The following is a 56,270-nucleotide window of genomic DNA, read 5'->3' as shown; positions in this document are numbered from 1 at the left end:
CTTAAACAACGCTTTACTCGTCTTTCTTCATCAAACCGGCCAGTGCGGCGAACGGGTTGTGGGTGGCCTTGGCAATTTTCGGGCTGCTGGTGGAGCCTTCCGCAAAGTACTGCTGGTCGGTGTAGCGCGAGTGCTCGTTGTCATGGCAGTACAGGCACAGCAACTCCCAGTTGGAGCCGTCTTGCGGGTTATTGTCGTGGTTGTGGTCGCGGTGGTGAACGGTCAGCTCGCTCAAGCGCTTGCCGGCAAATTCACGGGTGCAACGGCCGCACACGTGGGGGTACATTTTCAGGGCCTTGTCGCGATAGCCCATTTCACGGTCACGCTGGGCATCAGCCAGAATGCGGTCCAGCTTGGCGGTGTGGGAGGGTGGATTCACCGAACTCATGGGTTCACCTTGTAAGACAAATGACGGTTATGTCGTTAAGTTTAGCTGTTGATCAGCCTTTGATTTTTTCTGCAATCCAGATGGTGTGTCGGGTGCCCTTGTTGCCGTGGGCAAACACCTGGACTTCTTCAGCCTTGAATCCGGCTTTGCGCAGCTTGTCCGAAAACTGTTTGTCGGCACTGGCAGACCATACCGCCAGGACGCCTTTTGGGCGCAAGGCCTTGGCGCAAGCACTCAGGCCACCCGCCGAATACAGCCAGCTATTGGCTTTTTGAGTCAGGCCTTCGGGGCCGTTGTCGACGTCGAGCATGATCGCATCAAACCCGTTGGGCTCGGCTTGCAGCACCTTGGCCACGTCTTCCATGCGGATCACGGTACGCGGGTCTTGCAGGGGGTTGCCCGATTTTTCGCCCAACGGTCCGCGATTCCACTCCACTACGCCTGGCACGAGTTCGGCGACCACCACTTCGGCAGTCTTGCCCAAATGCTTGAGTGCCGAAGCCAAAGTGAACCCCATGCCCAGACCGCCGATCAGTACCCGCGACTGCGGGCGGCCAGCGACTTTGCGGCAAGGGATCTCGGCCAGCGCGTCTTCGGAGCCGTGCATGCGCGTGTTCATCAGTTGGCCGCCGTCGCCGCCCTGAATCTTGATCACGAAGTCTTCGCCATACTCGAACAGGCACAAGGCGCCGCCGTTTTCGGGGATCGGAGTGGTGTCGAGCAAAACAAAACGTTTCATGGAAATCTCATTGAGGGGGGCAAAAACCTCAGGTTACGAGTAGCCTGAGGGCAGACAAGCCGGTCTGGCAACGGAGTGATTGATGAAACGCACTATTCTAACGGCCATTGCAGGGAGCGCGCTCTTGATAAGTGCAGTCCAGGCAACGGAATTGACGACTGTCCCGAGTGCCCCCGTGACCGCCGCGCCGGGTTCACCGGGCACTGCCACGCCAACCCCGTACCCGCAAGTCACCCCGCGCGCCGTGCCCAAGCCGGTTGCCGGGAGTGGCAGCCTGATCCCGCTGCCCCCGATTGATCTGCCGCAACCGCCCAAAGACCAGCCGCTGCCGGGGCTTGAACTCAAGGACGGGAAGGGTAAGGCACTGCAAGACTGACCGCTGACAAAAGCCTGTAGCCGCTGACGAGCGAAGCGGCTACAGGTGTGCTCAGCTAATCCCGAGCACCTTGAACACAAATGCGTATTCCAGTGCCACGTCGCGCAAACCCTGATAGCGACCGCTCATCCCGCCGTGTCCTGCTTCAAGTTCGGTCTTGAGCACAAGCAGATTGTCGTCAGTCTTGGTGGCGCGAAGCTTGGCCACCCACTTGGCCGCTTCCCAATACTGGACGCGGCTGTCGTTGTACCCGGCAATCACCAGCATCGCCGGATACGCTTGTGCCGTGATGTTTTCGTACGGTGCGTAGGCTTTGATCCGGTCGTATACCTCAGGCTCTTGCGGGTTGCCCCATTCGTCATACTCGGTGACGGTCAGCGGCAAGTCCGGGTCGAGCATGGTGTTGAGCACGTCCACAAATGGCACTTCGGCAATCGCCGCCTTGAACAGCTCGGGGCGTTGATTGAGCACTGCGCCAATCAGCAGGCCGCCCGCACTGCCACCACTGATGACCAACTGTTCGCTTCGGGTCAGGCCCTGATCGATCAGGTGTTCGGCACAGGCGATGAAGTCGCTGAACGTGTTGTGCTTGTGTTCCTGCTTGCCTGCGCGGTACCAGGCCTCACCCAGTTCGCCGCCCCCGCGCACGTGGGCAATGGCAAAGGCTACGCCGCGATCCAGCAGGCTCAGGCGGGCGTGGGAAAACCACGGGTCGAGACTCTCGCCGTAGGCGCCGTAGCCATACAGGTAGAGCGGCACAGGCTGGCCCACCACGTCGCGCTTGACCACCAGGCTGATCGGCACCTGGGTGCCGTCTGGAGCGGTGGCCCACAGGCGATGGCTTACATAATCATCGGCATTGAAGGGTCCCAGCACCGGTGTTTCCTTGAGTACGACTTGTTCGCCGGTATTGAGCGTCAGTTGCCGTACTTGCGCAGGGCGATTCAGCGCCTCATAGCGCAGGCGGATGTGTGCGCTATCAAATTCCAGGCTGTCCTGAACATACAAGCTGTAGGCGGCGTCCGGTAATTGCACGCGATACGACGGCAAACCGTTGGGGCGGACTTCGATGATCGGCAACCCACCTTCGCGCAGGCTCAGGCACAAGGCTTGGGCGTTCAGGCTCAAGCCTTCCAGCATTACGCTGTCGTGATGGGCGATCAGAAGCTGCCAGTCACAGCGTGTCGGCACCTCGCCAAAGGCGTAATACAGCGCAAAGTTGATCCCGTCCTGGTTGGTGCGGATAAACCACGCCCATTGCCCCTCGTGCAGGCCGTGATCGACGCTGTAGTCGTGCCCTTCAACCCGTGCCGCTAGGCAGCTAAAGGCCTGGTGCGGCTGATTGGCGTCCAGCACCCAGCTTTCACTGGTGGTTTTGCTGTTGAGCAGCAGAATCAGCTGGCGCTCGGAACTCGAACGATAGCAATGCAGGAAAAAGCGTCCGTCCGGCTCATGAAATACCTCGTGGGCGTCTGTCTCGCCCAAGGTATGACGCAATAGTTTGTGTGGGCGATGGGTGTCGTCCAGTTCGGCAAAAAACAGCGTCTGGCTGTCATTGGCCCACGTCATGCTGCCATCACACTCTTCAAACGGCAGCTCGGTGACTGCGCCGGTGCTCAGCTCTTTGACAAACAGGCGATAGACCTCTTCGCCGCTGGTGTCCAGGCTATAGGCAAGGCGCTGGTGATCCGGGCTGATGCTGAAGGCGCCCAGAGAAATAAAGCCGCCCGCGGCCAAGGCGTTCGGGTCCAGCAGCAAGTGCTCTGCGTTTTCGTCGACCTGCTGGCTGTCATCGGCCGGGCGCGGGCAGCGGTAATGGCGAGCATACTCATCACCGGCGTTGGTGCGCGTGTAATACAGATACGGCCCCCAGGGCGAGGGCAGCGACAGATCGGTCTCGCGAATTCGGCCCTTGATCTCTTGAAACAGCGTCTCACGCAATTGGGCCTGGTCGGCCAGTTGCTCCTCCTGATAGCTGTTTTCGGCTTTCAGGTAGTCCAGAACCTCATCGCTATCGCGATTTTGTAACCACGAGTAGGGGTCTGAACCCTCGACTTTATGTGCGATAGGGGCGCTATTTGCGTAGGCTGATTCGGTCATTGAGTGTTCTCTGAAACCTGCATGAAAAGAAGTGGAGCTGACGGCGTTGCAGCCGCACTGTCTAAAAGCCGTTATCATAGCGTCTCATTGCCTGCCGACCATGGATACCATGACCGAGAACGACTATCTGATCGCATGGGGCCTTTACGCCTTTGCTGCTGCGGGCTGCCTGCTCGTATGGTGCCGAATGACCCGCTTCATGTGGCGCTGGTTGCGCGAGCCGCTGCGTGTGTTAATGGCTGTGTTGCTGTTTAGCCCGACCATCATTGACCCGGTCAAGGAGCAGTTTGCACCGGCAGTGGCGATCACCGCCCTGGACCTGGCCTTCAAAGTCGGCAACAACGTTTGGCGCGCCGTCTCTGACTTGCTGATGTACACCATTATCGCGTTTTGTGTGTACGCCGTATTTGCGTTGATCCGCTGGCCCATCGAGCGCGCCAGCAAGGCTCGCAAGGCACAGGCCGACGCGTCGGCACAAGCGGCTAAACACGATCCTGAAGACGACCAGCCTTTTGGCTCGGCTGGCAATGATCGTTATGTGCCACCTGGCGCGTCGCGTGCATCGGCCCCGTCCCGGGTCGAGCCGCGGTTGTAATCCTATTTCGTCGAGCCTGAATGCGAGTGTGCGAGCGTGTGTGAATTATTGGGCATGAGCGCCAACGTCCCGACCGATATTGTGTTCAGTTTCACCGGCCTGATGCAGCGTGGCGGGCGTACCGGCCCGCACCGTGATGGCTGGGGTATTGCCTTTTATGAGGGGCGTGGTCTGCGCCTGTTCCAGGACCCGGCCGCCAGTTGCGACTCCGAAGTCGCGTTGCTGGTTCAGCGTTACCCGATCAAGAGCGAAGTGGTCATCGGGCACATCCGACAGGCCAACGTGGGCAAGGTATGCCTGTCGAACACGCATCCGTTTGTTCGTGAACTGTGGGGGCGCAACTGGTGTTTTGCGCACAATGGCCAATTGGCCGATTTGTCGCCGAGCACCCGCTTTTACCGCCCCATTGGCGACACCGACAGCGAAGCGGCGTTTTGTGACTTGCTCAATCGGGTGCGCGAGAAATTCCCCGAGCCGGTTGACGTCGAAAGCATCCTGCCGGTGCTGGTAGAGGCCTGCGCCGAGTTTCGCAGCAAAGGCGTGTTCAACTGCCTGCTCAGCGACGGAGACTGGTTGTTCTGCTACTGCTCGACCAAACTGGCGCAAATTACCCGCCGCGCCCCGTTTGGTCCGGCGCGCCTGAAAGATGTCGACGTGATCGTCGATTTTCAGGCCGAAACAACGCCCAACGATGTGGTCACCGTGATCGCCACCGAGCCTTTGACCGAAAACGAAACCTGGACGCGCTATGAACCGGGCCAATGGAGCCTGTGGCGACGCGGCGAATGCGTCAGCCAGGGCACAACCGAATAAGGATGGGCGGACATGTTCTTGAGCTACCTGCGGTTGGTGTTGTTTACCATTGGTTTGTTGATGGGTGTGCAAGTGCCAGGGTTCATCAATGATTATGCCAATCGCGTCGAAGCTCATCTGATCGAAGCCCAGACCGGGCTGGCGGGTTTCCAGAACACCGCCAACCAGTTTTTCAAGGGCGACCTGCAAGCGTTGGTGGCGCATTACCAGGCCAGCGACGACCCGGTGTTTCGCAGTGATGCCACAAGCCTGGGCACCTTGCTGAACCGTCAGCGCCTGCTCGATGATCAGTTCCAGGCCATGCAGGGCCCGTGGTACATGCGCGCCCTGCAAGTGGCCTATGCGGCCGACCCGGCCATCCGCGAAGAAACCCTGAACGCCTACACCTACCAGGTGTTGCTGTCGCCGGGGGCAATCGGCTGGGCGATGGCGGGGGCCTTGCTGTTCTCCTTCGTCATTGAAGGATTCTTGCGGCTGGTGGATTGGGTCGTGCTGGGCGGCAAGCGCCAGCGTGAACGCCTGGCCCGTCGCGAGCGCAGTTACTAAGCTCACCCTGTTCCAGGGGCAGAGCGTGTTAAGCAATCAAATTTTTCTTATGTCCGAGTCCGGCTTTTATTAGTTGGACGAACGGCGTGCACCTGTCGAAAAATGGCCCGCACTTAAACTATAAAAAGACCACAGGAGCATCATCGTGAGCCGCCTGTTATTGAATTGCGACATGGGTGAGAGTTTCGGCAGCTGGACCATGGGCCTGGATGCCGACGTCATGGCGTTTATCGATTGCGCCAACATCGCCTGCGGCTTCCACGCGGGAGACCCGGGCATCATGCGCAAAACCGTGGCACTGGCCGTGGCGCATGACGTGACAATCGGTGCCCATCCGGCGTATCAGGACCTGGCGGGCTTCGGTCGCCGCTCGATGGCCTACTCGGCGCAAGAGCTGCAAGACCTGCTGCATTATCAGATCGGTGCGCTGGACGGTATTTGCCGCGCCCAGGGCACACGGGTCAGCTACGTCAAGCCTCACGGCGCGATGTACAACGACATGATGGCCAATCCCGCGCAACTGCGGGCAGTGATCCAGGCCCTGGCCGCTTATGATTCAAGCCTGCCGCTGATGCTGATGGCCACACGTGACAACAGCGCTGCGCAGGCCATTGGTGATGAGTTCGGCGTGACCCTGTGGTTCGAAGCCTTTGCCGACCGCGCTTACGACAGTGCCGGGCGCCTGGTCTCCCGACAGTTGCCGGGTGCCGTGCATCACGAGGCGGATGTCATCGTGCAACAGGCCCTGACCATCGCAGCGGGCAAGGCGCTGATTGCCAGTGATGGCAGCGCCTTGCATCTGCACGCCAATACCCTGTGTGTGCATGGCGATAACGCCAGTTCAGTGGCTGCAGTGCAGCAGATTCGCGATGCCCTGAATCAGCAGGCGCAGGCATGAAGCCGCGTATCGAAGTGGTGGCTATCGATTGCCTGATGCTGCGTTTGTTCGATGAGATTGCCGAAACCAACATGCCCTGGATGCTGGCGCTCAGCGAGCGGCTGCGAGCCAGCTTTGCCGGGTACCTGATCGATCTGGTGCCGTCTTACACCACCATGATGGTGCATTACGATGGCTTGGCGCTGAGCCCGGCCCAGGCCCGTGAGTTGATTGCCCTGGCGCTGACTGACCTGCGCCCTGAGACCCAAAACCTTGGGCAATGCCATGTTCTGCCGGTGTGGTACGACGTGAGCGTTGGCCCGGAGCTTACGTTGCTGGCCCAGCGCGCAAGTTGCCCGGTCAGTGAGGTTATTCGCCGTCACAGCGACCATGAGTATCAGGTGTTTGCCTTGGGGTTTGCCCCCGGTTTTGCCTTTATGGGGCTGGTGGAAGAAGCCCTGGCCGCACCGCGCCTGGCGACTCCGCGAAAACGCGTGGCCAGCGGAAGCGTCGGCATCGCCGAGCGCCAGACCGCTGCTTACCCGGCGCAATCACCCGGCGGCTGGAACCTTGTCGGGCGTACACCGAGCGCGCTGTTCGACCGTGAACGGGATGGCTACAGCCTGATGCAACCCGGCGATACGGTTCGGTTCGAACCTGTTTCCCGCGCCGAATTCATCCGTCTGGGTGGCGACGATACTCCTCAGGAGGCACTGGCATGAGCCGTTTATTGATTCAGGCCAGCACCCCATTGTGCCTGTTGCAAGACCGCGGGCGCTTTGGCGTGCGGCATCTGGGCGTGACCCAGGGCGGGGCAGCGGACTGGTTGTCGATGGCGTGGGCAAATTGGTTATTGGGTAATTCGCCGGATGCGGTTGTTATCGAAATCACCCTTGGCGGCTTGACCCTGGTTGCGCAAGACGATTGCACCCTGGCACTGGCGGGCGCTGACCTTGCTGGCGCAGTGGACGGGCAGGTACTCAAGCCTTGGCGCAGTTTTGCCCTGAAAAAAGGCCAGACCCTGACCCTTGCCCAGCCGCTGCTCGGTGCTCGGGCTTACCTGGCCGCTCCTGGGGGATTTGAGGCGCCCCAAGTATTGGGCAGTTGCGCCACCGTGGCCCGCGAACAACTGGGCGGGCCGGATGGTTTTGGACGCGGGCTGGCGGCAGGCGCTGAACTGAAGTATGCCGGGCATGGGCAGCCGTTGCGCGAACTGGCCCGTGAGCTGCAACCCGTGTTCAGCTCCAACCCCGCGCTGGACGTGGTATTAGGTGCACAAATAGGTGCCTTCAGCGGCCAAAGCACGTTCGATGCCTTCAACAGCCCTTGGACCCTGGACACCCGTGCCGATCGAATGGGCATCCGTTTACTGGGGCCGGCTCTGGTCTATCAGGGCGCACCGATGATTTCAGAAGGGATACCGTTGGGGGCGATTCAGGTACCGCCCGATGGTCAGCCGATCGTGCTGCTCAATGACCGTCAAACCATCGGTGGCTACCCGCGACTGGGGGCATTGACGCCATTGGCACTGGCGCGACTGGCCCAGTGCTTGCCAGGGGAGGGGGTGACTATGCGCCCGACCACGCAAGAGACTGCGCAGCGTCAGATGGTCGGGTTCATGCAGCGGTTCGTGCAGTAAATCTTGCAGGAGCGGGGTTGCTCGCGATTTCAGTCAACCCGGTGCATCAGGCATGTCGCGTTGATGCCATCGCGAGCAAGCCCGCTCCCACACGGTAAGCGCGGTACTACTTGGCCAAAAACCGCATCCCTTCTTCCAGCCCCTCAAGGTTCAGCGGGTACATGCGGTCTTCGATCAGATCGCGCACGATCCCGATGGACGCCGTGTAGTTCCAGGTGTCCTTGGGGTACGGGTTAATCCAGATGAGCTTTTTGTACTTCTCCATAAAGCGCTGCATCCACTTGTAACCCGGCTCTTCGTTCCAGTGTTCGACACTCCCCCCCGCATGGGTGATTTCATACGGCCCCATCGCCGCGTCGCCGATAAAAATCACTTTGTAATCGGCTCCGTACTTGTTCAGCAGGTCCTGGGTTGAAATGCGCTCAACCTGGCGGCGCTGGTTGTTCTTCCACACCGATTCATAGATGAAGTTGTGAAAGTAGTAGTACTCCAGATGCTTGAACTCGGTCTTGCAGGCCGAAAACAATTCCTCGCAGGTTTTCACATGGGAGTCCATCGAACCGCCGATGTCGAACAGCAACAGCAGCTTGATGTTATTGCGCCGTTCGGGACGCATCTGAATGTTCAGCAGGCCGGCATCGCGGGCGGTGTGATCGATGGTGCCGTCAATATCCAGCTCATCCGCCGCTCCCTGGCGGGCGAATTTGCGCAGGCGGCGTAATGCGACCTTGATATTGCGCGTACCCAGTTCGACCTGGTCGTCGAGATTTTTGTACTCGCGCTGCTCCCAGACCTTGGCAGCCTTGCCCTGGCGCGCGCCCGCATCGCCTACACGAATGCCTTCGGGGTGATAGCCACCCGAGCCGAACGGGCTGGTGCCGCCCGTGCCGATCCATTTGTTGCCACCGGCATGGCGCTCCTTTTGCTCCTCAAGACGTTGCTTGAATGCCTCGATCAGCTTGTCCAGACCGCCCAGGGACTGGAGTTGCGCACGATCCTCGTCGCTCAGGGAACGCTCGAATTCCTTGCGCAGCCAGTCTTCGGGAATTAGGGCCTCAAGGTGTTCGTTGAGGTTTTGCAAGCCATTGAAGTAGGCGCCAAAGGCACGGTCGAACTTGTCGAAATGACGTTCGTCCTTCACCAGAATCGTGCGCGCCAGGTAATAAAATTCGTCCATGTCGGCGAAGGTCACGCGGTGTTTCAGGGCGTTGATCAGGTCCAGCAGTTCACGCACTGAAACCGGCACCTTGGCCGCACGCATTTCATTGAACAGATTAAGCAGCATGCTTATCGCCTTCTTGAAAAATCAGCGATTGGGGCGACGGCTCATAAACGCCAGGCGCTCAAGCAATTGCACGTCCTGCTCGTTTTTCACCAGCGCACCGGCCAGTGGCGGGATAGCCTTGGTCGGATCGCGTTCGCGCAATACCGCTTCGCCGATATTGTCGGCCATCAGTAGCTTGAGCCAATCCACCAGCTCGGAGGTCGAAGGTTTTTTCTTCAGGCCAGGCACTTTGCGCACGTCGAAAAAGACGTCAAGGGCTTCGCTGACCAGCTCTTTCTTGATGTTCGGGAAGTGAACATCAACGATTTTCTGCAGCGTGGTGCGGTCCGGGAAACTGATGTAGTGGAAGAAGCAGCGGCGCAGGAAGGCGTCCGGCAACTCTTTCTCGTTATTGGAGGTAATGATGATGATCGGGCGAACCTTGGCCTTGATCGTCTCATCGGTCTCGTAAACGTAGAACTCCATCTTGTCGAGTTCTTGCAACAGGTCGTTGGGGAACTCGATGTCGGCCTTGTCGATTTCGTCGATCAGCAGGATGATCCGTTCTTCAGCCTCGAAGGCTTCCCACAACTTGCCCTTTTTCAGGTAGTTGCGAACATCGTGCACCTTGTCGACACCCAGTTGCGAGTCACGCAGGCGGCTGACGGCGTCGTACTCGTACAGGCCCTGGTGGGCCTTGGTCGTGGACTTGATATGCCAGGTGATCAGCTTGCAGCCAAAGGACTCGGCCAGTTGCTCGGCCAGCATGGTCTTGCCGGTGCCGGGCTCGCCCTTGACCAACAGCGGGCGCTCCAGGGTGATTGCTGCGTTGACCGCCAGCTTCAGGTCATCGGTGGCCACATAGGCGCGAGTGCCTTCGAACTTCATCTGTTATTCCTCAAACCATGACCCGGGCCCTGCATGGGGCAGGGCGGGGGAACTAAAAGTATGTCCGACTATAACGCGCCGCCCGACGAACATGAACGCAGACGCACCATTCAGTCTCTGAATGAAGCGTCACGTCATGACTGGACGCATGTCGGCGTGAGGCCTACCCTTGGGATCTTCCCAAAAGGTGCACAAGGACCCCGCCATGAGCCGCATTTTTGCAGACAACGCCCAATCCATCGGCAACACGCCTTTAGTGCAGATCAACAGCATTGCACCCCGTGGCGTGACAATCCTGGCCAAGATCGAAGGCCGTAACCCCGGTTATTCGGTCAAATGCCGAATTGGCGCCAACATGATCTGGGATGCCGAAAGCCGCGGCGTGCTCAAGCCGGGCATGACCATCATCGAGCCTACGTCGGGGAACACGGGGATCGGCCTGGCGTTTGTCGCAGCAGCGCGCGGTTATAAATTGACGTTGACCATGCCGTCATCGATGAGCATAGAACGGCGCAAGGTGCTAAAGGCGCTGGGGGCCGAGCTGGTGTTGACCGAGCCGGCCAAGGGCATGAAGGGCGCTATCGACAAGGCCGCAGAAATCCAGGCCAGCGACCCGGCGCGGTACTTCATGCCGCAGCAGTTTGAAAATCCGGCCAACCCGGCGATTCATGAAAAAACCACGGGTCCGGAAATCTGGAACGACACCGATGGCGGCGTTGACGTGCTGGTTTCTGGCGTCGGTACCGGCGGTACGATTACCGGGGTTTCGCGCTATATCAAGCACACCCAGGGCAAGCCGATTTTGTCGGTGGCAGTTGAGCCCATCACTTCGCCGGTGATTACCCAGGCGCTGGCGGGGGAGGAAATCAAGCCATCACCGCACAAGATCCAGGGTATCGGCGCCGGTTTCGTACCGAAAAACCTTGATCTGTCGATTGTCGACAAGGTCGAGCTGGTCAGCGATGACGAATCCAAGGCCATGGCCCTGCGCCTGATGCAGGAAGAAGGCATCTTGTGCGGGATCTCCTGCGGGGCTGCGATGGCCGTGGCGGTGCGCCTGGCAGAAACCCCGGAAATGCAAGGCAAGACCATTGTCGTGATCCTTCCGGATTCGGGTGAGCGCTACCTGTCGAGCTTCCTGTTCAGCGACATGTTCAGTGAGCAGGAGCTGCACCAGTAAACACGGGCCTGTAGCCGCCGGCGCAGCCTGCGCCAGCGGCTACGGTTGTTGCTGACCCACGTCAAAGCGATTTGCTCCTCAACATGCATAATCATTACCCTTCGCGTAGTACATTGCTCCGAATATTGGTTTCGATGGGTTTTGTCCTACGTCGCTAGTGTTTATCATGGCCGGCTGCCACGTCGGGCTATTGGTGCCGCACGGTATTTTCGAGGAGTTGTTGCATGACCTTATCCTTCGCCATCAAGGCAGGGCTCATACTGCTGTTTGTCGGCAGCATCCTTTACGTGCATTTTCGCGGTAAGGCACGGCTGCCGGTGTTACGCCAGTTCGTCAATCACTCAGCGTTCTTTGCGCCCTACAACGCCCTGATGTACTTGTTCTCCGGCGTACCGTCCAAACCGTACCTGGACCGCAGCAAGTTCCCTGAGCTGGATGTCCTCAAGGACAACTGGCAAGCGATCCGCGAAGAAGCCATGCACCTGTTCGACGAGGGCTACATTCGCGCCGCAGAAAAAAATAACGACGCCGGCTTTGGCTCGTTTTTCAAAAAAGGCTGGAAGCGTTTTTACCTCAAGTGGTACGACAAGGCGTTGCCATCGGCCGAGTTGCTGTGCCCGAAAACCGTTGAGCTGGTCAACAGCATCCCCAATGTTAAAGGCGCGATGTTTGCCTTGCTGCCGGGCGGTAGCCACCTCAACCCGCACCGTGATCCGTTTGCCGGATCGCTGCGATATCACCTGGGGCTGTCGACCCCCAACTCCGATGCCTGCCGTATCTTCGTAGATGGTGAGGAATACGCGTGGCGTGATGGTGAAGACGTGATGTTCGACGAGACCTACGTGCATTGGGTCAAGAATGAGACCGACATGACTCGCGTCATCCTGTTTTGCGATATCGAACGCCCGCTTACCAGTCCCTTCATGACCCGTATCAACCGCTGGGTCAGCGCGCAACTGGGTAAAGCCACTGCGCCGCAGAACCTCGATGATGAGCGCGTAGGCGGCATCAACAAGGCGTACGCCTGGAGCAAAACCTTCAGCGATCGCTTCAGCGGCGTGGTCAAGCAATGGAAGCGCCGCAATCCCAAGTTGTATCGCATAGCCCGCCCGATATTGGCAGTGCTGGTGCTGGTACTGCTGTGGCGTTGGTTGTTTGGCTGATTTCACAACATAAAAGAACCGCTCATGAGTGAGCGGTTTTTTTTGGATTATTAAAGCGGGCTGCCTGCTAAAACACCTGAAGGTTCATCTGCTTTGCTGCCATTGACTGCAACGCGTAAAAAACGCTGCTGAGTGGCTGAAGTGGTCGCACCTCGGGGTTTACTCTCACTGTGGGGCTTGGTCTTTGGTGAGGCGGGTGTTGGGGTCGTGACCGGCATATCGCCACCATTTTGGTTGTTTATTGTACAGCGCAAATGATGCTCGACCTTCTTCAGGTCTATAACAAGCCGTCCGAATGCATCAAATTTAAACCCCAGTTCCTGATAGACCTTCATGGCTTCCTGGGCCGGTTCTTGAATTTCCAGCCACCGACTTCCCACCTTTTGCGCATAGTGCTCCACGGCAAGCATTGCCACCGCAGCTACGCGATTTTTCAGCGGATGTCGGATGTCGGGGTTGCCTTCCAGTCGGATAATTTTGGTTCGCAACCGGCTCTGGTTGGGGTTGGCGAAACACAGTCCGCAAAGCTCTGAGCCGCACCAGATGGATAAGTCGAATGACCAGGGTTCCCTGGCCTTCCAGAGGGGTACTTCTTCCCATGAAAAGTGAACGCCATCCCCCCACCCATTGAATGCGTCAAGTGCCAGGGCGTCGATGGGTCTGAACACTATGGCTTCACCGGACTGTGTTGGCAGTGCGTTGGCCAGTATTGAGCAAGCTGCTGTCCTGGCCTGTGATTTAAAAAGCTGGTGCTTGAGCCGGGTTCTGGGTTTTGGCATAGAGCTGTCTGAGCGAATGTGTAGCTCTTCGTTTTACTCGACTCTCGCCCATTCTTAATCAGTTGAGTCGTTGCATTTAATGTCGGGCGCTGGTTATAGTCGACGCTCGATATCCTCTCTTCAAAAAGATCAGCCCATGCCGGTTTCCTTTCCACATAGCGTTGTCGTTTCAGCAGTCACTGCTGGCGTCGTGCCGTGTGCAAACCAGCAGCCTGCGCAGATCAGTCACTACCCACCTCCTGTCAGTCGCACTGTGGTGTACGTCGTCGTATCGCCACCGGGTGTTGTTGCGGGCTGAGCTGATCGCTCGGCTGCCCGTACCCGTCTAAAAAACCATTGAACTTCAGTTTCGGCTGAGTCGGCTTTTTTGCCTGATGACAGGTGTTATCCATGTTTTATATGACTAAAGAGTCCGCGCTGGCGGCTGCTTCCACGTGCCTGTTTGTACTGCTGTGGAGCAGCGGTGCGATTTTCTCCAAATGGGGGCTGGCTCACGCCTCGCCGTTTGCCTTTTTGTTGATCCGTTTTGCTATTGCCTTGATGGCTTTGGTGCTGATCATCCCGTTGATGAAGTTTCAGATGCCCCGTGGCGCCAGGGCGATCAGTTATGCGATGGCAACGGGTGTGGTGTTGCTGGCGGCGTATCAGATTTTTTATCTGTTGGCACTGGAGCTGAAAGTGACGCCCGGCGTCATGGCCACGGTGATGGGTGTGCAGCCGATTCTCACTGCCGTGATCATGGAGCGTAAACACTCCTTGAGCCGTTCCCTCGGGTTGCTGCTGGGGCTGGCCGGGCTGGTTCTGGTGGTGTACCAGAACATCGGTCTGGCGGGTTTGTCGTGGGCCGGGATGTTGTTTGCCCTGTTGGCCCTTGCCAGCATGACGGCAGGGACCTTGATGCAAAAACGCATCACCCGGAATCCTCTCGGCACACTGCCGTTGCAATACCTTGCAGGTCTGCTGGTGTGCGCGGTGTGTGTGCCGTTCCAGCCATTTCACTTCGAGCACGGCGCGGGCTTTGTGGTGCCGGTTTTGTGGATGGGGCTGGTGGTTTCGGTGATGGCAACCTTGCTGCTGTACCGGATGATTGCCCGAGGCAACCTGGTCAACGTCACCAGCCTGTTCTATCTGGTGCCCGCCGTGACTGCGTTCATGGACTACCTGATTTTCGGCAACAAGCTGGCAGCGTTGAGTGTGCTCGGGATGGCCATGATTATCATCGGGTTGATGTTTGTGTTCCGTAAGACCACCTGAGGATACTGCTTGTGTTTGTGTAGCCGCTGCGGCAGCGGCTACAGATTCAGGTTTTGGCCAACGCTCCGGGCTTGAGCACCAGCCACAGCGCCACGGCGATCAGCAGCCCGCCATACAGGTGCGCCATTGACAGCGGCTCACCCAGAAACAGCGCGCCCCACAGCACGCCAAACGGCGGGATCATGAACGTTACGGTCATGGATTTGACCGGTCCAATGCTTGTCAGTAAGCGGAAGTACAGGATGTAGGCAAATGCCGTGCACACCAGCCCCAGTCCCAGCAACGATAACCACACACTCATTCCACCCCAGCTCACGGGTGGCTGATTAATCACACTCAGGCCAAACAGAGGCAACAGGAACAGGGTTGCCCCAAGCATGCTGCCCAAGGCCGAAAGCCGTGGGTCAAGACCGCCTTGCTGGTCCAGCCAGCGGCGGGCCAGAAAGCCGGCAAAGCCATAAAAGGTGGTGGCCAGCAGGCAGGCGAGGGCGCCCATCAGCAAGTCCAGATTGAAAGCAACCGGCCCGGCCCGGGTCAAGATCCCTACACCGAGTAATCCCAGAAACACCCCGGCCATTTTGGTCAGGGTCAGTTTTTCGCTGAAAAACAGACCGCCAATCAACACGCCCATCAACGGGGTGGTGGCGTTGAAAATGGATGAGTAACCGGCAGGCAATACCTGGGCCGCCACCGAATACAGTGTGGCCGGAACGCCGGAGTTGATGACCCCCAGAATCAAAATGACCTTGAGCTTGCCGCCGAAATCCCAGCGCACGCGCATCAGCGCCAAGATCACCACCAGGCCCGTAGCGGCGATGGATACCCGGAAGAATGCAGTAGGAATGGTCCCAAGCACTGGTGCGATGATCCGCATAAACAGAAAGCTGGCCCCCCAAATGCCTGCTAACGACAGCATGCGCACCAAATCGACAAGTCTCACGGGATTTTCCTTACAGGTTTCAAGGCAGGCAGTGTAGGGGATGCAGCGGACAAGACAACGCGCTAATTCCTACAGATTCGTGCATGAGCGCCTAAATCTGCGACAATCCGCCCCCTGCATTTACGAAGATTTTGCGCACCTGATGACTGACGAATCGCCTGCTATCGACCAACTGTTGAAAAACCTTGATCAAGCCATGATCGCCGATCGCCACAAGCTGCGTCGGCAACTGCATGAGCTGCGCAAAAAGCCTGACGAGGCCAAGCTGGCCGTCTGGGCCGAGCGGGTCCAGGCATCCTGTGCGCAGGTGACAGCACGGGCGGCCAGTGTGCCGTTGATTCGCTATGACGAAAATCTGCCGATTGCCGCCAAGCGCGATGAGATCAAGGCGGCGCTGCTCAAGCATCAGGTGTTGATTCTGGCGGGTGAGACCGGCTCGGGCAAAACCACCCAATTGCCGAAAATCTGCCTTGAAATCGGCCGTGGACAACACGGTCTGATTGGCCACACTCAGCCGCGCCGGATCGCTGCGCGCAGCGTTGCCAGCCGGGTAGCCGAAGAGCTGGGCACGCCACTGGGCGCATTGGTCGGCTATCAGGTGCGGTTTGAAGATCAGAGCGATTCCAATACCCTGGTCAAGTTGATGACCGATGGCATCCTGCTGGCCGAAACCCAGCACGACCGCTATCTCGAGCGCTATGACACGATCATCGTCGATGAAGCTCACGAACGCAGTCTGAACATCGATTTCCTGCTGGGTTATCTGAAGATTCTGCTGCCGCGCCGTCCGGACCTGAAAGTCATCATCACGTCGGCGACCATCGATCTGGAGCGCTTCTCCAAGCACTTCAATGACGCGCCAATTGTCGAGGTGTCGGGCCGTACCTTCCCGGTCGAGACCTGGTATCGCCCGTTGACCTCCGAGCAGGACGAAGAGGGCAACAATGTCGAAGAAGACCTGAGTGTCGATCAGGCCATCATTGCCACGCTGGACGAAATTGCGGCCTTCGAGCGCAGTGAGCGCAAAAGCCCTGGCGACGTGCTGGTGTTTTTGCCCGGTGAACGCGAAATTCGCGATGCCGCCGACATGTTGCGCAAGGCGCAGCTCAAGCACACTGAAATTTTGCCGTTGTACGCGCGGCTGTCGCCTGCCGAACAGCAGCGGATTTTCCAGTCGCACCCGGGCCGTCGTGTGGTACTGGCGACCAACGTGGCGGAGACTTCGCTCACGGTTCCGGGCATTCGCTATGTGATCGACAGTGGTACGGCCCGTATCAGTCGTTACAGCTACCGGGCCAAGGTACAGCGTCTGCCGATCGAGGCGATTTCCCAGGCCAGCGCCAACCAGCGCAAGGGGCGTTGCGGCCGGGTCGAACCGGGTATCTGTGTGCGGCTGTATGCCGAAGAAGACTTTAACGGCCGCCCGGAGTTTACCGATCCCGAGATTTTGCGTACCAACCTTGCGGCAGTAATCCTGCAGATGCTGCACCTGCGTCTGGGCGAAATTACCGCATTTCCGTTTATTGAGCCGCCGGATGGCAAGGCGATCACCGACGGTTTCAACCTGCTGCAAGAGTTGTCGGCGGTTAACCGCGAGAATCAGCTCACGCCGCTGGGGCGCCAGTTGGCACGTTTGCCGGTGGACCCGCGCATGGGCCGTATGTTGCTCGAAGCCGCCAAGCTCGGCAGCTTGCAGGAAGTATTGATTGTCGCCAGTGCGATGTCGGTGCAAGACCCGCGTGAGCGACCGCCGGAGCGTCAACAAGCGGCGGATCAGGCCCACGCTCAATGGAAAGATGTCGACTCTGACTTCGCCGGTCTGATCAACGTATGGCGCGGCTTTGAAGAGCAGCGCCAGGCGTTGACGGCCAGCCCGTTGCGTAACTGGTGCCGCAAAAACTTCCTCAACTACCTGCGGTTGCGCGAGTGGCGTGATTCCCATCGGCAATTGAGCCTGATCTGTCGCGATATGCAGCTCACGGTCAATCAAGAGCCCGCCGATTACCCGAAATTGCACAAGGCGGTGCTGTCCGGTTTGCTGAGCCAGATCGGTCAAAAAACCGAAGACGGCGATTACCTGGGCGCGCGTCAGCGCCGGTTCTGGATTCATCCCTCGTCGGGTCTGGGCAAAAAGCGCCCGCAGTGGTTGATGACCGCCGAACTGGTAGAGACCACCAAGCTGTATGCGCGCATGGTGGCCAAGATCGAGCCGGACTGGATCGAACCGCTGGCCGGGCATTTGATCAAAAAGAACTATTTCGAACCCCATTGGGAGAAGAAGCGCGGGCAAGTGGTGGCTTACGAGCAAATCACCTTGTTCGGCCTGATCGTGGTCGGTCGCCGTGCCGTGCACTACGGGCCGATTGACCCGGTACTGTCCCGTGAGTTGTTTATCCGTGAAGGGCTGGTGCGTGGCGAGATTCAGTCCCGTGCCAAGTGCCTGACCGCCAATGCGCAGCTGCTGGAGCAGCTCGACGAGCTGGAAGCCAAGGCCCGGCGCCGGGACATCCTGGCCGACGAAGAAACCCTGTATGCGTTCTATGACGCCCGCCTGCCCGCCGAGATTCATCAGACCGCGACCTTTGACAGCTGGTACCGGGTCAACAGCCAGAAAGACCCGCAGCTGTTGATCATGCGCGAAGAAGACGTGCTGGCCCGTGAAGCCACCGAAATCACCGCCCGGCATTACCCGGACACGCTGCACTTGGGTGATCTGACCCTTGAGCTGAGTTATCACTTTGAACCCAACCACCCCCGTGATGGTGTGACGGTCAAGGTGCCTGCGCCGTTGCTGCCGGTATTGCCGCCTGAGCGGCTGGAATGGCTGGTGCCCGGCATGATCGAAGCCAAGTGCATCGCTCTGGTGCGCAGTTTGCCCAAGGCGTTGCGCAAAAACTTTGTACCGGTGCCTGACTTCATCAAGGCGGCATTGGAGCGCATGGAGTTTGCCCAAGGTTCACTGCCACAGACCCTGGGCCGCGAACTGCTGCGCATGACCGGTGCACGGGTAAGTGACGAGGCGTGGGCAGAGGCCGCGCAGCAGGTCGAAAATCATCTGAAGATGAACATCGAGGTGGTCGACGCTGATGGCAAGTTCCTGGGTGAGGGACGTGATCTGGCCGAGTTGACGGCGCGTTTCGCCCAGGCCAGCCAGGCGGCACTGGCCGTACCGCAAACGGCGAAAAATCAGCAGCCGGTGGAGGCCAAGGTGTTCGCCCCGGTTGCCGAGAAGACCCAGCAAAAGATCGCGGGCCTGTCGATGACGGTTTACCCGGCGTTGGTGGAAGAGGGCAATACGGTCAAGGAGGGGCGTTTCTCGACTCCGGCCGAGGCTGAATACCAGCATCGCCGAGCCTTGCAGCGCTTGTTGATGCAACAACTGGCGGAGCCCGCGAAGTTCTTGCGCGGCAAGCTGCCGGGGCTGACCGAACTGGGCTTGTTGTACCGTGAGCTTGGCCGGGTCGAAAGTCTGGTCGAAGACATTCTGCTGGCAAGCCTCGACAGCTGCATCCTTGAAGGCGAAGCGGTATTGCCTCGTGATGGTGCCGGGCTGGCCTCACTGGCCGAGCGCAAGCGCGGAGCCTGGACCGAGCATGCCGAAAAGCTGGCCAGGCTGACGCTGGATATTCTCAAGCTCTGGCACGGTCTGCAAAAACGCTTCAAAGGCAAGATCGATCTGGCCCAGGCGGTTGCCCTGAATGACATCAAGCAGCAGTTGAGTCATCTGGTGTATCCAGGTTTTGTCCGCGAAACCCCGGCCATATGGCTCAAGGAGCTGCCGCGTTACCTCAAGGCGATAGAAATGCGTCTTGAGAAACTGCCGGGGCAGGTTCAAAAAGACCGGGTCTGGAGCGGTGAGCTGAGCGGGCTTTGGGCGCAGTATCAAGCGCGTGCCACCAAGCACGCCCAGGAAGGCAAGCGCGACCCGCAGCTTGAGTTGTACCGCTGGTGGCTGGAGGAATACCGCGTGTCGTTGTTCGGCCAGCAACTGGGTACCAAGGTGCCGATTTCGGACAAGCGCCTGGGCAAGCAATGGAGTGCGGTGGACGCTTGAACCCCTGTGACCTGTGGGAGCGGCTGGCTCTCGATGCAATCGCGAGCCAGCCCGCTCCCACGGGACATTGACCGTAACATCCGCAAATAACGCCAAATGCTGGCATTTATGGCAAACTTCGCGGCTATCGACAGCTGAATACATATAGAGGAACGACCGTGCATAACGTCGTCATTAGCGGCACCGGCCTGTATACCCCGGCCAACAGCATCTCCAACGAAGAGCTGGTGCAGTCTTTCAATACCTATGTGCAACAGTTCAACGCGGACAACGCCGAGGCTATCGAGGCCGGTGATGTCCAGCCTCTGGCCGAATCGAGCGCTGCATTTATCGAAAAGGCATCGGGCATCAAAAGCCGCTTTGTGATGGACAAGGACGGCATTCTTGACCCGCAACGCATGCGCCCGCACTTGCCGGCCCGTAGCAATGACGAAATGTCGGTGCTCTGCGAAATGGCCGTTGGCGCCGCCAAACAGGCGCTGGAACGAGCGGGCAAAACAGCTGCCGATATCGACGGCGTGATTGTGGCGTGCTCCAACCTGCAACGCCCGTATCCTGCGATTGCCATCGAGGTGCAACACGCGCTGGGCATTCAGGGTTTTGGTTTTGACATGAACGTGGCCTGTTCTTCGGCGACCTTCGGCATTCAGACCGCCAGCAACAGCGTCCAGTTGGGGCAGGCCCGCGCAGTGCTGCTGATCAGCCCTGAAGTGTGCACCGGCCACTTGAACTTCCGTGACCGTGACAGCCACTTTATCTTTGGTGATGCGGCGACGGCGGTGGTTGTCGAGCGTGCAGACCTGGCAACGTCCGAGCATCAGTTCGATATCGTCAGCACCAAATTGCTGACCACGTTCTCGAACAATATCCGCAACAACTTCGGCTTCCTTAACCGTGCTTCTGACGAGCTTGCTGACAGCCCGGACAAACTGTTCGTACAAGAAGGCCGCAAGGTGTTCCGTGACGTATGCCCGATGGTGGCTGAGCTGATCGGTCAGCATCTGCAAGAGAACCAGCTGGACGTTGAGCAGGTGAAGCGCTTCTGGCTGCACCAGGCCAACCTGAGCATGAACCACCTGATCGTGCGCAAATTGTTGGGGCGCGAAGCTTCCATCGAAGAAGCACCGGTCATTCTCGATACCTACGCCAACACCAGTTCGGCCGGTTCGGTCATTGCCTTCCATACGTATCAGGACGATCTGCCAAGCGGTGCATTGGCGGTATTGAGTTCGTTCGGCGCCGGTTATTCGATTGGCAGTGTGATTTTACGTAAACGTTAATCGCGCAGTGCTCGATCAGACGAGGTATCCATGACCGCTGCTGATGACTCAGAACTGCTCAAACGGCTGTTGAGTGGTGAGCAGCGGGCTTTTCGCGATCTGGTTAGCACCTATCAAAGCGCGATGCGTGCCGTGGCCTATGCGATCGTCGGCAATCGACATGCCGACGAGGTGGTACAAGACGCATGGCTGTCCGTAGTGCGCAATCTGTCCGGGTTTGAGGGCCGTTCCAGCCTGAAAACCTGGCTATTGACCATCACGGCCAATTCCGCAAAAAACCGCTACAAGCAAAATCGCCGTGAAGTGCTGCTCGACGATTTGCCTTCGCCTCACGGCACCATAGACGATGACCGGTTCAGCAGTGATGGCCACTGGTTGCTGGCCCCGTTTGCCTGGCACCAGGACACCCCCGAAGCCTTGCTCACGGAAGACGAGTTGCGCGAATGCCTTGAGCAAACTCTTCTCAGCCTGCCGCAGCTGCAGAGCAGTGTGCTGGTGTTGCGCGAGCGTCAGGGACTTGAACTTGAAGAGATCTGTAATATTCTCGAACTGTCGCTCTCTAATGTGCGGGTGCTGGTGCATCGAGCCCGACTAAAAGTCTTTGCGACTGTGGAACACTTCGAGGAAACCGGCGAATGTTGAGCTGCAAACAGCAAGTAGCGCGCTCAAGCGACTATCTGGATGGCCAGCTGAGCGTTCGTGAGCGGTTGCTGGTGCGCCATCATCTGATGTTTTGTCCTAACTGCCGACGTTTCATCAAGCAAATGCGTTTGATGAGCGCCACGTTGAAAAGACTTCCCGAACCGTTGCCCCCGGACCTTGAGCAAACGGTTGAGCGAATGATGCGCGAGCAATCGCGCTAAAGAAGAAGCATGGGCGAGGGTGTCGTCGGTGGATGTTATGGGGGGGCCGACGCCAGCCTCGCTCTGCTGTTCTGACACAAAACGCCGAACGGGTTCGGGGTTTTGTTGATGACGGGACGCTTTTAGAACTTGGCTTCCAGGTCCAGTTGCAAGGTGTTGGCCTTGGCATCTTTCTGGGTGGACGTTACGTAGTCAGCCTTGGTCAGGAAGTACGTCAGGCCAACACCAAAGTTCTTGTCGATTTCGTAACCCACTTTGAACTTGTGACCGCGTGAACCGGTAGTACCGTTGGCAAAGTCGGAGTCGGTGAAGGCGCCGACCACGGCGTTACGCTGAATGTCGCGGTAGTTGTAGTCCAGGCTGAAGGCATTGAGCTTGCTTTTGAAACCCACCAGCCAGGCGTCGTCCTGATCGCTGTCGGTGGCGGCGTTGTGTACGTACTGGCCGTAAAGGGACAGAGGCAGCGGCAGGTTGGCGATATCGACCTGGCCGAAGCCTTCGTACAGGCGGAACTCGCTGGTGCTGTTGCCGTTAACGGCCAGGGCGCAAGGGGTTGTCTTGGTCCCGGTGGTAGGGCAGGCACTGTCCTTGTCATTGTCGTAGCTGTAAACGCTACCGCCCAAGGTCACTTTCAGGCTGTCCGTGGGGGCGAATTTTGCACCCAGCTGACCTGCGTACAGACGCAAGTCATGACGGAATTGCACGCCGTCGCCGTCGACGTTGTCCTTGAGGGTGTAGTAACCGGCGCTACCGAACATCTCGACGCCGCTGTTCCCCAGGTTGTGCTTGTAAGTGGCCGCCAGGCCTTCGGGGTTGATATCGCTATCCCAAATCACATCACCCATGCTGACCCAGGGCTGAGCCATCTTGCCGGCGATCAGGTGCAGGTCCTTGACGGCAGTCGGGTGATAGTCGATGAACGCCATGTCCAGCCACAACTGCTTCTTGTCGAAGTAGTTATCCAGATCCTGGTTGGTGGAGCGCGCATCGTCGCCGCCGCCAGTGGCGATACGAATACCGGTGTTCACTTGCGGGTTGATTTCGGTGTAGGCACCCAGACGGGCACGAATGCGCTGACGATCCTTGTTCTTGCCATCGGACTCGCCATCAATCTTGATGTTTTCGTGACGAACCCGGACATCCCCCTTGAGTTCGGTTTTAGCTGCCCAGGCGACTTTTTGTTCGAAGGCGGTGAGGTCGGATTTTTTGACCTGATTGGCCGCAGCTTCTTGCTTGGCTTGATTCTCACTGGCGAGTTCAGTTTGCAGCTCGGAGTACTGAGCTGGCGAAATGGAACCGTTGGCTTTCAGCATTTCGAGCAGTCTGGCATCGACTGCTGCGCTGGCCGGAACGCTCATGGCCAGTACCAGGCCACCACACAGTCCAGCCGCAACCCGTGTAGAAACAAGACGCATTGTGAATCTCCCAGTGCAGAGGTGGCCTTGGCCACCTCAAGAAAAATCGGCCCTATACGGGCTCACGTTAACGAGGCTTGGGTGTGTCATGAGCGTGTTGGCAAACAAGTCACTCATAACCTCGTGATCTAAGAAGCGGCGCCAGTATCGCGGCTGGATATGACAGAAAAGTGGCAGTCTGATAGCAAGTCAGTGACACTCGCGGCGGACGCCAAACCTGCAGGAGCCGAGCTTGCCCGCGCAGGCATCACTGCGTGACATCAGCGCCCACCTCGGTTGCGGTGCTACCATCGCGGCTCACATGTCGCGCCCGGGGATTCTCAATGCCGTTACAACGACTGGACAGCCTGTCCGCCATCACCGCTCAGGAATGGGATGGGCTGGTGCCGGTGGAGCAGCCGTTCTTGCGGCACGCCTTTCTCAGCACGCTTGAAGACAGCGGCTGCCTGGGTCCGCATTCCGGCTGGCAGCCCGAGCACTTGCTGCACTACGAAAACGGGCAGTTGCAAGCAGCGTTACCCAGCTACCGCAAGTGGCACTCCTACGGCGAATATGTGTTCGATCACGAATGGGCGCAGGCCTGCGAGCGGGCGGGCATCGAGTACTACCCCAAGCTGTTGACGGCCATACCGTTCAGCCCGGTCAGTGGTCCTCGATTGTTGGCCGCCAGCGCCGAGGACGGGATGGAGTTGCTGGCGGCTTTGCCCGGTTATCTTGAGATTGAGGGGCTTTCGAGTGCCCATATCAATTTCACCGATACGCTGGCCGATACAGCCCTGGCGCAACAGCCCGGCTGGATGCAGCGGCTCGGTTGCCAGTTTCATTGGCAGAACCGCGAGTACCGCGATTTTCAGGACTTTCTTGATGCCCTGAGCTCCCGCAAGCGCAAGCAGATGCGCAAAGAGCGCGAGCAAGTGGCCGCTCAGGGGTTCGAGTTCGAATGGCTGGAGGGTCAACAGGTCAGTGAGGCGCAATGGGATTTTGTCTACGCCTGTTACGCCAATACCTACGCAGTACGGCGACAAACACCTTACCTGACGCGGGCGTTTTTCAGTCTGCTGGCCGAGCGTATGCCCGAATCCATTCGCGTTGTGCTGGCCAGGCAGGGCTCGACCCCGGTAGCGATGGCGTTCAGCCTGATCGGTGGTGACAGTTTGTATGGTCGTTACTGGGGGTGCCTGGCCGAGTTTGATCGCCTGCATTTCGAGACATGTTTCTACCAGGGTATGGATTACGCCATTGCTCAGGGTATCAAGCGTTTTGATGCCGGTGCCCAAGGCGAGCACAAGCTGATCCGCGGCTTTGAGCCGGTGATCACTCACTCATGGCATTACCTGCGTCATCAGGGGCTGAAATCGGCTGTCAGTGACTTTCTGCAGCGTGAGCGGGCAGGGGTGCTGGCGTATGCAGAAGAGGCGAGGTCGGCGCTGCCCTACCGGCAGGCCTGAACCTCGCCGCCTCAATGCTCAGCTGTCCTGTTTGCCCAGCCATCGATAGGTCAGTGCGCCAATCGCTGCGCCCACCAGTGGCGCCAGCCAGAACATCCACAGTTGTTGAAGCGCCCAGCCGCCCACGATCAAGGCCGGGCCTGTGCTGCGTGCCGGGTTGACCGAGGTGTTGGTGACCGGGATCGAGATCAGGTGGATCAGCGTCAGCGCCAACCCTATGGCGATCGGAGCGAAGCCTGCAGGGACTCGCGTGTCAGTGGCACCCATGATGATGAGGATGAACATGGCCGTCATCACCACTTCGCATACCAGTCCCGAGATCATCGAGTAGCCACCGGGAGAATGGTCGCCATAGCCATTGGCTGCCAGCCCGCTTGCAGCCAGATCAAACCCGGGTTTGCCGCTGGCAATGAAGTACAGCAGTGCGGCGGCGATGATGCCTCCCAGAACCTGGGCCACGATGTAAGCGGGTAGCTCTTTTGCAGGGAACCGGCCACCCACCCACAGCCCGAAGGATACGGCGGGGTTCAGATGACAGCCTGAAATATGCCCGATAGCGAATGCCATGGTCAGTACGGTAAGGCCAAAAGCCAGTGCGACCCCTAGCAGCCCGATACCCACGTTGGGGAAGGCTGCAGCGAGTACTGCGCTGCCACAGCCGCCAAGAACCAACCAGAAAGTGCCTACCAACTCAGTTGCCGAACGTTTGAGCAAGGTCATTTGAAGGTCCCGGATAGATAAATCTATCGAGCAATTGAAGCTGCGTCGCGTCCTGCGGTTAACTACAGAACTCTCCCGAATCCTGGTTTAAGTACAGCACTCGCCCGGGTTTTTTCCAGTGCCATAAAAAACGCCAGAGCCCTTTGAAACCGGGCGCTGGCGTGGTGTTTCACGGGCTTTACAGTTGCGTGTTTACGGTCTCAGTCGATGCCTACAAAACCACCCGTTTGATGTTGCCAAAGCCGTGAGTACAGACCTCCCCGTGCGAGCAGTTCACTGTGGGTTCCGGTTTGTGCGATATGGCCGTTTTCCAGCACCACCAGACGGTCCATGCGGGCGATGGTTGAAAGGCGGTGGGCGATGGCAATGACGGTTTTGCCCTGCATCAGGGTTTCGAGGCTTTCCTGGATCGCGGACTCGACTTCGGAGTCCAGTGCCGAGGTGGCTTCGTCCATGATCAGGATCGGTGCGTTCTTGAGCAGTACCCGTGCAATGGCAATCCGCTGGCGTTGACCGCCGGACAGCTTGACGCCGCGCTCGCCCACGTGGGCGTCAAAACCGGTGCGGCCCTGAGCGTCGGACAGAAGCGGGATAAACTCATCGGCCCGGGCTTTTCGCACGGCTGCCCACAGTTCTTCGTCGGTAGCGTCAGGTTTGCCGTACAGCAAGTTGTCACGAATCGAGCGGTGCAACAGCGAAGTGTCCTGGGTAATCATGCCGATCTGTTCGCGCAGGCTTTCCTGGGTTACTTCGGCGATGTTCTGATCGTCGATAAGGATGCGACCGCCTTGCAGGTCGTACAGGCGCAGCAAGAGGTTGACCAGGGTCGACTTGCCCGCGCCGGAAGGTCCGATCAGGCCGATTTTTTCGCCGGGTTTTATCACCAGGTTGAGGTCGCTGATGATGCCGCTGCGTTTGCCGTAATGGAAGTCGACGTGCTCAAAGCGCACTTCACCGCGGCTGACATTAAGGCGTGGTGCCTGTTCACGGTCAGTGACGGCAATGGGTTGTGCAATGGTTTGCAGACCGTCCTGCACCATGCCGATGTTTTCAAAAATACCGTTGACCACCCACATGATCCAGCCGGACATGTTGACGATGCGGATCACCAGGCCGGTGGCCAGGGCGATGGCACCGACGCTGATCAGCGACTGGCTCCACAGCCACAGCGCCAGGCCGCTTGTGCTGACGATCAACAAGCCGTTCATGGTGGTGATCGTGACGTCCATGCTGGTGACCACGCGGCTGGCCAGCCGGGTTTTTTCGGTTTGCTCGATAATGGCTTCGCGAGCGTACTGTTGCTCGAAATTGGTATGGGCAAACAGCTTCAGGGTGGTGATGTTGGTGTAGCCGTCGACGATACGCCCCATCAGTTTTGAGCGCGCATCGGAGGACACCACGGAGCGCTCTTTGACCCGGGGGACGAAGTAGTACAGGGCGCCGATGTAGCATGCGATCCAGATCAGCAGTGGAATCATCAGGCGCCAGTCGGCTTCGGCAAACAATACCAGTGAGCTGATGGCGTAGATCAGCACGTGCCACAGGGCGTCGACCGCCTGAACGGCTGAGTCACGCAGCGAGTTGCCGGTTTGCATGATGCGCTGGGCAATGCGGCCGGCAAAGTCGTTCTGGAAGAAGTTGAGGCTTTGCTTGAGCACATAGCTGTGGTTTTGCCAGCGGATCATGCTGGTCATGCTCGGGCTCAGGGTCTGGTGTACCAGCAGGTCATGCAGGCCGAAGAACACCGGGCGGATGATCAGTGCCACCACGGCCATCCAGATCAGTTCGCTGCTATGGACCTTGAAGAATTCGGTATTGGGCGTGCCCTGGGTCAGATCGATCAGCGTGCTCAGGTAGCTGAACAGCGAGACTTCGATCAGTGCCGCTATCAGCCCGATCACCAGCAAGGCGACAAACATGGGCCAGACCTGGCGCAGGTAGTAGAGATAAAACGCCCAGACAGTGCTGGGAGGGGCTGCGGTAGGGGCTTCGCGGAAGATATCGATCAGTTGTTCGAAACGGCGATAAAGCATGGGCACTGACGCCCGCAGCGCGGGCTCTCCTTTAGTTGACGTTACCCATCCCGTAGCAGTAACGCAGCCTCGTTCCTTCGGCAGCTGCTACGGGGCACAGGTCAAAGCTCCCTGCTGTGTGCAGCCTGTCAGTCGATACGCTTGGCCGACTTGATCAGCACCGGGTCGATCGGCACATTCTGCATGCCTTGTTTGGTGGTGGTTTGCGAGTTGACGATCTGATCAACCACATCCATGCCATTCACAACCTTGGCAAATACGGCGTACCCGGCGTCACGGCCCGGATCCAGGAACGCGTTGTCTGCCACGTTGATGAAGAACTGGCTGGTGGCAGAGTTCGGGTTGGAGGTGCGAGCCATCGACAGGGTGCCGCGCACGTTATGCAGGCCGTTGCTGGCTTCGTTCTTGATCGGGTCGCGGGTCGGCTTTTGCGCCATCTGCGAGGTGAAACCTCCGCCCTGCACCATAAAGCCCGGGATCACACGGTGAAAAATGGTGTTGTTGTAGAAGCCGCTGTCCACATACTTGAGAAAGTTGTCAGTGCTGATCGGAGCCTTGACCGGATCCAGTTCGATTTCGATCTTGCCGAAGCTGGTATCCAGAACGACATGAGGTGTCTTGGATGTATCGGCAGCCATCAGGTTGGCAGCAAACAGCATGGCGCCAGCGGCAAGTGCAATTTTTTTAAGCATGGTTCAGTGATCCTGGAAAGTGGGGTGACTGTTCAATGCCACGCAGGCAGTGGCGCCCTGTGGTTTGAACCAATGCCCGTGCTACATCCGGTAATGGCAGATGTTCACGGGCGGCGGGTGTTGGACAGGATATTCTCGAATCGGGTTCCTGCCCACTGATCTTCACGCTTGCTGCGGTGCTGCAAACGGCGCATCCAGCGGGGCCGTGTCAAAAGTTTGCAGCAGTTCAACCAGGATTTGTGTGGCAGGGCCCAGAGGCTTGTCCTTGTTGGCGTACAGGAAAAATACCGGGTGACGCTTGCCGCCCTGATTGAGCGGCAACGGTTTGAGCACACCTTCCTTGAGTTCGCGCTCGATCATGTGCCGCGGCAACCAGGCAAAGCCCAGCCCGCTGCCCACGAAGGCGGCCGCCGTGGCCAGGCTGCCGACGGTCCAGCGCTGTTCGGAGCCGAGCCAGCCCACGTCACGGGGCTGTTGGCGCCCGGAGTCACGAATCACGACTTGCAGCTGGCTTTCCAGATCCTGGAAATGCAGTTCCCGTTGCAGGCGATGCAGGGGGTGGTCGGGGTGAGCCACGGCAACAAATTCCACGGTGCTCAACTCGGTGCCCAAGTAACCGGGAATATTGAAGCTGCTGATGGCCAGGTCAGCCACGCCTTCGAGCAGGACTTCTTCGACGCCGGACAGCACCTCTTCGCGCAGGCGCACGCGGCAACCACGGCTTTGCGGCATGAAGGCGGTCAGGGCACGCACCAGCCGTGCATTGGGGTAGGCCGCGTCGACCACCAGGCGGACCTCGGCTTCCCAGCCTTGCTCCATGTGATGGGCGAGGTCTTCGAGCTGGCTGGCCTGCTTGACCAGTTGCCGGGAGCGGCGCAGCAGCACGCCGCCCGCCTCGGTGAGCACCGCCTTGCGTCCGTCGATCCGCAGCAGCGGCACGCCGAGTTGATCCTGCATGCGTGCCACGGTGTAGCTGACAGACGACTGCGAGCGATGGAGGACTTCGGCGGCTTGAGCAAAGCCGCCGTGATCGACCACCGCTTGCAGGGTGCGCCATTGATCAAGGGTCACGCGGGGCGCTTTCACGATGATTACCTCTGAATGGGAGTGCTGACAGGATACCGCTAAATAAACAGGTTTATAGATAGGTTGTAGCAAATAAATGCGCTTTTTAATCGAACCAATGCTCTCTATTCTCTGCGCCATCGCCTTACCGTATTTACAGATGGAGCTTATCCGCCATGTCCAACGTTCTGATCATTGAAAGCAGCGCACGCCAGCAGGACTCATTCTCCCGACAGTTGACCCGGCAGTTCGTCAGCCAGTGGCAAGCGGCACATCCAGCTGATCAAGTGACCGTTCGTGACCTGGCCCTGAACCCGGTGCCGCATCTTGATGCCAACCTGTTGGGTGGCTGGATGAAGCCCGAAGCACAACGCAGCGCTGACGAGCATGTTTCCCTGCAGCGCTCCAATGAGCTCACCGATGAGCTGCTGGCAGCGGATGTACTGGTGCTCGCGGCCCCGATGTACAACTTTGCGATTCCGAGCACTCTCAAGGCCTGGCTTGACCACGTATTGCGGGCTGGCGTGACGTTCAAGTACACCGAAACCGGTCCGCAAGGACTGCTGGTCGGCAAGAAAGCATACGTTTTAACTGCGCGCGGCGGGCTGTACGCGGGTAGCACCTCGGACCATCAGGAACCCTATTTGCGTCAGGTCATGGCCTTTATCGGAATTCACGATGTGACCTTTATCCATGCCGAAGGCATGAACCTGGGCGGTGACTTCCAGGAAAAAGGTTTAAACCAGGCCAAGGCCAGGCTGTCTGCAATCTCATAGGCTGTTAATCGACAGATAATCGCTGAATGGCTTAATCGCTTCATTGCTCCTTCAAGCATGCGGTTCGCGCATCGAACCTCCCTTTGCACTTTTTTGAGTGCTCGTACCCGATCAGCCATAGCGCCGGATCGGGTTTTTTTTGTCCGGGTTTTGCAGGGTGATGGTAAAGGTTGATGGAAAACCGCTAAGGTCGCGGACCTTCTGATGCGCTCGCGGGTGTTTTTGCCGGAGAGCCGTTTCGATTTCCTGGGCGAGAGATTCATGGGCTATCTGTTAATTGTCACCTTGATTCAAGCATTCTCCTTCAGCCTGATTGGCGAGTATCTGGCTGGACATGTCGACAGCTACTTTGCGGTGCTGGTGCGTGTGGTGCTGGCGGGGCTGGTATTCATCCCCCTGACGCGCTGGCGTCAGGTAGAGCCTGGCTTTATGCGTGGCATGCTGCTGATCGGTGCCCTGCAGTTCGGCATCACTTACGTCTGTCTGTACTTGAGTTTTCGGGTGCTTACAGTGCCGGAGGTGCTGTTGTTCACCATCCTCACTCCGCTGCATGTGACCCTGATCGAAGATGCCCTTAATCGCCGTTTCAACCCGTGGGCGCTGGTGGCGGCACTTGTAGCTGTAGCGGGGGCGGCGGTCATTCGCTTTGACAGCATCAGCCCGGACTTCTTTGGAGGCTTCCTGTTGCTGCAATTGGGCAATTTCACCTATGCCGCCGGGCAGGTGTTGTACAAGCGCCTGGTGGCGCGTTACCCGAGCGACGTGCCGCATTACCAGCGGTTTGGTTTCTTTTATCTGGGGGCTTTGGCAGTGGTGTTGCCGGCCTTCCTGCTATTTGGCAAGGCCAACTTCCTGCCTGAGGCTCCCTTGCAGTGGGGTGTTCTGGTATTTCTGGGGCTGATTTCTACGGCCCTGGGCCTGTACTGGTGGAACAAAGGCGCGTGCATGGTCAGGGTTGGCACGTTGGCTGTGATGAACATTTTGCATGTGCCGGTCGGCCTGTTGATCAGTTTGCTGATCTGGAACCAGCACGAGCCGCTGGGGCGACTGTTCATCGGCGGGCTGGTGATTGCATTTGCCGTGTGGATCAGCCGGCTAGACCGCAGGGCTGTGACGGTCTAAGGTCAACCACAGTCCATCTATCGCCTAAAGGGAGAGTCGGAATGACAGTCAGGGTGTTGATCTTGCCGGGCCTGTTCAATTCGGGAACAGAGCATTGGCAATCTCACTGGGAACAGCGCTACAGCGGGCTGCACCGGGTCAAGCAGGAGAACTGGGAAACCCCCGTTTGTACGGATTGGGTGCAGAACCTGCAGAAAAAGATCACCAAGAGCGAGCGTCCTGTGGTGCTGGTGGGCCACAGCCTTGCCTGCACGCTGATTGCCCGTTGGGCGCAGCAGCACCCCAAAGAGGCGCGGCGTGTGCGTGGGGCACTGCTGGTCGCGCCCAGCGATACCGAAGCCGACAGTTATCCGCCAGGCACAACGGGTTTCAGCCCGATGCCGCTCAATACCCTGCCTTTTGACGCAATTACCGTCGCCAGTACCAACGACCCCTATGTCACCCAGGAGCGGGCCAGCGCATTCAGCGATGCCTGGGGCAGCGAACTGGTATGGCTGGAAAATGCCGGGCACATCAATGGTGAGGGGGGCTATGGCAACTGGCCCCAAGGGATCGAGTTGTTGTTCAAGCTCACAGGCGATCCACAGTTCAAGCAAGCCTGAGCGCATTATGGGTGATGGAACTGTGGGAGCGGGCTTGCACGCGATGGCATCACCCGAATCGCGAGCAAGCCCGCTCCCACAGGGTTCAATCGTCTTTGGACAGCTCCAGCGGAGTATTCAGCTTGCTCAGCAATCCTTTGCGCAGGTCATTGCCGCTCGGTTGCTGATACATGCTGAGCCCGAATTCGGGCAGCACTGACAACAGGTAGTCGAAAATATCGCCCTGGATTTGCTCGTATTCGCTCCACACCGTGGTCCGGGTAAAGCAATACACCTCAAGGGGTACACCCTGTGGCGTGGCTTGCATCTGGCGGACCATGCAGGTCATGTTCGGCTGAATGTCGGTATGGCTTTTCAGGTAGGCCAGGGCATAGGCGCGGAAAGTGCCTATGTTGGTCATGCGCCGACGGTTGGCAGACATGGCTGCGACATTGCCCTGGGCTTCGTTCCAGCTTTTGAGCTCTGCTTTCTTGCGATGCAGGTAATCGCTCAACAGGCGTACCTGTTCCAGGCGCTGCTCCTGCTCATCGGTCAAAAAAGCAATGTCGGCGGCGTCAATATACAGGCTGCGCTTGATCCGGCGTCCGCCGGACTGCTGCATGCCACGCCAGTTTTTGAACGATTCGGACATCAAACGCCAGGTCGGAATCGAGACAATGGTTTTGTCGAAGTTCTGTACTTTGACGGTGTGCAGGGTGATGTCGATTACATCGCCATCGGCACCGACCTGCGGCATCTCGATCCAGTCGCCTACGCGCAGCAAATCATTGCTGGTCAACTGCACGCTGGCCACAAACGACAACAGCGTGTCCTTGTAGACCAGCAGAATGACAGCAGACATTGCGCCAAGGCCGGAGAGCAGCAGCATTGGCGAGCGGTCGATCAGGGTTGCGACAATGATGATTGCGGAGAACACATACAGCAGCATTTTAGTCAGCTGAATGTAGCCCTTGATCGGCCGGGTCTTTGCGTAATTGGTGCGCGAATAGATATCGAGCAAGGCATCCAGCAGTGAGCTGATCACACGCGTGAGCACAAAAATGGTTATGGCCAGCGCCAGGTTGCCAAGGAAGTGGCGACCGTTGTCGCTCATGTCCGGCACCAGGTTGCGTCCGAACTGCACCATCAGGGAGGGGGTCAATTGCGCCAGGCGATGGAACACCTTGTGTTCGCGTAAATCGTTGATCCAGTGCAGGGCCGGCTGACGGCCCAGGATTTTGGTCACGCGCAACACCAGGATGCGTGCAATGTGACCGGCCAGCAGGGCAATGCCCACCAGAACGATCAGACCCAGCATGGCACTGACCCAGGGATGTTGATCCAGGTTTGCCCAAAGGGTCCGGATTTGGGTCCAGAGTGGTTGAGTTTCCATAAGCTAAAACGATATCCCAGTAATAAATGGCCATGGGATTAGAGCACTTCAGAGCAATTTATGGGCTCAGGTTGGACTAAAGACCCTAAAAAACCATTTGTTTCATGCCGTTCGTGCAAAGTAACTCGGCCTTGGCGCTCGAAACCGTTACTCTATGCCGCTGATTTTTTGTATTTCTTCGAGGTAGCACCCGTGTTTTCCGATTTCGCCCTGCACGAACGCCTGCTTAAAGCTGTGGCCGAGCTTAAATTTGTCGAGCCTACGCCTGTGCAAGCAGCGGCCATCCCGCTCGCGCTCGAAGGGCGTGACCTGCGGGTTACAGCTCAAACCGGGAGTGGTAAAACTGCCGCTTTCGTACTGCCGATTCTGAATCGTCTGATTGGTCCAGCCAAAATCCGTGTAAGTATCAAAGCGTTGATTCTGCTGCCGACCCGCGAGCTGGCACAACAAACGCTCAAGGAAGTTGAGCGTTTTTCGCAGTTCACGTTCATCAAGTCCGGCCTGATCACCGGCGGTGAAGACTTCAAGGTCCAGGCCGCCATGCTGCGCAAGGTGCCGGATATCCTGATCGGCACCCCGGGTCGTTTGCTGGAGCAACTGAATGCCGGCAACCTCGACTTGAAAGAAGTTGAAGTGCTGGTACTCGACGAAGCCGACCGCATGCTCGACATGGGCTTCTCCGAAGACGTCCAGCGTCTGGTCGACGAGTGCCCTAATCGCCAGCAGACCATGCTGTTCTCGGCCACCACCGGTGGTTCGGGTCTGCGCGAGATGATCGGCAAGGTGTTGAACAATGCCGAGCACTTGCAGCTCAATCAGGTCAGCCAGCTGAACGCTACCACGCGTCAGCAAATCATCACCGCTGACCACAACCAGCACAAAGAGCAGATTGTTAACTGGCTGCTGGCAAACGAGACGTACCAAAAAGCGATCGTTTTCACCAATACCCGCGCTATGGCTGACCGTATCTACGGTCGTCTGGTGGCTCAGGACTACAAAGCGTTTGTCTTGCACGGTGAAAAAGACCAGAAGGACCGCAAGCTGGCCATCGACCGCCTGAAGCAGGGCGGCGTCAAGATTTTGGTAGCCACCGACGTGGCGGCCCGTGGCCTGGACGTTGAAGGCCTGGATCTGGTGATCAACTTCGATATGCCACGCAGCGGCGACGAATACGTGCACCGTATTGGTCGTACGGGTCGTGCGGGTAACGATGGCCTGGCCATCTCGTTGATCTGCCACGGCGACTGGAACCTGATGTCCAGCGTCGAGCGCTACCTGAAGCAGAGCTTCGAGCGCCGCACCATCAAGGAAGTCAAAGGCGTTTACGGCGGTCCGAAAAACGTCAAGGCCTCGGGCAAAGCTGTTGGTGTGAAGAAGAAAAAAACCGACGCCAAGGGTGTCAAGAAGAAGTCGGGCGCCAAGGCTCCGACCAAGCGCAAAATTGCCAACCGCCCGAAGACTGATGCACTGTCGCTGGTCAGCAAGGACGGCATGGCTCCGCTCAAGCGCCGCAAGCCAGAAGCACCGGCTGCTGAATAAAGCGCAGGTGTAACCTACAAAAAACCCGGCCTGTGCCGGGTTTTTTGTTGTCTGAAAAGGCTGTAGGCGTTGCTGTTTGTCAGGTAGATCGACGTCGTGGGAAAGCCCGCTCCCACAATAAATCAGGGCTCAGTAAAAAGTTCGCTCGGCCTTGAATGTCAGCAAGCCATCACACTGGGCGTTTTGCCCCGAATACGCTGAACAGTCTGTGCCGTCCAGGCTGGAGTCGCTGTAGATCAGATCCAGGTCGATGCCCATCCAGGGGCGGGAAAATTTTATCGACCAGTCATTGAAAGCGCTCACGCGGCCACCATCGGCAATGGATACGGGGGAGCCCAATTGGTGGGTGGTGTATTTCATGCTCACTCCGATACCGAAGGGCTGGTTGACCCCCAGGTCGGCAAACAGTGTGCTGTCGCGTCGGTCCGGGTCGTTGCTGAAAGCGGCGCCAAAGCGCGTACCCAGCACGGTCAGGCCGGCAAAAATCTGCTGACTGTCCAGTGAGTCGAGTTTAGGGTAGCTGTAGTGGATTACCCCCAGCTCGTAGCTCAGGGTTTGGTCGAAGGGGTGTTTGTAGCCCAGGTAGGAATCAACTTCCAGATTGCTGCCAGGCTTGATGCCCATGGTGGGTGCCCATTGGCCAGCGTACCAGCCACTGTCATGGGTCAGGTCCAGGCCGCCATGAAAGGTCGAGCCGGGGCTTGTAGGCTTGACCAGGCCCTGAGCCATGCTGCGGCTGGGCTGTGTGGCCAGTTTGAGGTCGAAGTTGCCCAGTTCGCGGGAAAAGACCTGTGCATCTACAATCGTGCTGGCCAGCAACGTGCCGGTCAGCAGTACCGCCCGTGTGAGCATAATCGGCTCCCTATATGGGCTCAAAGGCTTGATTCAGAGCCTTTGGAGCATACGCAGGAATATCGGCAATAAAGTGCCGTTCGTCGATTTATCGATTCGAATCAGGGATGTGGCGCAAGGGTGGGATAAATCGATAGTCCTAGCGCCTTGGAAGGCAAAGCGCAAGAGGACCAGATGACGCGAGGGGGGTATTACTTCTTGCCGAGCGTGATTTGCTTGGACGGGCCAAAAGTTTGGCCGCTGACGCCTTTGTTGATTTGCTGGATCTCGCCGCCGGATTTCAAGAATGCTTCGATTTGAGCATTGATGGAATCACTGGTTTCTACAGCGGGAGCTGGCTTTGCTTTGCTGGCAGATGCTTTAACGCGCATGGCGGCTATTGACCTTTAGAAAATAACTTGGCCAGCGATAGTACCAGAAATACTTGACAATTGCTTGTTAAATATCTTCGTAAAATAATAGAGGTGGTGTCGGTGAAGACATAAGCAAGTGTCTAATTGCCTGCTAACTCGCTGTTTTAATTCATAACAGTGGAGGGATTTTAAACATGTTCAGGTGCTGCCGGACGGGAGGGTGGCCTCCTGCAGGCTGACGAGTGGCAGCCTGACAGCGTTAGAAAATCCTGATAAATCAAACCTTTCACAGATTTTTTGAATACCGGGTCGCGGCGCTCCAATTTGCCCCCCTAAACTCGGGTAGAATGCCGCCTACGTAATGAGGGTATTGGACATGGCTTTAATCGGTCGCTACAACAGTTTGCAAGTGGTTAAACATACAAGTTTTGGTTTGTATCTCGATGGCGGGGCAGACGGCGAAATCCTGTTGCCGAATCGTTATATTCCCAAAGATATTCCCAGTGAAGATGAAGACTGGCTCAACGTATTTGTTTATTTGGACAGCGCTGACAAGTTAATTGCCACCACTGAAAAACCAAAAGTTCAGGTCGGTGAGTTCGCCAGTCTTAAAGTGGTTGAAGTTAACAGCATTGGTGTATTCCTCGATTGGGGGCTGCCAAAAGATTTGCTGCTGCCGTATTCCGAAGAAAAACGCCAGATGACCGCCGGCGAATATGTCGTGGTGCACGTCTACCTCGACAAGCACACACGCCGTATCACCGCGACTGCCCGTCTGGACCGTTATCTGGACAAAACCCCGGCCAACTATCAGGTAGGCCAGGAAGTTGATCTGTTGGTGGCCGAGGCCACGGACATGGGTTTCAAAGCCGTGATCAACAACAAGCACTGGGGTTTGATCCACAAAAATGAAATCTTCAAGTTCATGCGTGCGGGCAAGCAAGAGAAAGGTTTCATCAAGGAAATCCGCGCTGACGGCAAAATCAGCCTGAGCCTGCAACCGGTCGGCCAGGAAGCAGCCAGCAGCCTGAACTCAAAGATCCTCAGCAAGTTGCGCGACAATAACGGCGTGCTGGCAGTCAGCGACAAAAGTGCTCCTGAAGTGATCAGCAACCATTTTGGCGTCAGCAAGGGCAACTTCAAAAAAGCCATTGGCGCGCTGTACAAGGAAGGCAAGATTGCGATCCACCCGGACCGCATCGAATTGATCTGAACTGACGCAGGGAGGCTGGCGAGATGAGCAAGGCAGTGTGGGCGTATATCGGTGCGTTACTGGCTTTTCTGGTGCTCGACGGCCTGTGGCTCGGCGTGCTCATGAGCTCTACCTATAAAGAGCTGCTGGGCTCGTTGATGCTGGCGCAGCCCAAGTGGGGCCCGGCCATCGTGTTCTATCTGATGTACGTGCTGGGCGTGGTGTTCTTTGTCGTGCTGCCGGCCCTTGCCCGGGCCAGTGCGCGCAGAGCTGCATTGGCCGGCGCGTTCTTCGGGCTGGTCGCCTATGGCACTTACGACATGACCAACTGGGCTACGCTGCAAGGCTGGTCTGCCCAGTTGGCTTTGATGGACATGGCGTGGGGCGGGTTGTTGACCTGTCTTGCTTCATTGTCGGGTTACTGGACGGCCCGCAAGCTGGCGTCCTGACTCTATTTTCTTGCACGTTAAACACTGTGCTGTTCTGCATTTGTGCGGACGTGGCTTTTTTTCGGGTGGACTATGAGTGTTACGCGGCGTGCAACGGATGCATTCGCACTGCAGGTCATGCTGGGCTTATGCCTGATCTGGGGCGTGCAGCAGGTCATCATCAAAATTGCCGCACCCGACATCGCCCCCGTGATGCAAGCGGCCTTGCGCTCAGGTATTTCAGCGCTGCTGGTGGGCCTGTTGATCTGCTGGAAGGGTGGCTGGAGCCAGGTGCCCGCCACCTGGCGTGGCGGCTTGCTGGCCGGTAGCCTCTTCGGCCTTGAGTTCTTCTTCATTGCCGAAGGGCTGCAACTGACCAGTGCTGCGCATATGTCGGTATTCCTCTATACCGCGCCCATTTTTACCGCCCTCGGAATCAACTGGCTGTTGCCCAGCGAGCGTTTACGACCGTTGCAATGGCTGGGGATCATTCTCGCGTTTGCCGGGATAGCCTTTTCTTTTGCCGGGGGGATTTCGTTTGCCGACATGGACCGCAACATGCTGCTGGGCGATGTCTACGGGATTCTGGCAGGCATGGCCTGGGGGGCGACCACGGTGGTGGTGCGCGGCTCCCGGTTGTCGGAAGCGCCAGTCACCCTGACCCTGTTCTACCAGCTTGTCGTAGGTTTTTTCGGATTGTTGGTAATTGCAGCGGCCAGCGGCCAGATCACCCATGTCAGCCTGACCACCGTCGCGGTGGCCAGCGTGCTGTTTCAGGGTTTGGTTGTGTCGTTCTTCAGCTACCTGGTGTGGTTCTGGCTGCTCAAGCGCTATATGGCTTCCAATCTGGCGGTGTTCTCATTCATGACGCCCCTGTTTGGCGTGACCTTCGGTGTGCTGGTGCTTCACGAGCCCCTGAGCGTCAACTTTGTGGTGGGTGCGATTCTGGTGCTGTGCGGCATCACGTTTGTCAGCGCTGAGCAGTGGGTGCGCCGCAAAGTGCGCGCTCTGCTGGGGCACTGATCGACTTCCAGGCAAGCACGCCAGCAAGCAACAGCCCGCTGGCGGCAATGATCAGCGCCGGTTGCAGTCCACCGCTGAAATGGCTGCTGAGGGCTGCCAGCAATGGCCCGGACAGCTGGCCCACGGCAAAGCAGGCGGTCAACAGGGCTGCGTTTCGGGCGGTGGCGCGGGGCGCCAGATCCCGTGAGCGCTGCATGACCAGCGACATGCAGGCCAGAAACGGCGTGCCGCACAGGATCACACCCAGGGCCAGGCCTGCGCTGCTCGGTATCAGGCACGCAAGTACGCCAAAGGCCTGAACCCACAGCGCGCCCATCAGCCAATAACGGGTGGTGGCAGGGCGATGACGACGAAAACTGATCAGTACCACGCCAATCGCGGCGCATAGCCCGAAGGCAGGCCAGAACAGATCGGCTTGCCATTGGCCGTGAAACCGTGCGTTTGCCATCTGTGACAAAAACGTCGCAGGAATGATGTACCCCAGGCCATACAGCCCATAAATCGCCCCCAGTCGTGCGATTCCGGGTTGGCGGCTGTCAGGTGCTGAGGTGTGGGTTTGTGCGGCAGTCGAAGCCGGTTGTGGCAGGGCGGGCCAAATCACCAGCAGCATCAGCAGCGCCGCCACGGCATAGATCATCCAGAGGGTGGCCGAGTTTTGCCCGGTTACATTGGCTGCCAGTGCCAACAAGCCGGTAAGCATCACGCCAAGACCGGGCCCGGCAAACACCAGGGCGCCCAGGCGTGGCCGATTCTCAGTGAGAGCTATGTGCTGACTAAGCGCGGTAATCATGACCATCACCCAGGCACTGGCGATACCGGAACCAAACCGCAAGAGCAGGTGCGGCCAAAAACCGTAGGCCCAGTACGAAACCAGAGTCAGCAGGACGCACAGCCACAGGCCAGTGTGCAAACGGCCGCGCACCTGCTCCGGACGCCGGGCGCGCATGGCATCCAGTGCTCCGAGCAGATAGCCAAGGTAGTTGGCGGCAGCAATCAGCCCGGCGCCGGTCAGGTCGATCTGCCCTTCGCCAATCAAGTGAGGCAGTTGCGGGGTCAGGGAGAAGCGTCCAATGCCCATGGCCATCATGAGCGCGATAAAGCTGGCGAGTAAGCGGATCAGGGGCGACATGCTGCAGGTTCCTGGGTAAAGGCAATGACCGTCAGGCTAGTGCTGTTTGACTTTCCTTAAAAATGAATAATAGTGAGTGACTTATTCAGTTTTGGAGAATGGTGTGGAATTCAGCCAGCTACGGATTTTTCAGGCTGTGGCCCAGGAAGGATCGATCACTCGTGCGGCTGAGCGCCTGCATCGAGTGCCTTCAAATCTGTCGACTCGGCTCAAGCAGCTTGAGGAACAGATGGGCGTCGAGCTGTTCGTACGTGAGCGCCAGCGCCTGCAGTTGTCTCCTGCGGGGCAAGTGTTGCTGGACTACACGGCACGGCTATTTGCCCTTCACGATGAAGCCCTGAGCGCCGTTCAGGGGGGCGTGCCTTCGGGCAAGTTCACGCTGGGGACGATGTACAGCACGGCGGCGATCCACTTGCCGGGTCTGCTGGCGCACTATCACCGCACGTATCCGGCAGTGAGTTTGCACGTTCAGTCGGGCCCCAGCGGCGAGTTACTCGAAGGGCTGTTGACGGGGCGTCTGGATGCCGCGCTGGTGGATGGCCCGCTGGAGTTGGCCGGGCTGGACGGTGTGGAGTTCTGTGAAGAGAGCCTGGTGCTTATCAGCGATCTGGACCATCCACCGATTGGCCGTGCCCGGGACGTACAAGGCAGGGAAGTCTTTACCTTTCGTCAGGGCTGTTCATATCGCGCCCGGCTTGAAGCCTGGTACGCCAGCGACCGTGCCTCCTTGGGGCGGGTGATGGAGATCGAGTCCTATCAAGGGATGCTGGCGTGTGTGGCGGCGGGTTCAGGGGTGGCGCTGATGCCGGCGTCGATGCTGGCCAGCTTGCCGGGGCGAGAAAATGTCAGGATACATCCCTTGAAACAACCTTTTGCCAGCGCCACAACATGGTTGATGTGGCGAAAAGGCATGATGGGCGCCAACTTGAATGCGTGGATTGAGCTGCAGCAGACGGCGCCGTTGCCAAATGGGGCTGTGTCGCCGCAACTCAAGGTGCTGCCTTGAGTCAGATATGTAGGAAATTAGCCTAAAGTTCATTGACCTTAGGCAAGCATTGAGTAGGACTTAGGACTATTATCTGTGTGAAGCGACCACAGAATTCCCGTCGCCAGAGTGACCCCAAGGGGGATATATGAAAGACAAACTGCAAACTTGGCTTCATGACGTTGGTGTTGCGCTTGGCCTGATCGAGCCGCCACTGCAGCCTGTGCCGATTCCTGTCGATGACACGCGTCGCCGTCCACAACGTCGCCGCTAAGGCCTGATTGCACGTTAGGCCAGCGCGCTGGTCGTGTTTCTTTCGGTCCTTGATCGGCGAAAGGGTTGTGTGCTGCAAAAACAAAAGGGCAGTGTGAGCTGCCCCCTCCCTCCAGGGTTTTTCAGCCCATGGTGAAGCGCACGCTGTAATTGAGCGGCGCTTCGTCTGTTTTCTCCGTTACCCGCGCTTCACATTTCACATCGTCCATGCCTGTAGAGGTTGCGCTGGCTGACCGCGTAGCGCTCAGTGTCGGCTTGAATACGCCGAATGACTGGGTAACTCTCAGCGCCGTGGTAAAGGTGCATTCCCGATTGCCATTGGCATATGAAATGACTTCGCGCAGTGTTGCAGGGGTTTTTCGCGGGTACCCGAAGTTGGTCTGATAGTTCGCTTCAAAGGAATGCTCGCCATACGGGTCCACATCAAAGAAGCCGGGGGCGGCCAGTGAAAGCTCCCAGCTTGAACGGTTGAGCTTGAGTGCTCCCGAAGTGTTATTGACGACTTCGAATGTCAATGTGGTGACGTCGGCTTGAGCGTTGACGCCGGTTAGCGCCAGGGTGCAAGCCATGACAGCGGTGGCCAGAGAGTTGTTTGAGTGGGTCATGTGTTAAGTCCATTTAGTGAGTTGCACGTTGCTTGAAGGTGTGCGGCGACATCCCATGTGGCCGCTTTTCAAGCGTAGTTGGACTCATTGATGGGCTGGCAGAGATAAGGCGATGTATGGGCGGGGTATTGGTATTCGGGGGTGTATGAAAGAGGAAAACGGGTACGACCTGTCACGTCGTACCCGTCGAACAAAGGGTTTATCAGGCGGCGCTCACCACCGAAGCAGGGCGTCGATCCATCAGGCTAACCACAACAAAGCTGATCAGCGCCACGCCCAGGCTGTAATAAATGGGCGTGTTGGCTTCCAGGCCATCCTTGAGCATGAACCCCAGTGCCGTGACAAACCCCAGGCTCATGCTGGTGATGGCGCCCGCAGTGGTGGCCCGCTTCCAGAAAATCGCCCCGATCAATGGCACCAGCATGCCGCCGACCAGCAGGTTGTAAGCCAGGGTGAGGGCGCTGATGACATCAGAGACCACCAGGGCGATGCCCAGTACGGCAAAGCCTGTCAGCAAGGTAAACAAGCGGTTGATATTGAGGCTCGATTGCTTGCCGCCACGCAGCCTTGGCAGCAGATCCTCGGTCAGCACTGTGGAGGCTGCCAGCAAGCCAGCGCTGGCGGTCGACATCATGGCCGCCAGGGCCGCAGCGATCACCAGGCCGCGAATACCGTCTGGCAGCGAGACTTTCACGATGGCGGCGAAAGCGTTGTTGACGTTGTCCAGGTCCGGTAGCAGCACGTGTGCGGCCATGCCGATCAGCGCGCACGTCAGGCCGTAGAGGATGCAATACAGGCCTGCGAATGTCCCTGCGTACTTCGCCACCCGGGCCGTTTTGGCGGTAAACACACGCTGCCAGATGTCCTGGCCGATCAGGATGCCGAAGAAGTAGATCATGAAGTAAGTGATGATCGTGTCCCAGCCGATGCTGGTGAAGCTGAAGTTCGATGCGGGCAGCTTGCTGACCAGTTCGTCCCAGCCGCCGACGCGGTACAGGCAGATCGGCAGCAGCACGAACATCAGGCCGATGGTCTTGATCGCAAATTGCACGATATCTGTCAGGGTCAGCGACCACATGCCGCCAATGGTCGAGTAAATCACCACCACGCCGCCGCCCAGCAGTACGGAAATCCAGAAAGGAAGATCGAACAGGACTTCCAGTACGGTGCCAATGGCCAGAATCGAGGTCACGCCAATCATCAGCGCGTAGGCCAGCATGATCACCGCGCTGGCCTGGCGGGCCATCGGGTTGTAGCGCTTTTCCAGTACCTGGGTCACGGTGAATATTTTCAGCTTGAGCAACGGCTTGGCCAGGAACAGGTTCAGCGCGATGATCCCGCAACCCAGTGCGGCACACAGCCAGAAGCCTGAAATTCCGTGCACATAACCCAGGCGCACGGTGCCGACGGTGGAAGCCCCGCCCAGTACTGTCGCGGCCATGGTGCCCATGTAGAGCGTAGGGCCCAGGTTGCGGCCTGCGACCAGATAGTCTTCGTGGGTCTTGGCCTTGCGCATGCCGTAGTAACCCAGCACCAGCATTGCCGCAGCGTAGATAAGGACGACCAGTAGATCTAAAGCCATGATGGCGAATCTCCGATTATTTTTTTTATGGATGCAGCAGGCACGGTGGCTTGGTGCCGTAAAGCGCAAGGCTTGATGGCACCGCAAGGATGTCCTTATCGATGTACAACGCCGGGCAGCACGCAGAGCATTTCGTACAGCAGGTTGGCGCCCAGTAATGAGGTGTTGCCGGTGGTGTCGTAGGGCGGCGAGACTTCTACCAGGTCGCAGCCGACCAGGTCGAGGCCTTGGCAGCCGCGGATGATTTCAATCGCCTGAATGGTGGTCAGGCCGCCGATTTCCGGAGTGCCGGTGCCGGGAGCCCAGGCCGGGTCGATGCCGTCGATATCAAAGCTGAGGTAGACCGGGCCATTACCGACTTTTTCGCGCACCTGTGCCATCAGGGGCTCCAGGGACTTGTGCCAGCACTCTTCGGCCTGCACGACGCGAAAGCCCTGGTTGCGGCTCCAGTTGAAGTCTTCGGCGGTATAGCCCTGGGCGCGCAGGCCGATCTGAACCACGCGGTCACAGTCCAGCAGGCCTTCTTCAACGGCGCGGCGGAAGGTCGTGCCGTGGGCGATTTTCTCGCCGAACATATGGTCGTTCACATCGGCGTGGGCATCGATATGCACCAGCCCGACCTTGCCGTGTTTTTTGTGCATCGCCCGCAAAATCGGCAGGGTAATGGTGTGGTCGCCACCCAGGGTCAGGGGGATGACATCGTGCTCAAGGATTTCGTCGTAGGACGCTTCGATGATGCGCACCGCATCCAGCAGATTGAAGGTGTTGATCGCCACATCACCAATATCGGCCACGGACAGCGAGTCGAACGGCGCGGCGCCGGTGGCCATGTTGTAAGGGCGGATCATCACCGATTCGGCGCGGATTTCCCGAGGACCGAAACGGGTGCCGGGGCGCAGCGAGGTGCCGATATCCAGGGGCACGCCGACAAAGGCCGCGTCCAGGCCCTTGGCCGATGGCAGGTGGGGCAGGCGCAGCATGGTGGCGATGCCGGCGAAGCGCGGCATTTCATTGCCGCCCAGTGGTTGATGAAGAATTTTGTCCACGGGTAAGGCCTCGTCGTTTGTTGTGGTTATGGCGTTCGATTCTGCGAAAGGCGCGAGGCGGGAAGAATCGCTGTGGGCAAATACTTAGTTCAGGTTTTTCTAAACTAATGGCGGTAGACTCTGGCTCTCAACGTCGCCTGTATGGCGAGCAAGCCCGCTCCCAACGTGGCAAGTGAGTGATTGATGGCCAGCGCGTTACCCGATCTGAAACTATTGCGAATATTTGCCAGCGTGGTCAGGCACCAGGGGTTTGCCAATGCGCAACAGGCGCTAAACCTCTCGACCTCGGCCATCAGCACCTATATGAGCCAGCTCGAAGCCAGTCTGGGCCTTGTGCTGTGCCATCGCGGGCGCGGCGGGTTCAGCCTTACCAGCAAGGGCGAGCTGTTTCACCAGGAAACTCTGCGCCTGTTGGGTGAGCTGGAAGGTTTTGAACAGTACGCCGCAGCACTCAAGGGTGAGTTGCGCGGCACTTTGAACCTGGGGGTTATCGACTCCACGGTCAGCGACAAGGCCTTGCCCTTTGCCGAGGCCATTGGCGCCTATAGCCAGGAGCACCCGGCGGTGCATCTGCATTTGTCGGTGATGAGCCCCTACGAATTGCAGCTTGGCGTGCAAGATAACCGCCTTGATCTGGCCATCGGTGCGTTTTCGACGCGCATGAGCGGGCTGGTCTACCAGCCCCTTTATCGTGAGCAGCACTGGTTGTACTGCAGCACACGGCACCCCCTGTTCAGCGAGCGGCGCATTCCCGAGCCGGTGATTACTCAGCAGAGGATGGTGGGGCGCGGCTATTGGAGTCAGGCCGAACTGGCGCGTCACGGCTTCAAGCACAGCGCGGCGACGGTCGACAGCATGGAAGCACAGCTGATCCTGGTGCTTTCGGGGGCTTACATTGGTTATTTGCCCGAGCACTACGCAGAGCCCTGGGTGGAGAAGGGCGACTTGCGGGTGCTGCTCCCCGCGACCTTTGGCTATCAGGCGCCGTTTTCGATGATCGTGCGCCGTGGTCGCAGCCGAGAGCCGCTGATTCAAACCTTCCGCGACCTGCTCAAAGCACAGCTTAATCAACCTTGAACGAGAGCTTTATTCCCATGTCACGCGCCCAATGCCCTCGCTGCTTGCGCCCGCAGTCGCACTGTTTGTGCGACTTGATTCCACACCTCGACAGTCGCACCCGTGTGTTGCTTTTACAGCATCCGAGCGAGGTCAATCATGCGCTGAACACTGCACGGCTGGCGGCGCTGGGTTTGATCAATGCCGAGTTGCTGGTGGGCGAAGTGTTTGAGGATCTGGACAGGTTGCTCAACCCGCCGGGGTATCAGGCGCGGTTGTTGTTCCCGGGGGATGATGCACAGTTGCTCCAGGCGAGCACTGCGCCAGGCGAAAGCCTGCCATTACTGCTGGTAGTGCCGGACGGAACGTGGCGCAAGGCCCGCAAGTTGTTGCACCTCAACCCTCTGTTGGCACAGTTGCCACGGGTCACGCTGCCCGAAGGTGCGGTGTCGCGCTACCGACTGCGCAAAGCGCCGGGGCCGGGCGCCTTGTCGACCCTGGAAGCCATCGTGCAGGCGCTGGAAATCCTGGAGCCGCCCACGTCGTTTGTGTCGTTGCTGCGCCCGTTCGAGGCGTTGATCGAAGGGCAGATCGAAGCAATGGGCGCTGAAACCTATCTGAAAAATCACGGGGACAAGTCGTAACGTGTGGGAGCGGGCTTGCTCGCGATGCAGGCGGCGGGGTATGTCAGGGGGGCAGGGTTGATGCGATCGCGAGCAAGCCCGCTCCCACAAAGGTTTCAGGGTTTTTCGAGGGTTTTTTGACGCAGGATGTAAATGCTCACCAGCACCGCGCTGGTCAGCATGAACCCCCGTGCCCAGGGTAAAGGCACCAGATAACACGACACGCCGATACTCAACCACATCAGGCCGATGGCGTAGACCTTGCCTTTGAGCGGGATGCCGTTGCCATCAAGGTAGTCGCGGATCCACGGCCCGAGTCGAGGGTGTTCGACCAGCCAGTGATAAAAGCGCGGCGAGCTGCGGGCAAAGCACGCGGCAGCCAGTAGCAGAAAGGGCGTTGTGGGCAGGACAGGGAGGAAGATGCCGATCACTCCCAATGCCACGCTCAGCCAGCCGATGGCAAACAGAACGTGGCGCAGCAACCGCGAACGGTTGCCGAAATCGGGAGGTGTCACTGAATCAGTGGTGACGTGGCTTGAGGATCGCAGGCTTTTCGTCCGGCGCCTGGCACAGCAGGTACAGGGCAGTCAGCGCTTCCGGGATCTGGACGATCATGTCGTCCATCAGGTTGGCATCCTTGGCGATGTCTTCGAACTCAGGCTGATCATCGAACAGGCCCGAACCCACCATGATTGGCAGCAGCATTTCGCTGACTTCTTCTTCAGCGGTTTCGAACCAGGCAGCTTCGCGCATGAATACGCCCTCCATGAAGCCTACACACCAGCCGCGCAGGTCGGAATCATCCGGCTCGTCGCCCAGGTCCAGGTCGCATGGCAGTTCGAACTCTTCATCGGACGCCAGTTGGCGGGCGATGTGAGCCTTGAGCTGGATCAGCGTGCCTTCGATTTCGGCGCGCTGGGCGTCGTCTTTGTAATGCGGGGCTTCGGAGAAGATTGCGTCGATCCACTCACGCTCAGGAACTTCTTCGGAGCAAATGGACAGGGCAGTCAGATAGCCGTGGGTGGCCACGTAGTCCAGCGCCTCGTCATGCAGCTCGTCGGCGTCGAGGAAGGCTTGCAGGCGGGTTAGTTGCTCAGCGAAGGACATTAAGTGCTACCTAGTAAATAAACGATAGTGAATTCTAGGCTTTCTTGAGCTTCCAAGCCAGTCGCAGGGCACATTTGCCATCAGTTCCCGGTTATCGGTGTTGCAATTACACAACCCGCAGCGGGGGAGTGCTCGGGTATACTGCCGCGTTTTGTGATGCCCTGCGTCAAATGTAGCGCACCGGTGGCCAGTGCCCGAACCTTTTCAAGGTTTGCGGCCGTGCCGGATCGCGCTGGCGCAGGGGTGTTTCGGCGATTTCTGGAGTTTCTATGCTCGAACAGGCTCAACGCGTACTCAAAGACATCTTCGGCTACGACAGTTTCCGTGGCCGTCAGGGTGACATCATTGAGCGCGTGGCCAGTGGCGGTGACGCCTTGGTGCTGATGCCTACCGGCGGCGGCAAATCCCTGTGCTTCCAGGTACCGGCATTGTTGCGCGATGGCCTGGCCGTGGTGGTTTCGCCGTTGATCGCCCTGATGGACGATCAGGTGGCAACCCTTGAAGAACTCGGGGTGGCGGCTGCGGCCCTGAACTCGACCCTCAGCGCCGAACAGCAGCGTGATCTGGCCAACCGCATCAAGCGCGGTGAGGTCAAAATGCTCTACCTGGCGCCCGAGCGTCTGGTACAGCCGCGCATGATGGCGTTTTTGCAGAGCCTGGACATCGCCCTGTTTGCCATCGACGAAGCCCACTGCGTATCGCAGTGGGGCCACGATTTCCGTCCGGAATACCTGCAACTGGGCCAGCTGGCCGAAGTGTTCCCCAATGTGCCGCGTATCGCCCTGACCGCCACGGCAGACAAACGCACCCGCGAAGAAATCGTTACCCGTCTGCATTTGCAGAACGCCGAACGCTTTCTGTCGAGTTTTGACCGCCCCAACATTTTTTATCGCATCGTGCCTAAAGAGCAGCCGCGCAAGCAGTTGCTGGCGTTCCTCTCGGAGCGACGCAGCGACGCGGGCATCGTGTATTGCCTGTCGCGCAAAAAGGTCGATGAAGTGGCGAAGTTTCTGTGCGAGCAGGGCTTCCCGGCCTTGCCGTATCACGCCGGTTTGCCGAGTGATACCCGGGCCGCCAACCAGAAGCGCTTCCTCAACGAGGAGGGGCTGATCATGGTGGCGACCATCGCGTTTGGCATGGGGATCGATAAATCCAACGTACGTTTTGTCGCGCACCTCGATTTGCCCAAGTCCCTTGAAGCTTATTACCAGGAAACCGGTCGGGCAGGGCGTGATGGACTGCCGGCTGATGCCTGGATGGCCTACGGTCTGCAAGACGTGGTGATGCTCAAGCAAATGCTGCAAAACTCCGAGGGCGATGAGCGACACAAGCGTCTGGAGCACCACAAGCTCGATGCCATGCTGTCGTTGTGCGAAGAAACCCGCTGCCGTCGTCAGACCCTGCTCGCGTATTTTGATGAAGACATGCCGCAGCCTTGCGGGCATTGCGATAACTGCGTGGATGGCGTTCAAACCTGGGATGCCACCGAGCCTGCACGTCAGGCACTTTCGACGATTTATCGAACGGGCCAGCGTTATGGCACCGGGCACTTGATCGACGTGTTGCTGGGTCGAGAAAACGAAAAAACCCGCAGCATGGGTCATCAACACCTGTCCGTATTCGGTGTTGGCAAAGACCGCAGCGAAGGCGAATGGCGCACGCTGTTCCGCCAGCTGGTAGCCCGTGGCCTGGCCGACATTGATATTGAAGGCTATGGCGGCTTGCGGTTGAGCGACACCTGTCGCCCGTTGCTGCGTGGCGAAGTGACCCTGGAACTGCGTCGCGAGCTCAAGCCGCAAACTTCGGTCAAGAGCAGTTCTGCCAGCCCGGCCAGTCAATTGGTGCGCGGCGAAGAGCGCGAGCAGTGGGAAGCCCTGCGTGCGTTGCGGCGCAAGTTGGCCGAAGAACACGGCGTGCCGCCTTACGTCATCTTCCCCGACTCAACCCTGCTCGAAATGTTGCGCAGCCAGCCGACTTCCTTGTCCGAGATGGCAACGGTCAGCGGTGTGGGCGCGCGCAAGCTGGAGCGTTACGGCGAGGCGTTCCTCGAAGTGCTGGGCGGGCAGGCCGAAACGCCAAAAGTGGTGGCCGATATCCGTCACGAGCTGATCAGCCTGGCCCGGGCCGGCATGACTCCGTTGCAGATCAGCGGGCAATTGCAGTGTTCTGAAAAGAATGTTTACACAATGCTGGCCGAGGCCATTGGTCGTCAGGAGCTTTCGCTGGAACAGGCTCTGGACTTGCCTGAAGACCTGATGGAAGAAGTGCAGGATGCGTTCCTGGATGGTGAAGGTGAATTGCCGAGCGTGGCCAGCATCGCCGAGCAGTTCAAGGGCCGTGTACCGGAAGGCGTGCTGTATTGCGTACGTGCGGCGCTGCAATCTGAGTTTGAAATGTGACCATGTTGCTGATTTTGTAACGATTGATTGACTTGCACCTCTTGCCTATGAGCAAGCGGCATGCTTAGCTGACTAATAATTAGCTTCACTCTATTTTCAGTCTAATCATCGAGTTTTTTATGCCGTTAACCGATCAGCACCGTTTTGGTATGCAACTGGCCCAAATGTCTCGTGGCTGGCGTGCCGAGCTGGATCGTCGTCTTGCCGGTCTGGGGTTGTCCCAGGCGCGTTGGCTGGTGCTCTTGCATCTGGCCCGCTTTGACGAAGCGCCGACTCAGCGCGAACTGGCCCAAAGTGTTGGCGTTGAAGGTCCGACCCTTGCTCGTTTGCTCGACAGCCTTGAAGCCCAGGGCCTGGTTCAGCGTCACTCGGTGGTTGAAGACCGTCGCGCAAAGAAAATCGTCCTGAGTGATTCTGCCCGTCCGTTGATCGAGCAGATCGAAGCCATCGCCACGGCGTTGCGCCAGGAGCTGTTTGTGGGTATCGATGAAGAAGAGCAGCGCATTTGCCTGCGCGTCCACAAGCGCATTCTGGATAACCTCGAGAAGAACTGATGTAGACCTGTGGGAGCGGGCTTGCTCGCGATGCAGGCGGCGTGGTGCATCCGGGTGGCCGCGTCGATGCAATCGCGGGCAAGCCCGGCTTCCACAAGTTCTGTGCTGTTTACAGCTCTCTGTGGGCGGGCTTTCAGAACGTCTGCCCCAGGTTCAGATACAACGCTTTTTGGTCATCATCGTTAAAGCCATAGCTGAAGTTCAGCGGGCCCAGCGGTGTGTCGAAGCCGATAAAAATACTCGCCGCATTGATATAGCCGCTGTCGAACTCGTTGTCGTTGTTCCAGGCGCGCCCGCGCTCCAGCGAGGCACCGGCATACAGCGGGAAATCAAACGGCAAATACGAGCGCGGTGTGAGGCGACGATAGTACACGGCCCGCATCAGGCTGATGTTCTGCCCAGAGATCCCGTCCTCCCTGAACCCGGACAATTGCCGTGCTCCGCCCAGCAGGAAGCTGGAGGTCACCACATTGGCCTTGTCCAGCGTGCGCCCGTAGCGCCCGCCCAGAATCCAGGTGTCGGGCCCTGAACTCAGGGCCTTGTCCAGATTGAACTCCCACTGACGATAACGCTCATCCGAGCCAAGCCCCGGTTCGAATTGGCGCACGCTCAGGCTGATGTCTTCACCCGAATGGGGGAAGTACACGTTATCCAGAGAGTCGAAGGAGTATTTCAGGTCGTAGAAGCCTTCGTTGAAGCTGGTACTTGGCAAGTCACGTTCCCCAATTCGCACGTCGGCCTTGCCCCATGCCTCGCCCACTCCCAGACGGATCTCGCCGCTGTTGCCGATTTGACGACCAAAATTGAGGCCAAAACCGTAACGCTCAAGTCGGTATTCGGCAATGGGGTCGTTGTCGAGGATGGCTTCCACGTTTTGTGACTGGGCGTTGATGTAGGGCGCAACGAAGTAGCGCGATCCCGCATCCAGCGGCTGGTAAAACTCGCTGTACAGCTCTTGCTTGTCGCCAATCTGCACCCGCGTCAGCCACTCTGCGCCCAGGGTATTGATGCCGTTGATGCGGTAACTGGCGCCGATATTGAATGCGCTGTCGCCGCGCATATCGTCAGACAGGTTCAGTCCCAGGCGCAGATAGTCGGTACCGCTGCGTTTGCCGCGGGCGCTGATCACCAGGGTGCGATCCTTGCCCTTGTGCACCACGCGGTATTGCACCTGATCGAAGTAGTCCAGCCCGTACAGCGTGCCCATGTCCCGTTGCAGGCGGCCCAGGTCCAGCGGTTCGCCAATGGGTTGGCGAATGTAATAGCGGATCACCGAGTCGCCGATTTTAGAGTCGTTTTCGATCCTGATCGCGGTAATGACCGGGGTGCGCTCTTCGGGGGAGCGGGCCTCGGCCAACTGAGTGCTGGAGTCATGGCGCAAGCTGGCCAGGCGTTTTTCGAGAATCTGTGTGGCGCGGTAGCCGGCGTTGATGATGTCTTGAGAGCGACCAAAATCAGTGGCGCCATAACTGGCCAGTGCGGGCTGGATCAGAATGTCATCGGGCTTGAGTGACGCAAGCTGTATCTCGGAGTTGCTGCGGGTCATCAGGGTGATGGACTGATTGAGGATGTCGAACACGGTATTGAGTTGTTTGCGCCCGCGAAGGGGGGTGCCGATATCCACCACGATGACCATGTCCACGCCCATCTCGCGGGCCACATCCACGGGAATATTGTCGACCATGCCACCGTCAACCAGCAGTTGACCGTTGATCTCAACCGGGGCGAACACCGCCGGGATCGACATGCTGGCGCGGATCACCTGGGGTAGATGGCCTTTGCGAAACACCACCTTTTCACCATTGACGATATCAGTGGCGACGGCGCGGAACGGGATCGGCAGCTTGTCGAAATCACGGATGTCGCTGCTGTGGGCCAGCAGGCTTTCGAGCAGTAACGCCAGGTTCTGGCCCTGAATCACGCCCAATGGCAGACCCAGACTGCCATCATCACGGAAACTGAGTTGCTGTTTGACCAGAAAGTCACGGTCGTCCTGCTTGCGCCGGAACGGTACGTCTTCGCGGGCCGGGGCATCTGACAGGGCTTCTTGCCAGTCGATACCCAGCGCGAGCTTTTCCAGCTCATCGATCTTGTAGCCCGAGGCATACAGGCCGCCGATCACCGCTCCCATGCTGGTCCCCGCGATGGCATCGATCTGGATGCCTTGCTCTTCAAGGGCCTTGAGTACGCCGACGTGGGCCAGACCGCGGGCCGCCCCTCCGGACAGCACCAGGCCGATTTTGGGCTTGCCCGCTTCAGCGGCAAACAGCACCAGGGGACATAAACACAGGAGTAAACAGCTCAGCAGGCGGCGCATCATGAATCTCTGGGCAAGCGACAAAGGCGGCTATTATAGCGGCGCCTTTCCTACAAGAGCCTTTGAAATCATGCCGTCGAACAAACCCGAAATTGTCATCACCTACTGCACCCAATGCCAGTGGCTGCTGCGTGCTGCCTGGCTGGCTCAAGAATTGCTCAGTACTTTTGCCGAAGACCTTGGCCGGGTCGCGCTGGAGCCTGGTACTGGCGGGGTGTTTCGCATCACCTGCGACGGCGTGCAAATCTGGGAGCGCAAGGCCGATGGCGGCTTTCCCGAGGCCAAGGTCCTCAAGCAGCGGGTTCGCGACCAGATCGACCCGCAGCGCGACCTTGGGCACAACGACCGGGTTCAGTGAGCCGCGGCATCCAGCGCGGGCTTGCCTGGAGCATGGCCGCCGGCCATGCGGCTCGACACCACGATCGCGACAATAATCAGCAGCCCGCCCAGTAGCATGCGCAGCGAAGGTGTTTCGTGGAACAACAGCCAGGCCAGGGTGATGCCATAGACCGGCTCCAGGGCAAAGACCACGGCGGCAGTGCGCGCCTTGATCACGGCGAGGCTGGCGACGAACAGGCTGTGAGCCACGCCCGTGCACAGCACGCCCAGCAGGCAGATCCACAGCCAGTCCAGCGGTCGGACATCGCTTAGCTGCGGGGCGGCAAATGGAAGCAGGCACAAGGCGACCACCGCGTTTTGCCACATTGCCGCCTGTACGGCGGGTACCCGGCCCGAGTTGGCCCGGTTGTTCAGTGACAGCAGGGAGAACAGCAGGCCCGAGGCGATCGACCACAGCAGCCCTTCGGTCGCCTGGCTGGCCAGATCAAAACTCGGGGTGACGAGGATCAGTCCGACGCTGACCAGTACCACCAGAATGATTTCGTTGAGCCGAATGCGTTCGCGAAAAATCAGCCCTTCGAGAATCACCGTGAATGCCGGAAAACTGGCAAAGCCCAGGGTTGCAATCGCCACCCCGGCGATCTTGACCGAGATAAAAAAACTCACCCAGTGCCCGGCCAGCAGTAAGCCGCTCAACAGCAGGTTGCGGGCATCGCGCAGGGTCAGCGTGTACCAGCTGCGTTTGGCCAGACCGGCGAAGCAGACAAGGGCCAGAACCGCAAAGGCGGCGCGGCCAAAGACGATGATTGCAGCCGAAGCGGCCGCCAGCTTGCCGAATACGCCCGTCAGGCCAAACAGCAAGGCACCGATGTGCAGGGCACCCAAAGCGGTACGCGGAGTCATTGCAATCCTTAAATCAATACGGGCAAGGCGTGCAGTCTAAGGGGCGGGGCGGGGAGCTGTCTGTCGTGAGACTGGCGTCAGTTGTCGCCAGACTCGCGGCGCAGTACCGAAGGCGAGGCTCCGAATTCCCGGAGCATGGCGGCTGCAAAAGCGCTTTGTGAACTGTAACCGACGCGGCTGGCGACTTCGCCAATGGGCAGGGGGCTGTGGCGTAACAGCGTCAAGCCGCTGTACAGACGGCGTTGGCGAATGTAGTCCATGGGCGTTTGCCCGCTCTCGCTGACAAAGCGACTGTGCAAGCGGGCGCAGGAAAGACCGGCAATCTGCGCCAGATCTGCAACCTGAAGCGGGTAGGCGGCATTTTGTGCGATGTAGGCATCCATGGCGGCGTAGGGCAAGCGTCGGGCTTGTGCCTGCTCAGGCGCGAGCGGGTTCAAGCTGGCCAGCAGCAGAATCGCACCTTGGCGGGCAATCAGCGGATCACTCACAGGACTGCTGGCCAGCCAGCTCACCAATTGGTGTTGCCTGGGGTCCAGGACCAGGTGACCGGTCGTGTCGAGAAGGCGACGGCTGGCATCGGCGTGCTCGCCCAGGGTTTGCCCGAGCCAGTTTTGCCCCGGAACGTCGAGCACCAGGCAGTGGCTGCCTTGCGGGCTGCCGCAGGTGTGGTGAGCGCCTGCGGGAATAATGATCAGATGCTGCTGACGTAACAGGCTGGCGCGTCCGTCCACTTCGAAATCGAGTTTGCCGGACAGACTGATCACCACCTGCGCGTGCTCATGGCTGTGAGCAATCACCTCTTGGCGGTAATGACGCAGTGACAGGATTTGGTCCATGGCGACCTCATGTGTGGATCAGTGCCGCCAGAATGCCGGGATGCACAGTACGAACACGGTAATGATCTCCAGGCGACCTAGCAACATGCCCAGGGACAGAATCCACTTGGCTGCATCCGGCAGGCTGGCGAAGTTGCCGGAGGGGCCAATGGTTTCGCCCAGCCCCGGTCCAACGCCGGACACTGTACTGGCAGCGCCGGTGAGGGCGGTCATCCAGTCCAGCCCCAGCAGCGAAAGGGCCAGGGCGATCACGCAAATGGTGATGGCAAAGAAGAACGAAAAGGTCAAAATCGAGCGTACGATTTCTTCGTCGAGGCGGTGGCCGTTGTACTTCTGCTTGATCACTGCACGAGGGTGGATCAGCTGATTAAGGTTGGCCTTGAGCAGGATGTAGGCGACTTGAAAACGGAAAATCTTGATTCCGCCAGCAGTCGAGCCCGAACATCCGCCAATAAAGCCCAGATAGAAGAACAGCATAAGCGAGAAATTGCCCCACAGGCTGTAGTCGCCCAGGGCGAAACCAGTGGTTGTAACAACCGACGTCACGTTGAGCGCAACATGGCGGAAGGCGTCCCAGTAAGGCATGTTGGTGGTCCACCACAGCCAGGCGCTGAGTACGATCCAGGTCACCAGCAGCAGGCCCAGCAAACCTTGAACCTGCTGGTCCTTGATCAGCGCCTTGCGATGGCCGCGCAAGGTGGCGACATACAGGGTAAACGGCAAGCTGCCCATGATCATCACGGCGATGGCCACCCAGTGCACTGCCGGTTGTGACCACTTGGCCAGCGACTGGTCGGAGGTTGAGAACCCGCCGGTGGAAATGGCCGACATGGCGTGGTTGATCGCGTCAAACACACTCATGCCTGCCCACCAGAACGCCAGGCTGCCGATGATGGTGATGCCGACATAAGCGGCCACAATCAGTCGCGCCACCATGTGCGAGCGGGGCATGACCTTTTCGGATCGGTCAGAAGATTCGGTCTGGAACAGGCGCATGCCACCGATTCGCAGCAGGGGCAAAATCGCTACCGCCATGCCGATAAAGCCAATGCCACCCAGCCAGTGGAGCATTGAACGCCACATCAAAATGCCCGGGGACATGGTGTCCAGCCCGCTCAGGACCGTGGAGCCGGTGGCGGTAATGCCGGACATGCTTTCGAAAAATGAGTCGGTGTAGCTGATGTGCTGCGTCAGCAAAAATGGCAGTGCGGCGAAGATGCACACGATGACCCAGCTGGACACCGTCAGCAGGTACATGTCCCGTGGACGCAGGTGAACCTGCTCGGGGCGCCCGGGTATCACCAGCGCCAAACCTGCAACAAATGTAATCAGGCTGGCCCACAGGAAAGATGGCAAGTCGCCCAGGTGGTCGTAAATCACCAGGGTCAACATGGGCACAGCCATGCTGATCGCGAGCGTAATCAGGAAGATGCCGATAATAAAACCGATGATGCGTAAGGTCGGCAACGCCATGAAGTCAGCTCGGGGATGAAAGAGGGGCGCCATTCTACCTGTGGTCTGGGCTATGTAAACTGCCAGGCCCTCGGGAGATACCGTTAGAATAGCCGCACATTTTCTTCAGGAGGTGGCCAATGGAGGCTCTCGACGCTTTGCTCAACCGTGTTTCTGCCCCGCGCTTGCTTGATCCGGCGCCGACGGCCGAGCAACGTGAAGTACTGTTTGCGGCCGCCTTGCGTGCGCCGGACCACGGCCAGTTGCGTCCTTACCGTTTTTTGACGGTTGAAGGCGAAGCGCGCAACCAGCTGGGTGAAATACTTGCCGAGGCCGTGCAGGCCCAGGGCAGCGAGGTGACACAAGCGGCATTGGACAAGGCTCGCGCCATGCCTTTGCGCGCACCGTTGGTCGTTGTGGTGATTGCCCGTTTGCAGGATCACTTCAAAGTACCGAAATCCGAGCAACTGATTACGGCAGGCTGTGCAGCCCATGCCATTGAACTGGCAGCTTTTGCCCAGGGCATTGGTGCGGTATGGCGTACCGGTGAATTGTCCTATGCGCCACATGTGGCCAAGGGACTGGGGCTGGGCGAGGGCGAGGAAGTGGTCGCGTTCTTGTATCTGGGGACCGCGCAGAACGAACTGCGTACCGCGCCGAAAGTGGATAGCGCCGAGTTCGTGAAGGCGTGGCC

Annotated in this window: 55 protein-coding genes (1 of these 55 only partly in view); 30 read left to right on the top strand and 25 right to left on the bottom strand. The window is 58.5% G+C overall.

Annotated elements, in window-relative coordinates:
• Positions 1–13 precede the first annotated feature (13 nt).
• Complete coding sequence (locus V6P94_RS20200) at positions 14–388, bottom strand: YajD family HNH nuclease (protein ID WP_019828707.1); 375 nt, start codon at positions 386–388, stop codon at positions 14–16.
• Positions 389–440: 52 nt separating this feature from the next.
• Positions 441–1,127 carry a spermidine synthase gene (locus tag V6P94_RS20195; RefSeq protein ID WP_010656469.1) on the bottom strand — a complete coding sequence of 229 codons (687 nt, stop codon included), beginning with the start codon at positions 1,125–1,127 and terminating at the stop codon, positions 441–443.
• Positions 1,128–1,209: 82 nt separating this feature from the next.
• Between V6P94_RS20195 and V6P94_RS20190 the strand changes: the two genes are divergently transcribed.
• Entirely contained in the window at positions 1,210–1,503 is a 294-nt protein-coding gene (locus tag V6P94_RS20190; protein ID WP_133078965.1) for a hypothetical protein, read from the top strand.
• 51 nt (positions 1,504–1,554) lie between these two features.
• Here V6P94_RS20190 and V6P94_RS20185 read toward each other — a convergent pair whose 3' ends face one another.
• Positions 1,555–3,603 (bottom strand): S9 family peptidase, encoded by a 2,049-nt coding sequence (locus tag V6P94_RS20185; protein WP_338648485.1) that lies wholly within the window; start codon positions 3,601–3,603, stop codon positions 1,555–1,557.
• A gap of 100 nt (positions 3,604–3,703) precedes the next feature.
• On the opposite strand from V6P94_RS20185, the gene V6P94_RS20180 reads away from it, so the two are divergent.
• The 6 genes from V6P94_RS20180 (at position 3,704) to V6P94_RS20155 (ending at position 8,073) form a co-directional block, all read left to right on the top strand.
• Positions 3,704–4,198: an MFS transporter gene (locus V6P94_RS20180; RefSeq protein WP_133078967.1), complete on the top strand. Its 495-nt coding sequence runs from the start codon at positions 3,704–3,706 to the stop codon at positions 4,196–4,198.
• Positions 4,199–4,234: 36 nt separating this feature from the next.
• The gene (locus V6P94_RS20175) at positions 4,235–5,011 is read left to right on the top strand and encodes a class II glutamine amidotransferase (protein WP_133078968.1); all 777 of its coding nucleotides are present in this window, start codon (positions 4,235–4,237) and stop codon (positions 5,009–5,011) included.
• A 12-nt stretch (positions 5,012–5,023) separates the two neighbouring features.
• Positions 5,024–5,557 carry a DUF2937 family protein gene (locus V6P94_RS20170; RefSeq protein ID WP_133078969.1) on the top strand — a complete coding sequence of 178 codons (534 nt, stop codon included), beginning with the start codon at positions 5,024–5,026 and terminating at the stop codon, positions 5,555–5,557.
• Between the two features lie 145 nt (positions 5,558–5,702).
• A complete protein-coding gene (locus V6P94_RS20165; RefSeq protein WP_219263220.1) occupies positions 5,703–6,455 on the top strand; it encodes a 5-oxoprolinase subunit PxpA in 753 nt (250 codons plus the stop codon).
• Positions 6,452–7,156: an allophanate hydrolase subunit 1 gene (locus tag V6P94_RS20160; protein WP_133078971.1), complete on the top strand. Its 705-nt coding sequence runs from the start codon at positions 6,452–6,454 to the stop codon at positions 7,154–7,156. The genes V6P94_RS20165 and V6P94_RS20160 overlap by 4 nt, the downstream gene beginning before the upstream one ends.
• The gene (locus tag V6P94_RS20155; RefSeq protein ID WP_133078972.1) at positions 7,153–8,073 is read left to right on the top strand and encodes a biotin-dependent carboxyltransferase family protein; all 921 of its coding nucleotides are present in this window, start codon (positions 7,153–7,155) and stop codon (positions 8,071–8,073) included. Before V6P94_RS20160 ends, V6P94_RS20155 begins: the two co-directional genes overlap by 4 nt.
• A 106-nt stretch (positions 8,074–8,179) precedes the next feature.
• Here the strand turns inward: V6P94_RS20155 and V6P94_RS20150 are convergent, their stop codons facing one another.
• Both V6P94_RS20150 and V6P94_RS20145 read right to left on the bottom strand, forming a co-directional pair.
• Positions 8,180–9,358, bottom strand: coding sequence for a VWA domain-containing protein (locus V6P94_RS20150; protein WP_133078973.1), 1,179 nt, complete (start codon positions 9,356–9,358; stop codon positions 8,180–8,182).
• A 21-nt stretch (positions 9,359–9,379) separates the two neighbouring features.
• Positions 9,380–10,225: a MoxR family ATPase gene (locus V6P94_RS20145; RefSeq protein ID WP_338648475.1), complete on the bottom strand. Its 846-nt coding sequence runs from the start codon at positions 10,223–10,225 to the stop codon at positions 9,380–9,382.
• A gap of 205 nt (positions 10,226–10,430) precedes the next feature.
• On the opposite strand from V6P94_RS20145, the gene cysK reads away from it, so the two are divergent.
• A complete protein-coding gene (cysK, locus tag V6P94_RS20140; RefSeq protein WP_133078974.1) occupies positions 10,431–11,405 on the top strand; it encodes a cysteine synthase A in 975 nt (324 codons plus the stop codon).
• A 224-nt stretch (positions 11,406–11,629) separates the two neighbouring features.
• Positions 11,630–12,568: an aspartyl/asparaginyl beta-hydroxylase domain-containing protein gene (locus tag V6P94_RS20135; protein WP_133078975.1), complete on the top strand. Its 939-nt coding sequence runs from the start codon at positions 11,630–11,632 to the stop codon at positions 12,566–12,568.
• Between the two features lie 50 nt (positions 12,569–12,618).
• Here V6P94_RS20135 and V6P94_RS20130 read toward each other — a convergent pair whose 3' ends face one another.
• Complete coding sequence (locus V6P94_RS20130) at positions 12,619–13,347, bottom strand: hypothetical protein (RefSeq protein WP_338648473.1); 729 nt, start codon at positions 13,345–13,347, stop codon at positions 12,619–12,621.
• 390 nt (positions 13,348–13,737) lie between these two features.
• Between V6P94_RS20130 and V6P94_RS20125 the strand changes: the two genes are divergently transcribed.
• Positions 13,738–14,601, top strand: a complete 864-nt coding sequence (locus tag V6P94_RS20125; protein ID WP_338648471.1) for a DMT family transporter — start codon at positions 13,738–13,740, stop codon at positions 14,599–14,601.
• Between the two features lie 46 nt (positions 14,602–14,647).
• Here V6P94_RS20125 and V6P94_RS20120 read toward each other — a convergent pair whose 3' ends face one another.
• Positions 14,648–15,517: a DMT family transporter gene (locus V6P94_RS20120; protein ID WP_257623075.1), complete on the bottom strand. Its 870-nt coding sequence runs from the start codon at positions 15,515–15,517 to the stop codon at positions 14,648–14,650.
• Positions 15,518–15,683: 166 nt separating this feature from the next.
• Here V6P94_RS20120 and hrpA point away from each other — a divergent pair, with 166 nt between their 5' ends.
• The 4 genes from hrpA to V6P94_RS20100 all read left to right on the top strand — a co-directional run bounded on the left by hrpA (position 15,684) and on the right by V6P94_RS20100 (position 21,738).
• On the top strand, positions 15,684–19,595 hold the full coding sequence (gene hrpA / locus V6P94_RS20115) for an ATP-dependent RNA helicase HrpA (RefSeq protein ID WP_338648469.1): 3,912 nt from the start codon (positions 15,684–15,686) through the stop codon (positions 19,593–19,595).
• 158 nt (positions 19,596–19,753) lie between these two features.
• Positions 19,754–20,875, top strand: coding sequence for a beta-ketoacyl-ACP synthase III (locus V6P94_RS20110; protein WP_338648467.1), 1,122 nt, complete (start codon positions 19,754–19,756; stop codon positions 20,873–20,875).
• Positions 20,876–20,905: 30 nt separating this feature from the next.
• Positions 20,906–21,517 carry an RNA polymerase sigma factor gene (locus V6P94_RS20105; protein WP_326397609.1) on the top strand — a complete coding sequence of 204 codons (612 nt, stop codon included), beginning with the start codon at positions 20,906–20,908 and terminating at the stop codon, positions 21,515–21,517.
• Entirely contained in the window at positions 21,511–21,738 is a 228-nt protein-coding gene (locus V6P94_RS20100) for an anti-sigma factor (protein WP_133078982.1), read from the top strand. The genes V6P94_RS20105 and V6P94_RS20100 overlap by 7 nt, the downstream gene beginning before the upstream one ends.
• Positions 21,739–21,860: 122 nt before the next feature.
• Here V6P94_RS20100 and V6P94_RS20095 read toward each other — a convergent pair whose 3' ends face one another.
• Positions 21,861–23,153, bottom strand: coding sequence for a putative porin (locus V6P94_RS20095; RefSeq protein WP_219262936.1), 1,293 nt, complete (start codon positions 23,151–23,153; stop codon positions 21,861–21,863).
• 323 nt (positions 23,154–23,476) lie between these two features.
• Here V6P94_RS20095 and V6P94_RS20090 point away from each other — a divergent pair, with 323 nt between their 5' ends.
• Positions 23,477–24,601, top strand: coding sequence for a GNAT family N-acetyltransferase (locus tag V6P94_RS20090; RefSeq protein ID WP_133078983.1), 1,125 nt, complete (start codon positions 23,477–23,479; stop codon positions 24,599–24,601).
• Positions 24,602–24,619: 18 nt separating this feature from the next.
• On the opposite strand, the gene aqpZ is transcribed toward V6P94_RS20090, so the two are convergent.
• The 4 genes from aqpZ to V6P94_RS20070 form a co-directional block, all read right to left on the bottom strand.
• Entirely contained in the window at positions 24,620–25,321 is a 702-nt protein-coding gene (gene aqpZ, locus V6P94_RS20085) for an aquaporin Z (RefSeq protein ID WP_133078984.1), read from the bottom strand.
• Between the two features lie 200 nt (positions 25,322–25,521).
• Entirely contained in the window at positions 25,522–27,354 is a 1,833-nt protein-coding gene (locus tag V6P94_RS20080) for an ABC transporter ATP-binding protein (protein ID WP_219262938.1), read from the bottom strand.
• A gap of 128 nt (positions 27,355–27,482) precedes the next feature.
• Positions 27,483–28,046, bottom strand: a complete 564-nt coding sequence (locus V6P94_RS20075; protein ID WP_338648462.1) for a peptidylprolyl isomerase — start codon at positions 28,044–28,046, stop codon at positions 27,483–27,485.
• 162 nt (positions 28,047–28,208) lie between these two features.
• A complete protein-coding gene (locus tag V6P94_RS20070) occupies positions 28,209–29,132 on the bottom strand; it encodes a LysR family transcriptional regulator (RefSeq protein ID WP_133078986.1) in 924 nt (307 codons plus the stop codon).
• Between the two features lie 155 nt (positions 29,133–29,287).
• Here V6P94_RS20070 and V6P94_RS20065 point away from each other — a divergent pair, with 155 nt between their 5' ends.
• From V6P94_RS20065 to V6P94_RS20055, 3 genes are all read left to right on the top strand, one after another.
• Positions 29,288–29,887 carry an FMN-dependent NADH-azoreductase gene (locus V6P94_RS20065; RefSeq protein ID WP_133078987.1) on the top strand — a complete coding sequence of 200 codons (600 nt, stop codon included), beginning with the start codon at positions 29,288–29,290 and terminating at the stop codon, positions 29,885–29,887.
• A gap of 261 nt (positions 29,888–30,148) precedes the next feature.
• The gene (locus V6P94_RS20060) at positions 30,149–31,009 is read left to right on the top strand and encodes a carboxylate/amino acid/amine transporter (protein WP_219262939.1); all 861 of its coding nucleotides are present in this window, start codon (positions 30,149–30,151) and stop codon (positions 31,007–31,009) included.
• Between the two features lie 41 nt (positions 31,010–31,050).
• Entirely contained in the window at positions 31,051–31,611 is a 561-nt protein-coding gene (locus V6P94_RS20055; protein WP_133078988.1) for an alpha/beta hydrolase, read from the top strand.
• 85 nt (positions 31,612–31,696) lie between these two features.
• Here V6P94_RS20055 and V6P94_RS20050 read toward each other — a convergent pair whose 3' ends face one another.
• Entirely contained in the window at positions 31,697–32,983 is a 1,287-nt protein-coding gene (locus V6P94_RS20050) for a mechanosensitive ion channel family protein (protein WP_338648457.1), read from the bottom strand.
• A gap of 192 nt (positions 32,984–33,175) precedes the next feature.
• On the opposite strand from V6P94_RS20050, the gene V6P94_RS20045 reads away from it, so the two are divergent.
• On the top strand, positions 33,176–34,522 hold the full coding sequence (locus tag V6P94_RS20045; RefSeq protein WP_133078990.1) for a DEAD/DEAH box helicase: 1,347 nt from the start codon (positions 33,176–33,178) through the stop codon (positions 34,520–34,522).
• A 129-nt stretch (positions 34,523–34,651) separates the two neighbouring features.
• On the opposite strand, the gene V6P94_RS20040 is transcribed toward V6P94_RS20045, so the two are convergent.
• Both V6P94_RS20040 and V6P94_RS20035 read right to left on the bottom strand, forming a co-directional pair.
• Positions 34,652–35,374: a TorF family putative porin gene (locus V6P94_RS20040; RefSeq protein WP_219262940.1), complete on the bottom strand. Its 723-nt coding sequence runs from the start codon at positions 35,372–35,374 to the stop codon at positions 34,652–34,654.
• 191 nt (positions 35,375–35,565) lie between these two features.
• The gene (locus V6P94_RS20035; protein WP_003441690.1) at positions 35,566–35,745 is read right to left on the bottom strand and encodes a hypothetical protein; all 180 of its coding nucleotides are present in this window, start codon (positions 35,743–35,745) and stop codon (positions 35,566–35,568) included.
• Positions 35,746–36,103: 358 nt separating this feature from the next.
• On the opposite strand from V6P94_RS20035, the gene V6P94_RS20030 reads away from it, so the two are divergent.
• The 3 genes from V6P94_RS20030 (at position 36,104) to V6P94_RS20020 (ending at position 38,370) form a co-directional block, all read left to right on the top strand.
• Positions 36,104–36,940, top strand: a complete 837-nt coding sequence (locus V6P94_RS20030; protein WP_219262941.1) for a S1 RNA-binding domain-containing protein — start codon at positions 36,104–36,106, stop codon at positions 36,938–36,940.
• Between the two features lie 23 nt (positions 36,941–36,963).
• A complete protein-coding gene (locus tag V6P94_RS20025) occupies positions 36,964–37,368 on the top strand; it encodes a DUF2177 family protein (RefSeq protein WP_133078993.1) in 405 nt (134 codons plus the stop codon).
• Positions 37,369–37,440: 72 nt separating this feature from the next.
• Positions 37,441–38,370 carry a DMT family transporter gene (locus V6P94_RS20020; protein WP_133078994.1) on the top strand — a complete coding sequence of 310 codons (930 nt, stop codon included), beginning with the start codon at positions 37,441–37,443 and terminating at the stop codon, positions 38,368–38,370.
• Here the strand turns inward: V6P94_RS20020 and V6P94_RS20015 are convergent.
• Positions 38,318–39,499, bottom strand: coding sequence for an MFS transporter (locus V6P94_RS20015; protein ID WP_338648450.1), 1,182 nt, complete (start codon positions 39,497–39,499; stop codon positions 38,318–38,320). The genes V6P94_RS20020 and V6P94_RS20015 overlap by 53 nt on opposite strands.
• Before the next feature lie 103 nt (positions 39,500–39,602).
• Between V6P94_RS20015 and V6P94_RS20010 the strand changes: the two genes are divergently transcribed.
• Both V6P94_RS20010 and V6P94_RS20005 read left to right on the top strand, forming a co-directional pair.
• On the top strand, positions 39,603–40,505 hold the full coding sequence (locus V6P94_RS20010) for a putrescine utilization regulator PtrR (protein WP_133078996.1): 903 nt from the start codon (positions 39,603–39,605) through the stop codon (positions 40,503–40,505).
• 127 nt (positions 40,506–40,632) lie between these two features.
• Positions 40,633–40,758, top strand: a complete 126-nt coding sequence (locus V6P94_RS20005; RefSeq protein ID WP_019828748.1) for a PA1414 family protein — start codon at positions 40,633–40,635, stop codon at positions 40,756–40,758.
• 121 nt (positions 40,759–40,879) lie between these two features.
• Here V6P94_RS20005 and V6P94_RS20000 read toward each other — a convergent pair whose 3' ends face one another.
• From V6P94_RS20000 to speB, 3 genes are all read right to left on the bottom strand, one after another.
• Positions 40,880–41,362, bottom strand: coding sequence for a hypothetical protein (locus tag V6P94_RS20000; RefSeq protein ID WP_326427203.1), 483 nt, complete (start codon positions 41,360–41,362; stop codon positions 40,880–40,882).
• A gap of 202 nt (positions 41,363–41,564) precedes the next feature.
• Entirely contained in the window at positions 41,565–42,944 is a 1,380-nt protein-coding gene (locus V6P94_RS19995; protein WP_219262948.1) for a sodium:solute symporter, read from the bottom strand.
• A gap of 95 nt (positions 42,945–43,039) precedes the next feature.
• A complete protein-coding gene (gene speB / locus V6P94_RS19990; RefSeq protein WP_219262950.1) occupies positions 43,040–43,990 on the bottom strand; it encodes an agmatinase in 951 nt (316 codons plus the stop codon).
• A gap of 183 nt (positions 43,991–44,173) precedes the next feature.
• Between speB and V6P94_RS19985 the strand changes: the two genes are divergently transcribed.
• On the top strand, positions 44,174–45,067 hold the full coding sequence (locus V6P94_RS19985) for a LysR family transcriptional regulator (protein WP_219262951.1): 894 nt from the start codon (positions 44,174–44,176) through the stop codon (positions 45,065–45,067).
• Between the two features lie 17 nt (positions 45,068–45,084).
• Entirely contained in the window at positions 45,085–45,690 is a 606-nt protein-coding gene (locus tag V6P94_RS19980) for a DTW domain-containing protein (RefSeq protein WP_326397616.1), read from the top strand.
• A 95-nt stretch (positions 45,691–45,785) separates the two neighbouring features.
• Here the strand turns inward: V6P94_RS19980 and V6P94_RS19975 are convergent, their stop codons facing one another.
• Together V6P94_RS19975 and V6P94_RS19970 are read right to left on the bottom strand one after the other, a co-directional pair.
• Complete coding sequence (locus tag V6P94_RS19975; RefSeq protein WP_219262953.1) at positions 45,786–46,184, bottom strand: YbaN family protein; 399 nt, start codon at positions 46,182–46,184, stop codon at positions 45,786–45,788.
• 4 nt (positions 46,185–46,188) lie between these two features.
• On the bottom strand, positions 46,189–46,776 hold the full coding sequence (locus tag V6P94_RS19970; protein WP_095002653.1) for a YecA family protein: 588 nt from the start codon (positions 46,774–46,776) through the stop codon (positions 46,189–46,191).
• 269 nt (positions 46,777–47,045) lie between these two features.
• On the opposite strand from V6P94_RS19970, the gene recQ reads away from it, so the two are divergent.
• Together recQ and V6P94_RS19960 are read left to right on the top strand one after the other, a co-directional pair.
• Positions 47,046–49,175, top strand: a complete 2,130-nt coding sequence (gene recQ, locus V6P94_RS19965; RefSeq protein WP_133079002.1) for a DNA helicase RecQ — start codon at positions 47,046–47,048, stop codon at positions 49,173–49,175.
• A gap of 119 nt (positions 49,176–49,294) precedes the next feature.
• Entirely contained in the window at positions 49,295–49,729 is a 435-nt protein-coding gene (locus V6P94_RS19960; RefSeq protein WP_133079003.1) for a MarR family transcriptional regulator, read from the top strand.
• A gap of 133 nt (positions 49,730–49,862) precedes the next feature.
• Here V6P94_RS19960 and V6P94_RS19955 read toward each other — a convergent pair whose 3' ends face one another.
• Positions 49,863–52,046, bottom strand: a complete 2,184-nt coding sequence (locus V6P94_RS19955; protein WP_133079004.1) for a patatin-like phospholipase family protein — start codon at positions 52,044–52,046, stop codon at positions 49,863–49,865.
• A gap of 70 nt (positions 52,047–52,116) precedes the next feature.
• On the opposite strand from V6P94_RS19955, the gene V6P94_RS19950 reads away from it, so the two are divergent.
• Complete coding sequence (locus tag V6P94_RS19950) at positions 52,117–52,404, top strand: SelT/SelW/SelH family protein (protein WP_133079029.1); 288 nt, start codon at positions 52,117–52,119, stop codon at positions 52,402–52,404.
• On the opposite strand, the gene V6P94_RS19945 is transcribed toward V6P94_RS19950, so the two are convergent.
• The 3 genes from V6P94_RS19945 to V6P94_RS19935 form a co-directional block, all read right to left on the bottom strand.
• A complete protein-coding gene (locus tag V6P94_RS19945) occupies positions 52,398–53,288 on the bottom strand; it encodes a DMT family transporter (RefSeq protein WP_338648437.1) in 891 nt (296 codons plus the stop codon). The two genes, V6P94_RS19950 and V6P94_RS19945, sit on opposite strands and share 7 nt — an antisense overlap.
• A gap of 77 nt (positions 53,289–53,365) precedes the next feature.
• Positions 53,366–54,124, bottom strand: a complete 759-nt coding sequence (locus V6P94_RS19940) for an AraC family transcriptional regulator (protein ID WP_338648435.1) — start codon at positions 54,122–54,124, stop codon at positions 53,366–53,368.
• Between the two features lie 18 nt (positions 54,125–54,142).
• Positions 54,143–55,597, bottom strand: coding sequence for a potassium transporter TrkG (locus V6P94_RS19935; protein WP_133079007.1), 1,455 nt, complete (start codon positions 55,595–55,597; stop codon positions 54,143–54,145).
• A gap of 119 nt (positions 55,598–55,716) precedes the next feature.
• On the opposite strand from V6P94_RS19935, the gene V6P94_RS19930 reads away from it, so the two are divergent.
• Positions 55,717–56,270, top strand: the 5' portion of a protein-coding gene (locus tag V6P94_RS19930) for an NAD(P)H nitroreductase (RefSeq protein ID WP_338648433.1). The gene runs 10 nt beyond the window's last position; the window shows 554 of its 564 coding nt (coding positions 1–554); its start codon is at positions 55,717–55,719; the stop codon falls past the right edge of the window.

Source organism: Pseudomonas sp. ML2-2023-3, from assembly GCF_037055275.1.
Lineage (GTDB): Bacteria > Pseudomonadota > Gammaproteobacteria > Pseudomonadales > Pseudomonadaceae > Aquipseudomonas.
This window is presented reverse-complemented; position numbering and strand designations above follow the sequence as displayed.

Coding starts and splice junctions, on each gene's coding strand:
- V6P94_RS20200 (WP_019828707.1), bottom strand. CDS start 388: ATGAGTTCGGTGAATCCACCCTCCCACACCGCCAAGCTGGACCGCATT.
- V6P94_RS20195 (WP_010656469.1), bottom strand. CDS start 1,127: ATGAAACGTTTTGTTTTGCTCGACACCACTCCGATCCCCGAAAACGGC.
- V6P94_RS20190 (WP_133078965.1), top strand. CDS start 1,210: ATGAAACGCACTATTCTAACGGCCATTGCAGGGAGCGCGCTCTTGATA.
- V6P94_RS20185 (WP_338648485.1), bottom strand. CDS start 3,603: ATGACCGAATCAGCCTACGCAAATAGCGCCCCTATCGCACATAAAGTC.
- V6P94_RS20180 (WP_133078967.1), top strand. CDS start 3,704: ATGGATACCATGACCGAGAACGACTATCTGATCGCATGGGGCCTTTAC.
- V6P94_RS20170 (WP_133078969.1), top strand. CDS start 5,024: ATGTTCTTGAGCTACCTGCGGTTGGTGTTGTTTACCATTGGTTTGTTG.
- V6P94_RS20160 (WP_133078971.1), top strand. CDS start 6,452: ATGAAGCCGCGTATCGAAGTGGTGGCTATCGATTGCCTGATGCTGCGT.
- V6P94_RS20155 (WP_133078972.1), top strand. CDS start 7,153: ATGAGCCGTTTATTGATTCAGGCCAGCACCCCATTGTGCCTGTTGCAA.
- V6P94_RS20150 (WP_133078973.1), bottom strand. CDS start 9,358: ATGCTGCTTAATCTGTTCAATGAAATGCGTGCGGCCAAGGTGCCGGTT.
- V6P94_RS20145 (WP_338648475.1), bottom strand. CDS start 10,225: ATGAAGTTCGAAGGCACTCGCGCCTATGTGGCCACCGATGACCTGAAG.
- cysK (WP_133078974.1), top strand. CDS start 10,431: ATGAGCCGCATTTTTGCAGACAACGCCCAATCCATCGGCAACACGCCT.
- V6P94_RS20135 (WP_133078975.1), top strand. CDS start 11,630: ATGACCTTATCCTTCGCCATCAAGGCAGGGCTCATACTGCTGTTTGTC.
- V6P94_RS20130 (WP_338648473.1), bottom strand. CDS start 13,347: ATGCCAAAACCCAGAACCCGGCTCAAGCACCAGCTTTTTAAATCACAG.
- V6P94_RS20125 (WP_338648471.1), top strand. CDS start 13,738: ATGTTTTATATGACTAAAGAGTCCGCGCTGGCGGCTGCTTCCACGTGC.
- V6P94_RS20120 (WP_257623075.1), bottom strand. CDS start 15,517: ATGCTGTCGTTAGCAGGCATTTGGGGGGCCAGCTTTCTGTTTATGCGG.
- hrpA (WP_338648469.1), top strand. CDS start 15,684: ATGACTGACGAATCGCCTGCTATCGACCAACTGTTGAAAAACCTTGAT.
- V6P94_RS20105 (WP_326397609.1), top strand. CDS start 20,906: ATGACCGCTGCTGATGACTCAGAACTGCTCAAACGGCTGTTGAGTGGT.
- V6P94_RS20100 (WP_133078982.1), top strand. CDS start 21,511: ATGTTGAGCTGCAAACAGCAAGTAGCGCGCTCAAGCGACTATCTGGAT.
- V6P94_RS20095 (WP_219262936.1), bottom strand. CDS start 23,153: ATGCGTCTTGTTTCTACACGGGTTGCGGCTGGACTGTGTGGTGGCCTG.
- V6P94_RS20090 (WP_133078983.1), top strand. CDS start 23,477: ATGCCGTTACAACGACTGGACAGCCTGTCCGCCATCACCGCTCAGGAA.
- aqpZ (WP_133078984.1), bottom strand. CDS start 25,321: ATGACCTTGCTCAAACGTTCGGCAACTGAGTTGGTAGGCACTTTCTGG.
- V6P94_RS20080 (WP_219262938.1), bottom strand. CDS start 27,354: ATGCTTTATCGCCGTTTCGAACAACTGATCGATATCTTCCGCGAAGCC.
- V6P94_RS20075 (WP_338648462.1), bottom strand. CDS start 28,046: ATGCTTAAAAAAATTGCACTTGCCGCTGGCGCCATGCTGTTTGCTGCC.
- V6P94_RS20065 (WP_133078987.1), top strand. CDS start 29,288: ATGTCCAACGTTCTGATCATTGAAAGCAGCGCACGCCAGCAGGACTCA.
- V6P94_RS20060 (WP_219262939.1), top strand. CDS start 30,149: ATGGGCTATCTGTTAATTGTCACCTTGATTCAAGCATTCTCCTTCAGC.
- V6P94_RS20055 (WP_133078988.1), top strand. CDS start 31,051: ATGACAGTCAGGGTGTTGATCTTGCCGGGCCTGTTCAATTCGGGAACA.
- V6P94_RS20050 (WP_338648457.1), bottom strand. CDS start 32,983: ATGGAAACTCAACCACTCTGGACCCAAATCCGGACCCTTTGGGCAAAC.
- V6P94_RS20040 (WP_219262940.1), bottom strand. CDS start 35,374: ATGCTCACACGGGCGGTACTGCTGACCGGCACGTTGCTGGCCAGCACG.
- V6P94_RS20035 (WP_003441690.1), bottom strand. CDS start 35,745: ATGCGCGTTAAAGCATCTGCCAGCAAAGCAAAGCCAGCTCCCGCTGTA.
- V6P94_RS20030 (WP_219262941.1), top strand. CDS start 36,104: ATGGCTTTAATCGGTCGCTACAACAGTTTGCAAGTGGTTAAACATACA.
- V6P94_RS20025 (WP_133078993.1), top strand. CDS start 36,964: ATGAGCAAGGCAGTGTGGGCGTATATCGGTGCGTTACTGGCTTTTCTG.
- V6P94_RS20020 (WP_133078994.1), top strand. CDS start 37,441: ATGAGTGTTACGCGGCGTGCAACGGATGCATTCGCACTGCAGGTCATG.
- V6P94_RS20015 (WP_338648450.1), bottom strand. CDS start 39,499: ATGTCGCCCCTGATCCGCTTACTCGCCAGCTTTATCGCGCTCATGATG.
- V6P94_RS20005 (WP_019828748.1), top strand. CDS start 40,633: ATGAAAGACAAACTGCAAACTTGGCTTCATGACGTTGGTGTTGCGCTT.
- V6P94_RS20000 (WP_326427203.1), bottom strand. CDS start 41,362: ATGACCCACTCAAACAACTCTCTGGCCACCGCTGTCATGGCTTGCACC.
- V6P94_RS19995 (WP_219262948.1), bottom strand. CDS start 42,944: ATGGCTTTAGATCTACTGGTCGTCCTTATCTACGCTGCGGCAATGCTG.
- V6P94_RS19985 (WP_219262951.1), top strand. CDS start 44,174: ATGGCCAGCGCGTTACCCGATCTGAAACTATTGCGAATATTTGCCAGC.
- V6P94_RS19980 (WP_326397616.1), top strand. CDS start 45,085: ATGTCACGCGCCCAATGCCCTCGCTGCTTGCGCCCGCAGTCGCACTGT.
- V6P94_RS19970 (WP_095002653.1), bottom strand. CDS start 46,776: ATGTCCTTCGCTGAGCAACTAACCCGCCTGCAAGCCTTCCTCGACGCC.
- recQ (WP_133079002.1), top strand. CDS start 47,046: ATGCTCGAACAGGCTCAACGCGTACTCAAAGACATCTTCGGCTACGAC.
- V6P94_RS19960 (WP_133079003.1), top strand. CDS start 49,295: ATGCCGTTAACCGATCAGCACCGTTTTGGTATGCAACTGGCCCAAATG.
- V6P94_RS19955 (WP_133079004.1), bottom strand. CDS start 52,046: ATGCGCCGCCTGCTGAGCTGTTTACTCCTGTGTTTATGTCCCCTGGTG.
- V6P94_RS19950 (WP_133079029.1), top strand. CDS start 52,117: ATGCCGTCGAACAAACCCGAAATTGTCATCACCTACTGCACCCAATGC.
- V6P94_RS19945 (WP_338648437.1), bottom strand. CDS start 53,288: ATGACTCCGCGTACCGCTTTGGGTGCCCTGCACATCGGTGCCTTGCTG.
- V6P94_RS19940 (WP_338648435.1), bottom strand. CDS start 54,124: ATGGACCAAATCCTGTCACTGCGTCATTACCGCCAAGAGGTGATTGCT.
- V6P94_RS19935 (WP_133079007.1), bottom strand. CDS start 55,597: ATGGCGTTGCCGACCTTACGCATCATCGGTTTTATTATCGGCATCTTC.